50 protein-coding genes and 5 pseudogenes (1 of these 55 only partly in view) are annotated in these 56,622 nt (G+C 69.8%); 25 read left to right on the top strand and 30 right to left on the bottom strand.

From position 1 onward, the window contains the following. The 3 genes in view from ACIOMQ_RS38920 to ACIOMQ_RS38910 are tightly spaced (each overlapping or abutting the next) and all read right to left on the bottom strand, a layout consistent with a single transcriptional unit that may run on beyond the window. Positions 1–449, bottom strand: partial view of a methyltransferase domain-containing protein gene (locus tag ACIOMQ_RS38920; RefSeq protein WP_402192490.1) — the 5' portion only. Its footprint begins 424 nt before the window's first position; the window shows 449 of its 873 coding nt (coding positions 1–449); its start codon is at positions 447–449; its stop codon lies beyond the left edge, outside the window. After that, a complete protein-coding gene (locus ACIOMQ_RS38915; protein WP_362208852.1) occupies positions 446–1,102 on the bottom strand; it encodes a DUF2064 domain-containing protein in 657 nt (218 codons plus the stop codon). Before ACIOMQ_RS38915 ends, ACIOMQ_RS38920 begins: the two co-directional genes overlap by 4 nt. Then, positions 1,099–1,827 carry a glycosyltransferase family 2 protein gene (locus ACIOMQ_RS38910; RefSeq protein WP_402192487.1) on the bottom strand — a complete coding sequence of 243 codons (729 nt, stop codon included), beginning with the start codon at positions 1,825–1,827 and terminating at the stop codon, positions 1,099–1,101. Before ACIOMQ_RS38910 ends, ACIOMQ_RS38915 begins: the two co-directional genes overlap by 4 nt. A 112-nt stretch (positions 1,828–1,939) precedes the next feature. On the opposite strand from ACIOMQ_RS38910, the pseudogene ACIOMQ_RS38905 reads away from it, so the two are divergent. Further along, positions 1,940–2,638, top strand: a pseudogene (locus ACIOMQ_RS38905) (response regulator transcription factor); the annotation flags it as partial. Between the two features lie 738 nt (positions 2,639–3,376). Beyond that, positions 3,377–3,529, top strand: a pseudogene (locus tag ACIOMQ_RS38900) (ATP-binding protein); the annotation flags it as partial. Between the two features lie 255 nt (positions 3,530–3,784). Here ACIOMQ_RS38900 and ACIOMQ_RS38895 read toward each other — a convergent pair. The 6 genes from ACIOMQ_RS38895 to ACIOMQ_RS38870 all read right to left on the bottom strand — a co-directional run bounded on the left by ACIOMQ_RS38895 (position 3,785) and on the right by ACIOMQ_RS38870 (position 9,061). Further along, a complete protein-coding gene (locus ACIOMQ_RS38895) occupies positions 3,785–4,837 on the bottom strand; it encodes an NAD-dependent epimerase/dehydratase family protein (protein ID WP_401989166.1) in 1,053 nt (350 codons plus the stop codon). Between the two features lie 279 nt (positions 4,838–5,116). Beyond that, complete coding sequence (locus ACIOMQ_RS38890; protein WP_401944381.1) at positions 5,117–5,305, bottom strand: hypothetical protein; 189 nt, start codon at positions 5,303–5,305, stop codon at positions 5,117–5,119. Between the two features lie 119 nt (positions 5,306–5,424). Beyond that, complete coding sequence (locus tag ACIOMQ_RS38885) at positions 5,425–6,069, bottom strand: glutamate ligase domain-containing protein (RefSeq protein WP_402192485.1); 645 nt, start codon at positions 6,067–6,069, stop codon at positions 5,425–5,427. Positions 6,070–6,155: 86 nt separating this feature from the next. Beyond that, complete coding sequence (locus tag ACIOMQ_RS38880; protein ID WP_331754004.1) at positions 6,156–6,833, bottom strand: class I SAM-dependent methyltransferase; 678 nt, start codon at positions 6,831–6,833, stop codon at positions 6,156–6,158. Between the two features lie 9 nt (positions 6,834–6,842). Beyond that, positions 6,843–8,141: an IS110 family transposase gene (locus ACIOMQ_RS38875; RefSeq protein ID WP_401757966.1), complete on the bottom strand. Its 1,299-nt coding sequence runs from the start codon at positions 8,139–8,141 to the stop codon at positions 6,843–6,845. Positions 8,142–8,698: 557 nt separating this feature from the next. Then, positions 8,699–9,061 (bottom strand): DUF4440 domain-containing protein, encoded by a 363-nt coding sequence (locus ACIOMQ_RS38870; protein WP_401944377.1) that lies wholly within the window; start codon positions 9,059–9,061, stop codon positions 8,699–8,701. Between the two features lie 241 nt (positions 9,062–9,302). Here ACIOMQ_RS38870 and ACIOMQ_RS38865 point away from each other — a divergent pair, with 241 nt between their 5' ends. After that, positions 9,303–10,595, top strand: a complete 1,293-nt coding sequence (locus ACIOMQ_RS38865) for an IS256 family transposase (protein WP_402192482.1) — start codon at positions 9,303–9,305, stop codon at positions 10,593–10,595. An 81-nt stretch (positions 10,596–10,676) separates the two neighbouring features. Here ACIOMQ_RS38865 and ACIOMQ_RS38860 read toward each other — a convergent pair whose 3' ends face one another. Beyond that, on the bottom strand, positions 10,677–11,015 hold the full coding sequence (locus tag ACIOMQ_RS38860) for a hypothetical protein (RefSeq protein WP_401944375.1): 339 nt from the start codon (positions 11,013–11,015) through the stop codon (positions 10,677–10,679). Positions 11,016–11,157: 142 nt separating this feature from the next. Here ACIOMQ_RS38860 and ACIOMQ_RS38855 point away from each other — a divergent pair. Next, a protein-coding gene (locus ACIOMQ_RS38855) for an IS3 family transposase (protein WP_402192479.1) occupies positions 11,158–12,362 on the top strand; the annotation gives its coding sequence in 2 pieces (ribosomal slippage) (positions 11,158–11,398 and positions 11,398–12,362; 1,206 coding nt in all). Positions 12,363–12,389: 27 nt separating this feature from the next. Next, a pseudogene (locus ACIOMQ_RS38850) lies at positions 12,390–12,953 on the top strand (phospholipase domain-containing protein); the annotation flags it as partial. Between the two features lie 126 nt (positions 12,954–13,079). Here the strand turns inward: ACIOMQ_RS38850 and ACIOMQ_RS38845 are convergent. Next, a complete protein-coding gene (locus ACIOMQ_RS38845) occupies positions 13,080–14,414 on the bottom strand; it encodes a GH1 family beta-glucosidase (protein WP_401270791.1) in 1,335 nt (444 codons plus the stop codon). A 61-nt stretch (positions 14,415–14,475) separates the two neighbouring features. Between ACIOMQ_RS38845 and ACIOMQ_RS38840 the strand changes: the two genes are divergently transcribed. Beyond that, positions 14,476–15,099, top strand: a complete 624-nt coding sequence (locus ACIOMQ_RS38840; RefSeq protein WP_266751471.1) for a TetR/AcrR family transcriptional regulator — start codon at positions 14,476–14,478, stop codon at positions 15,097–15,099. 6 nt (positions 15,100–15,105) lie between these two features. On the opposite strand, the gene ACIOMQ_RS38835 is transcribed toward ACIOMQ_RS38840, so the two are convergent. From ACIOMQ_RS38835 to ACIOMQ_RS38820, 4 genes are all read right to left on the bottom strand, one after another. After that, positions 15,106–16,404, bottom strand: coding sequence for an MFS transporter (locus ACIOMQ_RS38835; protein WP_402192477.1), 1,299 nt, complete (start codon positions 16,402–16,404; stop codon positions 15,106–15,108). After that, positions 16,401–18,461, bottom strand: a complete 2,061-nt coding sequence (locus ACIOMQ_RS38830) for an alpha-galactosidase (protein ID WP_402192475.1) — start codon at positions 18,459–18,461, stop codon at positions 16,401–16,403. The genes ACIOMQ_RS38835 and ACIOMQ_RS38830 overlap by 4 nt, the downstream gene beginning before the upstream one ends. Positions 18,462–18,683: 222 nt before the next feature. Further along, positions 18,684–20,747: a discoidin domain-containing protein gene (locus ACIOMQ_RS38825; RefSeq protein ID WP_402192473.1), complete on the bottom strand. Its 2,064-nt coding sequence runs from the start codon at positions 20,745–20,747 to the stop codon at positions 18,684–18,686. A gap of 574 nt (positions 20,748–21,321) precedes the next feature. Then, the gene (locus ACIOMQ_RS38820) at positions 21,322–21,534 is read right to left on the bottom strand and encodes a hypothetical protein (RefSeq protein WP_402192499.1); all 213 of its coding nucleotides are present in this window, start codon (positions 21,532–21,534) and stop codon (positions 21,322–21,324) included. Between the two features lie 191 nt (positions 21,535–21,725). Between ACIOMQ_RS38820 and ACIOMQ_RS38815 the strand changes: the two genes are divergently transcribed. Further along, positions 21,726–21,986 carry a hypothetical protein gene (locus tag ACIOMQ_RS38815; protein ID WP_401944361.1) on the top strand — a complete coding sequence of 87 codons (261 nt, stop codon included), beginning with the start codon at positions 21,726–21,728 and terminating at the stop codon, positions 21,984–21,986. A 315-nt stretch (positions 21,987–22,301) separates the two neighbouring features. On the opposite strand, the gene ACIOMQ_RS38810 is transcribed toward ACIOMQ_RS38815, so the two are convergent. The 11 genes from ACIOMQ_RS38810 to ACIOMQ_RS38760 form a co-directional block, all read right to left on the bottom strand. Then, complete coding sequence (locus ACIOMQ_RS38810; protein ID WP_402192471.1) at positions 22,302–23,588, bottom strand: glucarate dehydratase family protein; 1,287 nt, start codon at positions 23,586–23,588, stop codon at positions 22,302–22,304. A 29-nt stretch (positions 23,589–23,617) separates the two neighbouring features. Beyond that, entirely contained in the window at positions 23,618–24,580 is a 963-nt protein-coding gene (locus ACIOMQ_RS38805) for a 5-dehydro-4-deoxyglucarate dehydratase (protein WP_402192469.1), read from the bottom strand. Between the two features lie 105 nt (positions 24,581–24,685). Continuing rightward, on the bottom strand, positions 24,686–25,531 hold the full coding sequence (locus tag ACIOMQ_RS38800) for an NAD(P)-dependent oxidoreductase (protein WP_362208812.1): 846 nt from the start codon (positions 25,529–25,531) through the stop codon (positions 24,686–24,688). Between the two features lie 287 nt (positions 25,532–25,818). Next, positions 25,819–26,499: a GntR family transcriptional regulator gene (locus tag ACIOMQ_RS38795; protein WP_241200358.1), complete on the bottom strand. Its 681-nt coding sequence runs from the start codon at positions 26,497–26,499 to the stop codon at positions 25,819–25,821. Then, a complete protein-coding gene (locus ACIOMQ_RS38790; RefSeq protein WP_402192467.1) occupies positions 26,499–27,380 on the bottom strand; it encodes an amidohydrolase family protein in 882 nt (293 codons plus the stop codon). The genes ACIOMQ_RS38795 and ACIOMQ_RS38790 overlap by 1 nt, the downstream gene beginning before the upstream one ends. Then, a complete protein-coding gene (locus ACIOMQ_RS38785) occupies positions 27,377–28,315 on the bottom strand; it encodes an aldo/keto reductase (protein ID WP_401989159.1) in 939 nt (312 codons plus the stop codon). The genes ACIOMQ_RS38790 and ACIOMQ_RS38785 overlap by 4 nt, the downstream gene beginning before the upstream one ends. Then, a complete protein-coding gene (locus tag ACIOMQ_RS38780; protein WP_362208804.1) occupies positions 28,312–29,100 on the bottom strand; it encodes a ribonuclease activity regulator RraA in 789 nt (262 codons plus the stop codon). The genes ACIOMQ_RS38785 and ACIOMQ_RS38780 overlap by 4 nt, the downstream gene beginning before the upstream one ends. 1 nt (position 29,101) lies before the next feature. After that, a complete protein-coding gene (locus ACIOMQ_RS38775) occupies positions 29,102–31,045 on the bottom strand; it encodes a hypothetical protein (RefSeq protein WP_402192464.1) in 1,944 nt (647 codons plus the stop codon). A gap of 2 nt (positions 31,046–31,047) precedes the next feature. Then, positions 31,048–31,884, bottom strand: coding sequence for a carbohydrate ABC transporter permease (locus ACIOMQ_RS38770; protein ID WP_402192462.1), 837 nt, complete (start codon positions 31,882–31,884; stop codon positions 31,048–31,050). Continuing rightward, the gene (locus ACIOMQ_RS38765; RefSeq protein WP_402192460.1) at positions 31,881–32,861 is read right to left on the bottom strand and encodes a carbohydrate ABC transporter permease; all 981 of its coding nucleotides are present in this window, start codon (positions 32,859–32,861) and stop codon (positions 31,881–31,883) included. Before ACIOMQ_RS38765 ends, ACIOMQ_RS38770 begins: the two co-directional genes overlap by 4 nt. After that, positions 32,848–34,107, bottom strand: a complete 1,260-nt coding sequence (locus ACIOMQ_RS38760) for an ABC transporter substrate-binding protein (protein ID WP_401270758.1) — start codon at positions 34,105–34,107, stop codon at positions 32,848–32,850. Before ACIOMQ_RS38760 ends, ACIOMQ_RS38765 begins: the two co-directional genes overlap by 14 nt. A gap of 305 nt (positions 34,108–34,412) precedes the next feature. Between ACIOMQ_RS38760 and ACIOMQ_RS38755 the strand changes: the two genes are divergently transcribed. The 8 genes from ACIOMQ_RS38755 (at position 34,413) to ACIOMQ_RS38720 (ending at position 42,960) form a co-directional block, all read left to right on the top strand. Beyond that, entirely contained in the window at positions 34,413–36,569 is a 2,157-nt protein-coding gene (locus ACIOMQ_RS38755; RefSeq protein WP_401758435.1) for a right-handed parallel beta-helix repeat-containing protein, read from the top strand. Positions 36,570–36,892: 323 nt separating this feature from the next. Further along, a complete protein-coding gene (locus ACIOMQ_RS38750; RefSeq protein WP_401758432.1) occupies positions 36,893–37,651 on the top strand; it encodes an SDR family NAD(P)-dependent oxidoreductase in 759 nt (252 codons plus the stop codon). Positions 37,652–37,691: 40 nt separating this feature from the next. Then, the gene (locus ACIOMQ_RS38745; protein ID WP_401270750.1) at positions 37,692–38,435 is read left to right on the top strand and encodes a FadR/GntR family transcriptional regulator; all 744 of its coding nucleotides are present in this window, start codon (positions 37,692–37,694) and stop codon (positions 38,433–38,435) included. After that, positions 38,432–39,577, top strand: a complete 1,146-nt coding sequence (gene dgoD, locus ACIOMQ_RS38740) for a galactonate dehydratase (RefSeq protein ID WP_402192457.1) — start codon at positions 38,432–38,434, stop codon at positions 39,575–39,577. The genes ACIOMQ_RS38745 and dgoD overlap by 4 nt, the downstream gene beginning before the upstream one ends. Before the next feature lie 5 nt (positions 39,578–39,582). After that, positions 39,583–40,461 (top strand): hypothetical protein, encoded by an 879-nt coding sequence (locus tag ACIOMQ_RS38735; protein ID WP_401758429.1) that lies wholly within the window; start codon positions 39,583–39,585, stop codon positions 40,459–40,461. Next, the gene (locus tag ACIOMQ_RS38730) at positions 40,449–41,096 is read left to right on the top strand and encodes a bifunctional 4-hydroxy-2-oxoglutarate aldolase/2-dehydro-3-deoxy-phosphogluconate aldolase (RefSeq protein WP_362208778.1); all 648 of its coding nucleotides are present in this window, start codon (positions 40,449–40,451) and stop codon (positions 41,094–41,096) included. Before ACIOMQ_RS38735 ends, ACIOMQ_RS38730 begins: the two co-directional genes overlap by 13 nt. Continuing rightward, positions 41,093–41,962, top strand: coding sequence for an SMP-30/gluconolactonase/LRE family protein (locus ACIOMQ_RS38725; protein WP_402192454.1), 870 nt, complete (start codon positions 41,093–41,095; stop codon positions 41,960–41,962). The genes ACIOMQ_RS38730 and ACIOMQ_RS38725 overlap by 4 nt, the downstream gene beginning before the upstream one ends. Further along, the gene (locus ACIOMQ_RS38720; protein ID WP_401758423.1) at positions 41,959–42,960 is read left to right on the top strand and encodes a sugar kinase; all 1,002 of its coding nucleotides are present in this window, start codon (positions 41,959–41,961) and stop codon (positions 42,958–42,960) included. Before ACIOMQ_RS38725 ends, ACIOMQ_RS38720 begins: the two co-directional genes overlap by 4 nt. Before the next feature lie 359 nt (positions 42,961–43,319). Here the strand turns inward: ACIOMQ_RS38720 and ACIOMQ_RS38715 are convergent, their stop codons facing one another. After that, positions 43,320–44,108 (bottom strand): hypothetical protein, encoded by a 789-nt coding sequence (locus tag ACIOMQ_RS38715; protein WP_401944338.1) that lies wholly within the window; start codon positions 44,106–44,108, stop codon positions 43,320–43,322. A gap of 1,100 nt (positions 44,109–45,208) precedes the next feature. Here ACIOMQ_RS38715 and ACIOMQ_RS38710 point away from each other — a divergent pair. The 5 genes from ACIOMQ_RS38710 (at position 45,209) to ACIOMQ_RS38690 (ending at position 49,737) form a co-directional block, all read left to right on the top strand. Continuing rightward, positions 45,209–46,993 carry an ATP-binding protein gene (locus tag ACIOMQ_RS38710; protein ID WP_362208766.1) on the top strand — a complete coding sequence of 595 codons (1,785 nt, stop codon included), beginning with the start codon at positions 45,209–45,211 and terminating at the stop codon, positions 46,991–46,993. Positions 46,994–47,113: 120 nt separating this feature from the next. Beyond that, positions 47,114–47,533, top strand: coding sequence for a roadblock/LC7 domain-containing protein (locus ACIOMQ_RS38705; protein WP_362208763.1), 420 nt, complete (start codon positions 47,114–47,116; stop codon positions 47,531–47,533). Continuing rightward, entirely contained in the window at positions 47,530–47,886 is a 357-nt protein-coding gene (locus tag ACIOMQ_RS38700) for a DUF742 domain-containing protein (protein ID WP_093895642.1), read from the top strand. The genes ACIOMQ_RS38705 and ACIOMQ_RS38700 overlap by 4 nt, the downstream gene beginning before the upstream one ends. Further along, on the top strand, positions 47,867–48,484 hold the full coding sequence (locus ACIOMQ_RS38695) for an ATP/GTP-binding protein (protein WP_362208760.1): 618 nt from the start codon (positions 47,867–47,869) through the stop codon (positions 48,482–48,484). Before ACIOMQ_RS38700 ends, ACIOMQ_RS38695 begins: the two co-directional genes overlap by 20 nt. Beyond that, on the top strand, positions 48,481–49,737 hold the full coding sequence (locus ACIOMQ_RS38690; RefSeq protein ID WP_401944335.1) for a cytochrome P450: 1,257 nt from the start codon (positions 48,481–48,483) through the stop codon (positions 49,735–49,737). The genes ACIOMQ_RS38695 and ACIOMQ_RS38690 overlap by 4 nt, the downstream gene beginning before the upstream one ends. A gap of 149 nt (positions 49,738–49,886) precedes the next feature. On the opposite strand, the gene ACIOMQ_RS38685 is transcribed toward ACIOMQ_RS38690, so the two are convergent. Together ACIOMQ_RS38685 and ACIOMQ_RS38680 are read right to left on the bottom strand one after the other, a co-directional pair. Next, positions 49,887–51,116 carry a cytochrome P450 gene (locus tag ACIOMQ_RS38685; RefSeq protein ID WP_401270735.1) on the bottom strand — a complete coding sequence of 410 codons (1,230 nt, stop codon included), beginning with the start codon at positions 51,114–51,116 and terminating at the stop codon, positions 49,887–49,889. A gap of 223 nt (positions 51,117–51,339) precedes the next feature. Further along, the gene (locus ACIOMQ_RS38680; protein WP_402192450.1) at positions 51,340–51,552 is read right to left on the bottom strand and encodes a hypothetical protein; all 213 of its coding nucleotides are present in this window, start codon (positions 51,550–51,552) and stop codon (positions 51,340–51,342) included. A gap of 795 nt (positions 51,553–52,347) precedes the next feature. Here ACIOMQ_RS38680 and ACIOMQ_RS38675 point away from each other — a divergent pair. Together ACIOMQ_RS38675 and ACIOMQ_RS38670 are read left to right on the top strand one after the other, a co-directional pair. Next, complete coding sequence (locus ACIOMQ_RS38675) at positions 52,348–54,060, top strand: hypothetical protein (protein WP_402192448.1); 1,713 nt, start codon at positions 52,348–52,350, stop codon at positions 54,058–54,060. Between the two features lie 145 nt (positions 54,061–54,205). Next, the gene (locus tag ACIOMQ_RS38670) at positions 54,206–54,583 is read left to right on the top strand and encodes a nuclear transport factor 2 family protein (RefSeq protein WP_024757633.1); all 378 of its coding nucleotides are present in this window, start codon (positions 54,206–54,208) and stop codon (positions 54,581–54,583) included. 153 nt (positions 54,584–54,736) lie between these two features. Here the strand turns inward: ACIOMQ_RS38670 and ACIOMQ_RS38665 are convergent. Further along, positions 54,737–55,180: pseudogene (locus ACIOMQ_RS38665) on the bottom strand (transposase); the annotation flags it as partial. Between the two features lie 507 nt (positions 55,181–55,687). Between ACIOMQ_RS38665 and ACIOMQ_RS38660 the strand changes: the two are divergent. The 3 genes and pseudogenes from ACIOMQ_RS38660 to ACIOMQ_RS38650 form a co-directional block, all read left to right on the top strand. Further along, on the top strand, positions 55,688–56,191 hold the full coding sequence (locus ACIOMQ_RS38660; protein WP_362208741.1) for an IS110 family transposase: 504 nt from the start codon (positions 55,688–55,690) through the stop codon (positions 56,189–56,191). Further along, complete coding sequence (locus ACIOMQ_RS38655; RefSeq protein ID WP_402192496.1) at positions 56,164–56,502, top strand: hypothetical protein; 339 nt, start codon at positions 56,164–56,166, stop codon at positions 56,500–56,502. The genes ACIOMQ_RS38660 and ACIOMQ_RS38655 overlap by 28 nt, the downstream gene beginning before the upstream one ends. A gap of 10 nt (positions 56,503–56,512) precedes the next feature. Beyond that, positions 56,513–56,622: pseudogene (locus ACIOMQ_RS38650) on the top strand (IS5/IS1182 family transposase); the annotation flags it as partial.

Below are 56,622 nucleotides of genomic sequence, written 5' to 3'. Positions count from 1 at the left end.
CGGGCCACCGCGGCCGGGCTGACGTCCACGCCGAGCGCCCGAAGGCCCCGGGCGGCCAGGGCCGCCACCAGACGGCCCGGTCCGCAGCCGACATCGAGAACGGGGCCAGTACAACGGTGCAAGACGCCGGTGTCGGCGGCGTCGGGGACAGCGCACCAGTGCTCGACGTCCAGTGGCAGCAGTTTCCCCTCCCTTCCGGCGCCGCCCGGATGGGCCGGTGGCGACAGGCGGCGCAAGAAGAGCGGGCCGCGACCGGTGCGCAGAGCGTGGGCGTAGGGGGTGTCGGTCCACGGCTCGCCCGGCTCCGCTGTACCAAGCCGATCGGCCGAAAGTGTCTGGGCGTTGAGCTGGGCAGGCCACACCACCAGGGTCTGCGGATGTCGTCGAGCCGCAGTCTGCGTCGTCCGCTCGGCGAGGGCAGGGTCCGTACCGCTTGCCGTGCCGCTCACCGCCCAGCCTCCGCGAGCGAGTTCATGGTGGCGGCGAAGCGCGAGCCGGGCGCGCAGCAGGCGGCGACCGCGGCGGCATCGGCGGCGGTGTCCACATCGCGCAGCACCGGCAGGTCGCTCACGCTCAGCCCCGCCTCGACGAGTCGGCACCGCTGGATCGCCCCGGTGCGGTCGGTGGACATCGGCACGCCCCGGGCGAGGGCCGCCGCGCGCGCCGGATCGGCGAAACCCAGCGCCCAGAATCCCCCGTCCGTGGCCGGCCCGAACCAGGCGTCGTGGTCGTCTCTGCCGACAGCCGCAAAGAGGTCCGCGGTCAGTTGGGGAGTATCCATGCCGACCAGGAGGGCCGGTCCGCGGTCGCAGTGGCCGAAGGCGGCCGCGATCCGCTCGTCCAGGCCGCCGGATCCCTGGGGCACGATGTCGATACCGGGCGGCAGCCAGGGACCGGGAGCACCGTCGAGAACGAGGACGCGGCGCCGGGCGGGAGCCTGGAGCACCGTGTGTAGCGTGTCGGCGAGGGCGGCCTCGGCAAGAGCGGCCGCTTCCTGGGGCGTGTAGGGCGGGGTGAGCCGGGTCTTGACCCGCCCCGGGGCGGGTTCCTTGGCGATGACCAGCAGGATGGCCGGCCCCGTGGCCGGGTGCCGGGCGTTCATCGTCCGCCTCCCCGGGTGGTTGCCGCCGACACCGGATCGCCGGCGGGCCGTTCCGCGAGAACTGCGCGCATGTCCCGTACCGCCTGCCAGGTGCCGCGCCATGTGCCGGTGACCTTCGAGCGGCCCGTGCGCGGGCGGTACGGCACATCCGTCTCCGCCACCCGCCAGCCTGCGTCGGCGGCGCGGACCAGCAACTGCAGCGGGTAGCCGGAGCGCCGGTCGGTCAGGTTCAGGGCGAGCAGGGACTCGCGGCGGGCGGCGCGCATGGGACCCAGGTCGTGCAGCCGCAGTCCGGTGCGCCGATGGATCAGACGGGCCAGCTCCAGGTTGGCCAGGCGGGCATGCAGTGGCCAGGCGCGGCGCGTGACGGGCCTGCGGCGGCCCAGTACGAGGTCGGCGGAGCCGTCGAGGACGGGCCCGGCGACAGAGGGCAGCAGCGTGGGGTCGAGGGAAGCATCGCAGTCGCAGAAACAGACGACCTCGGCCGTGGCAGCGGTCAGACCCGCGTGGCAGGCGGCGCCGAAGCCGCGCCGCGGCTCGTGGACCACATGCGCCCCGAGGACGCGGGCGATGTCCGCCGAGCTGTCGGTCGAGCCGTTGTCGACGACGATCGCGCGCCACCCCGAGGGGATGCGGTCCAGTACCCACGGCAGGGCCTCGGCCTCGTCGAGGCAGGGCAGCACCACGTCCACAGGGGCAGGCGAAGGGGGAGATGTCTCGATCACCCCACTCACCTTACGAGGACGAAGCAGGCAAAAGGGATTTGGTGATCTGTGGATCGCTGAAGTCCGCCGCCGCTCCCGCCAACGGCCGAACGCCGGCGCGAGACTCGGTGGCGTGAAACGCGAACTCGTCGCGGACGACGACCCCGCCATCTCCGAGGTCGTCGCCGGCTACCTGGACCGGGCGGGCTTCGCCGTCGACGCGGCCGGCGACGGTCCCGCCGCCGTGGTCCGGGCCGCCGCCCAGCCGCCCGACCTGGTGGTGCTGGGCCTGATGCTGCCCGGCATGGACGGGCCGGAAGTCTGCCGCCACATCCGCGAGAACGGCCCTCTCCCGGTGATCACGCCGACGGCGCGCGGCGACGAGGAGGACCGCATCCTCGGCCTGGAGGCCGGGACGGACGACTACGTCACCGAGTTCTTCAGTCCCCCGCGAACTCGCGCTCAGGGTGCAGTCGGTGCTGCGCCCTGCCGGAGCACCGGCCGCCGCCCAGACCGCACCGGCCGAGTCCCGGCTGCGCGCCGGATCCCTCGCCCTGGACCCCAACGCTCGCCGCCCCACCCGCCACGGCACCGAACTCGCCCTGCCCATCCGAGAGTTCGACCTGGCGGAGTACTTTTTACGCAACCCCGGGCAGGCGGCGAGCCGGGGGAAATGATGCGCCAGGTGTGGGGCTGGGAGTTCGGCGACCCGTCGACCGTCACCGTCCATGTACGACGCCTGCGCGAGAAGACCGCGGACGACCCGGCACGCCCCCGCCCGATCAACACTGTGAGGGGCGTGGGCTACCGCTTCGCCCGTCCCCTGGCGGACGACGGAGCCGATGATGCTGCGTGGCACCTTCCTCATCGCGGTCTACGCAGCCATCGGTGCGGCCGGCGCCGGACTGCTCGGCACGGACGTCCTGCGGCTCCTGTGCAAGCACCCGGTCGCGCTGTTCCTGGCCGTGGTCGCCGCCGTAACGGTCACAGCGATGCTCGCCGGAACCATGCTCGTGTCCTGGGCGATGCTCCTGTCCGACCACGACCTGTTGATCGGGACGATGGTCCGCTCCATCGCGGCGGTCGTCTCGCTCGCGGTGGCGCTCGCGCTCGGCCGCGACGTCGTCCGCGGCGGCCGAGCCCTGGCCGAGGCCACCCGCGCCCTCGGCGACGGCGGCAGTTTCACCCCGCCCGCCGCCGAACTCGCCGCCACCAGTGCGAAGCTCGCCGCATCCCGGGAGCGGGAGAGGGAGAAGGCCCTGGAGGACTCCCGCCGCGAACTGGTCGCCCGGATCTCCCATGACCGAGGCCCTGGAGTACGGCATGGTCGACGACCCGTACGTCTACCACGCCCGCATCCGCGCGGAGGCCGGGCGCATGAGCGGCATGGTCGGCGACCTCTTCGAACTCTCCCGCATCCAGGTCGGCGTGCTCGCCCTGAACACCCCCGGACATCGGTCGGCCTTGTCGCCGACGCGCTCGCGGGCGCCGACGCCCTGGCCAAGGAACGCGGCGTACGGATCACCGGCGACGTGGTCGAGCCCGTCCCGTCGAGGTCGACGGCGGCGAGATGTCCCGCGTCCTGGCCAACCTGCTCGTCAACGCGATCCACCGGACGCCGACCGACGGCACGGTCGCGGTCTCCGCACGCCGGGAGGCGAACAGCGTCGTCGTGTCGGTGACCGATGGTTACGGCGGCATTCCCCCGGGACCTGCCCCGCGTCTTCGACACCGGCTGGCGCGGCACCGACGCCCGTACCCCACCGGCCGGAGCAGGTCTGGGCCTGGCGATATGCGCGGGATCGTGGAGGCCGGCAAGGGTGCGCGGCATTGCGCAACGCCCCCGGCGACTGCCGCTTCGAGGTCCGCCTGCCCGCCGCCGGCTGAGGAGCTTGCCGACGAAGGACCGGCGCTGACGGCGAAGGCAGGGCCGGTCCTTCGCCCTCTTCAGGGCCGGCATCCGGCCGGGAGGGAGGGGTCAGCCGGCTCGCAGCGGGGACGTCGCGAACTCCGCCATTCCCTCCAAGAAGGCGACCTCCGGCTTCCAGCCCAGTTCGTCGCGCAACCTGCGCGACGAGGCGGTGATGTGGCGGACGTCGCCGAGCCGGTACTCCCCTGTGACTACCGGCGCCCGCCCGCCGTGCGCCTCGCCCAGTGCGCCGGCCATCTCCCCCACCGTGTGCGGCTCGCCGCTGCCGACGTTGTACGCCCGCGCGGCCCCCTCCGGCAGGCCGAACAGCCCGTCCAGTGCCGCGAGGTTGGCCCCGGTGACGTCCCGTACATGGATGAAGTCCCGTCGCTGGCCACCGTCCTCGAAAACGCGCGGTGCCTCACCGCGCTCCAGCGCAGACCGGAACAGCGAGGCGACGCCCGCATACGGGGTGTCACGCGGCATCCCGGGCCCGTACACGTTGTGATAGCGCAACGCGGCCACCCGCCCGCCCACGGCGCGCGCCCACACGGAGGCGAGGTGCTCCTGCGCGAGCTTGGTGGCGGCGTAGACGTTGCGCGGATCAAGCGGGGCGTCCTCGGCCACCAGGCCCGGGGAGAGCGGCTCGCCGCACCTGGGGCAGGGCGGTTCGAAGCGTCCCGCCTCCAGGTCGGCCACCCTGCGCAACCCCGGCTGTACGACACCATGCGACGGACACTCGTAGCGTCCCTCTCCGTAGACCACCATCGAACTCGCCAGCACCAGACGCCGCACCCCGGCCTCCGCCATGCCGGCCAGCAGCACCGCGGTGCCCAGGTCGTTGCAGCCCACATAAGCGGGGGCGTCGGCGAAGGCCTTGCCGAGTCCGACCATCGCCGCCTGGTGGCAGACGGCGTCCACACCCTGCAGGGCCTCGGCCACGGCCGACGCGTCGCGGACGTCCTCGTGCCTCCAGTCCACCCCGACGGGGATCTGCGGGGACGCGCGGTGCGCGGCGGGCAACAGCGCGTCAAGCACGCGCACCTCGTGGCCGGCGCCGGTGAGGGCGGTGACGACTTGCGAGCCGATGAAGCCCGCACCTCCGGTGACCAGGATCAACATGCCACCGACTGTATGGGCACAGGCCCGCCCGGCGACCGTACGACGCCGGAACGTCAGAAGTTCGCCAGGTACCGTACGGGACCGCCTGACAATTGTGTGCGTCCGGACTCCATGTTCCGGCAGATGGCAATTGCAGCTCGCCGGGTCCAACGACACCTGGCCGAGTCGTCAGCCGTCCGGGAGCAGTGCGCTGTAGAAGATGTGGACCTCAGCGAACGCTTTGCGGGTCTGTGGGATCCCTGGCGGCAAGTCATGCGCTGCTGGCGATACCCGTCGCACTCATCGTCGTGATCCCGGATCCTCGTCTTGGTGGGCTGGCCCAGGTGCTTGGCGCGCAGTTTCGGCGACCCGCAGGTCCCAGCCGGTGGCGACGCGGACCTGCTCGGCCGAAACGCCGGGGTGCACTGCGACCAACCGGAGCTCTTCGTCGATGCCGTCCCGCGCCGTGATCTCGAGCTCGGTGATCACCCGCGCACACCCTTGCCATGGGACTGCACGCCACCGTCGGGCTCACGGATCCGCCGCGGGCCCGGGGAGGTGCAGAATTCCAGGTCAGCGGGCGTGGCATGGCCATCTCTCCCACCGTCCTACGCCGGTACTTCGGCGTGCAGGATGTTGGCGAACTTTTCCAGGCCAACGGATTTGGATGCCTTTACCAGGACGACGTCGCCGCTGGTGAGCAGGCGGTTCAGGAGCGGCCGGAGAATGTCCGGGTCGTCGGCCGATTCGATACGCAGGGGCGAGGACGGGCGGGCGGATTCGGCGAGCGCGGTCATCTCGTCGCTGGTGCCCACGGTGACCAGGACATCGATGCCCAGATCGCCGACGAGTCGGCCGACCTCGGCGTGGGCCGCCTTGACGGTGTCGCCGAGTTCCTTCATCTCTCCCAGTATCGCGACAGTCCGCCGGTCCCCGGCAAGGGAGATGAGCGTTTCGAGGCCGGTGCGCATGGACTGGGAGTTGGCGTTGAACGCGTCGTTGATGATCGTCACGCCGTCTGTACGCTCCAGGACTTGGAGCCGTCCCGCCGACACCGGCTCGGCGGTGGACAGTGCTTCGGCGCGCGAGGACCACCAGCAGGCGCACCGCCCGCAGCAGCCCGGAGCGCACTGCGGCCGGGAGGCCGGCCACTGAGTGCACCCGATGCCGCGCACCCGATCCTGCAGTGCGCACCGACGATGCCCGGCATCCACTCCACCGGGCGGAGTCCACCGGCCGGGAGTGCGCGGCATCGCCGGGGATGGTGCCGCGCATCCACCCGATGCGCACCCGCCGCGTTTCCCCTTGACCTCGGCCTGTGTCAAGACATCTCAGGGGGCTAAGAAGTCAAGCTGGCCTCCTGGGAGGTCGGCTTGTGGGCAAGGAAGCTGGCGATCTTCCATGTCAGCTTTTCGTCGGGCTCCTGCACCAGCTGAGCGTCGATGGTGAACCCGGCCCGGTTCAGCAACTGCGCAAGCTGGCCTGGAGGCAGGCGATAGGACTCGAAGGACACGGGAAGGCCGCCGTAGGCCTGTGTAGGACGACGGTGCTCACCGGAACCGACGTGACCCACGAGGAGAAGATGTCCACCGGGTGTCAGGGTGCGGTGGAACTCGGCAAACACGAGCGGCAGCAGTTCGGGAGGCGTGTGATGGGTGGAGTAGAAGGCCAGGATGCCGCCGAGCGCGTCGTCTGCGAACTCCAGGGCGGTGATGGATCCCACCGAGAACGGCAGGTCCGGAAAGGCAGTGCGCGCCAGTTCGATCATCTTCGGGGACACGTCGATGCCGATCGGCGACACCCCGAGCCCGGCGAGGTGCGCCGTCACTTTGCCCGGGCCGCAGCCCAGGTCTGCGACCGGTCCGAGGCCAGATGCCTGCACGAGTTCGGCGAACGCGGTCAGCATCGAGCGTGACAACGGGTCCAGTTCTGATGGGGGCTTGACGAGGGCGGCGTAGGCGTTGGCCACGGTGTCGTATGACTCCCGGACCTCAGACAGGTAAGAAGGCTCAGTCACGCGGGGACTCTAGACGGATGCACTGACATCGCCGCTGCCCGGGCTTCTGGGTCCCGCAGGAGCTTGGAGGAGGGGTGCGAAGGCGTGTTGTTCATCGAAGTGCTGCTGGGTCTGGAGGCAGTGGTGGAGTTGACCGAGGAAGCGGTTCAGCAAGTGCCGTTGTGCGGCGGCGTGCCAGTCTCCGTGGTCGCGTCGGCGTCGGTAATGCGCGTTGGCTCCGGGTGAGGCGGTGAGGGCGGCGAAGGCCCAGAGGAAGCCGGCGTTGATGAGGCGGTTGTTCTTGACGAAGCGGCGGCCGACGAAGCGCTTTTTGCCGGAGGCGCGGGTGATGGGGGCGGATCCGGCGTACGACTTCAGCGCCCTGGCGTCGGCGAACCGTGCCCGGTCGTCACCCAGCTCGGCGAGTACGCGGGCGCCGAGCATGGGCCCCAGGCCGGGGAAGCTGAGCAGGATCTCGCTGTCGGCGTGCTGGTGAAAGGCGGCTGTGGCCGCCTCCGCGAGGTCGTCCGCGGCCTCGCAGGTGGCGTCCAGCTGCTTGAGCAGGGCCAGGAGCTGGTGGCCGAAGGCATCCTCGACGCCGGGGAGCTGGTGGGCGTACTCGGCGCGGAAGACGTCCCGCAGCCGCTCGGCTTCCGCGTCGCAGCCGCGGAGGCGCCCACTGCGTTTGAGGGCGGCCCGCAACTGGGCGAGGGTGAGCTTCGCGGCCTTGGTGGGGGTCGGGGCCAGAGTGAGGATCACTCTGGCATCGGCCCTGGTCAGGCCGCCTTGTTTGCCCTGGAAGGCCAGCAGAGCAGCGGGGTAGTACTCGCGTAGGTGCGAGCGGACCTGGTTGGCGACCTGCTGCCGGGTCCAGACCGCGTCCTGCTGTGCGCGGGCCAGGACCGTGATGGCCTGCGCGAGTTCGGAGTCGGCCGGCAGGGGCCGGTGGGCGTGCATGTCGGTGCGCAGAATGTTCGCAAGAACCAGGGCGTCGCCGGGGTCGGACTTCTTGCGGCTGACGCCGTGCCGGTCGCGGTAACGGGAGGCGGCCAGCGGGTTGATCGCGAAGACCCGGCGGCTGCCAGTGCGCAGGCTCGCGACCAGGAGGCCGTGGCTGGTCTCGATGGCCACCGGTATCGGATCGTCTGGGCTGTCGCCGTGCTCGGCCATGAGGTCCAGGAGCTTGTGGTAGCCGGCCGCGTCGTCGGTGATACGGGCTTTGGCGAGCAGAGTGCCGGTGTCGTCGACGAGGGCGACGTCGTGGTGGCGCTCTGCCCAGTCGATACCGCAGAACACGGTCAAGTTGTCCTCCCGGGTCCGTCCGTTTATGCAGGTCACGAGCACATGCGGGTCACGCGGCGCCCTAATCCAAGGACTCGTTGGTCCGCCATCTCAGTAGCCGTTCGCGACACCAGCGCACTCCAGGGACTCGATCTTTCTGCAGAGCTCGCGGGCTCGCGGTTGAACAAGAGGTTGACCCTGGAGCGGGCTCGCGCCGTGACGGTCAACGTCCGAGCAGCCCCCGGGAGTTTCGCGGTGACCACGGAGGCGCCGGGCTGCGCCGCTCTTGACAGAGGCCTCAAGGGCCCGGGGAAACGGAGGCATCAGCCCGGCGCCCGCGTCATCACCGCGAACCCCGCAGGGGACAGCAATGCCGCTCTTTGAGGAGGCCTTGACGGCCAGGGGGGGATCCAGGCATTCGCTGTCCAGTGCGAGCAGTCGTCCCGGGTCGTTGCATGGGCCCGGGCCGTCTGCTTACTCACTGGATTAGGGGAAACGGTTGTACCAGCCAGGGTGCCTATGACTCGTAGCGACGGGTCAGCTCCGCCAGCAGCGGACGCCAGTCCTGGGGCCGGCCGTGACGGTTCACCGCGGCCACCGACCGCTCAGCTCGTCAAAGTGCCCTGGTGGAAGTACATGCGCCAGCCCAGTTCCGTCAGACGCCACACGGAGCTCCGCCATGCTCGGCGCCTGCTGTGGTCAGCGAAGTACGTCAGATGAACGATGCCGGGAGCGAGTACGGCCCCCGACATATCGCTGACCTCGACCGGAGCTTCGGGGGCCACCGAACCGTCACTCGTCACCGAGAGAATTGACGTCGCGTCCCAGCGCCGCCCCGACGCTCCGATCTCGAGGAACTCCGGGTCCAGGAGCTCCAAGACCAGGGCCGGCGAAGCACGCACGTCAGGGTCTAGAAGCCGCATCTCCGCCTCAATGGCCGCTTGAACGGCCTCACTCTCGTCTGCCATGCGCGAACCCTACGGACGTTCCTCGCCATGTCACAGCGAATAGTTCACGCAACCCGAGCAGCGATACCGGCAACGGCATCGTTTCTCGTCAACGTTTGTGGCCGGGTTGATCACCAACTGCCTCCGGAACCCGTGCACAAGTGCTGTCGCTAGTGCTGTGACCGGCAACGTTCACCGGTTTGCCATGGATGAAGGGACTGTAAAACGTTCGGTGTAACTCCCGATCATGGAAGATGCATCGATGACCAGCAATAACGTGCCTGAGGTCGAGACTGTCGAGCCGTCTGAGGCGGTGCCGTCGAAATCTGTGGACGACCGGCTGATTGACGAGCTGGTGGGCCGGGCTCAGGCCGAGGGCTTGCAGCTGACCGGCGAGGGCGGGCTGCTTCAGCAGTTGACCAAGCGGCTTTTGGAATCGGCCCTCGAGGGCGAGATCACCGACCACCTCGGCTATGACAAGCACGATCCCGCCGGGAAGAACGGCGGCAACTCACGCAACGGCACCCGCGCCAAGACCGTACTGACCGATGTCGGCCCGGTGAAGATAGCCGTGCCCCGCGACCGCGGGGGTTCCTTCGAGCCGAGGATCGTCAAGAAGCGGCAGAAGCGTCTGTCCGGCGTGGACGAGATGGTGATCTCGCTTGCGGCGAAGGGCCTGACCACCGGCGAGGTCCAGGCCCACCTGGCCGAGGTCTACGGCGCCGACGTGTCCCGCCAGACGATCTCCACGATCACCGACAAGGTCCTTGAGGGCATGGCCGAATGGCAGAACCGGCCCCTCGATGCCGTCTACCCGGTGGTCTTCATTGACGCCATCCACGTGAAGGTCCGCGACGGGGCGGTCGCCAACCGGCCCATATATGTCGCCCTCGCGGTCACGACCGAGGGGCGGCGGGACATCCTCGGGCTGTGGGCCGGCGACGGCGGCGAGGGCGCCAAGCACTGGATGCATATCCTCACCGAGATCAAGAACCGCGGCGTGAACGACGTTCTCATGCTGGTCTGCGACGGGCTCAAGGGCCTGCCCGACGCGGTCGAGGCCGTCTGGCCCCGCACGACCGTCCAGACCTGCGTGGTCCACCTGCTGCGGAACTCCTTCCGCTATGCCGCCCGCCAGGACTGGGACAAGATCGCGAAGGTCCTCAAGCCCGTCTACACCGCGGCGACCGAGGAGGCCGCCCTCGAGCGGTTCGCCGAGTTCGCCGACACCTGGGGCAAGAAGTACCCGGCGATCGTCCGGCTCTGGGAGAACGCGTGGGAGGAGTTCACCCCGTTCCTCCGCTTCGACACCGAGATCCGCCGCATCGTCTGCACCACCAACGCGATCGAGTCCGTCAACGCCAGGATTCGCCGAGCGGTCAAGGCCCGCGGCCACTTCCCCAACGAGCAGGCCGCCCTGAAGTGCGTCTACATGGCGATCATGTCGCTCGACCCCACCGGCAAGGGCCAGGCCCGCTGGACCATGCGCTGGAAGACCGCCCTCAACGCCTTCGACATCACCTTCGACGGCAGGCTTTCCGCAGCCCGTCAGTAACTCCAACAACCTGAGTTACACCGCTCGTTTGACAGACCCTGGATGAACGGAAAGTTGGGCAGGGCGGAGCCGATGTCTGGGCTACTGCGCTGAGGGAGCGCGCTGTGCGGTGAGCACGGGCTGGTAGTACCCGCTGGAGGCCGGACTGTGCCAGGCGATTTTGGTGAAGCCGGCTTCAGTCACGAACTCTGTCAGCTGCGGCGGCGTCAGCGCCCAGTGGGTGGTCCGGCGGACTCGGACCTGCCAGGTGTTCTTTGCGGGGATGAGCTGGAAGTGCTCCAGGTCGTAGCGTTCGCCGTCTTCGTGCCAGTGCCACAGCTGGAAGGTGATCGCTTGGCCGTCGTGTGTTTGCGAGACCTGGGGAGGTGTCGACGTGGGTCTGGTCTGACGCGTCTCGGCATAGGCCCGGACAGTGATCATCTACAGTCCGTTGTCTCGGAGTACCCGTCTCATGCCGAGGAGTGCCGTCCGGAGATCTTGCCCGGAGAGTAGGTGAGGTGACCCCCGTGGTGTGGACACACCTGACAATGGATCTTGATGGTCCAGGAAGGTGTAGATCTACATGGCACGGCCTTCGAAGTGCAGTGCGGAGTTCCGGTCCGACGCGATCGCGTTGTGGCGGGCTTCGGCCGGCAGGTGGACGTTCAAGGACGTCGCAGCCGATCTGAACGTCAATCCCGAAACGCTCCGTACCTGGGTGCATGACGCCGACGACCGTCCGGCCTCTGCCGCCGCGTCGCAGGACATCGAGGCCGAGCTGGCCCGGCTGCGGGCGGAGAATGCCCGGCTGGCCAAGGCGGAGAAGGAATGGCAGCTGGAACGCGAAAGCCTGCGCCGGGCAGCGGCGTATTTCGCCCGGGAGATGAAGTGAAGACCGCCGCTTGGGACTTCATATCCGCCCACGCCGAGGGGTTCGGCATCAAGCGGATATGCCGGGTGCTGGAAGTCTCCCGCTCCGGCTGCTACCGGTGGATCGCAGGCGCCGGCACGCGGGCCGAGCGGCAGGCCGCGGAGGACACCCTGGTCGACGAGATCCGAGAGATCCACGCCGAACACCGCGGGCACTACGGCGCGTTGCGCATCCATGCCGAACCGCGCGGCTTCGGCCATACCGTCAACCGCAAGCGGGTCGCCCGGCTGATGCGCAAGCACCACATCGTCGGCCGCCACCTGCGCCGGAAGAAGCGCACCACGATCCCGGACCGCCTCGCGCCGCCAGTGGCGGACCCGGTCCAGCGGGATTTCACCGCCGGCGCCCTGGACGAGAAATGGTGCGGGGACATCACATATGTGCAGGTCGGACCAACGTGGCTCTACCTCGCCTGCGTCGTGGACATCCGATCCCGCCGGGTGCTCGGCTGGTCGATGGCCCCGCACATGCGCGCCGAACTCGTCATCGACGCGCTCCAGGCCGCGGTCGCGACCCGTGGCGGGGACGTCGCCGGGGTGATCTTCCACGCGGACCGCGGATCGCAGTACACCTCGGCCGCGTTCGTCCGAGTCTGCGACCGGTACGGCGTCCGCAGGAGCATGGGCAAGGTCGGCTCGAGCTATGACAACGCCCTGGCCGAGAGCCTGTGGCCGGGGCCGAAGAGGGAGACGATGCACAGGAAACTGTTCGCGACGATGCGTCAGGCGCGGCTGGAGATATTCGAGTGGCTCACCTACGACAACGCCCGACGTCGGCACAGCGCGCTGTCCTACCTCTCCCCGATGGAGTTCGAACAGCAGCACTGCAAGACAGCTAGGCTCTCACTCGCAGCATGAATCCCCGTGTCCACACTCCGGGGGGCACCTCACTCCTACGCTCCCTTCGTCGGCGGGGCCGCAGACCTCACGACCGGCAAGTACAAGCTGACGTTCAGCGCGGGGGACCAGGCGGGCGCCGCCGTCCAGGTGCGCTCCCAGAAGCGCACCGACGGCCCGTGGACATACACGGCGGCAGCCGGGAAGGGAAAGTCCGCTTCGGACAGCTGGAACTCGGGGTACTCCGGCGGCAGTTACGACCTCACGGCCCACGGCCCGAACGGCTTCCTGCGCACCTTCAAGGGCAACAACAAAGCCGCCGAGCCGGAGGTGACGGCACGCCACGACGCCGGCAACCTGAAGCTCACCCTGACCAACCCGTCGACCGCCGACGCGCACCTCACCGTGACCAACGCGTACGGCGGCGGGCGCCAAACCTAAACGGTCCGCGCCGGCGCCACCGTCGTGCAGAGCATCGACCTGCGCGCCACCAAGCGCTGGTACGACCTGACGGTCGTGGTCGAGGGCAACGCCGGATACCTGCGGCGCCTGGCCGGGCACGTCGAGAACGGTCAGGTCGGCGTGAGTGACCCGGGCATCGCAACTGTGTGAGACCCGTGCCCCTCCGCCCGGTGGACGGAGGGGCACACACCCGGAGCATGACGAGGCGTCAGTGTGACGTGCCGGAGCTCACCACCCCGCGAGTACGCAATCCGCGACGCGATCCCGGCGGGCGGCTCAACCGCGCTGAGCACGGATGAGGTCGCGGTACCACGCGAAGGACGCCTTCGGGGTGCGGACCTGGGTGTCGTGGTCGACGTGGACGAGACCGAAGCGCTGGTGGAAGCCCTCGGCCCATTCGAAGTTGTCCATCAGGGTCCAGGTGAAGTAGCCGCGCACGTCCACGCCCTGGGCCACGGCGGTGTCGACGGCCTGGAGGTGGGTGTCCAAGTAGTCGATGCGGTCGAGGTCGAGGACGGTGCCGTCCGCGTTGACGACGTCCTCGGTCGAGCAGCCGTTCTCCGTGATGTAGACCGGCGGGAGTGCCGGGTAGCGCTCCTTGAGGCCGACGAGCAGTTCCCGTAGGCCGTCGGGGACGACGGGCCAGTCGAAGGAGGTGCGGCGGTAGCCCTCGATGGGGGCCTCTTCGAACGGCAGTCCCTCGGACGCCGGCGCCTGGATCCGGGTCGGGTTGTAGTAGTTGATGCCGAGCGCGCTCAAGGGGGCCGAGATCAGTTCGAGATCGCCGTCCCGCACGGAGCCGCCGAGGGTCGTGTCCGCGCCGAAGTCCGACAGGTCCGGGTAGGTGCCCGTGAGGATCGGGTCGTTGAACAGGCGGTTGTGCAGGTTGTCATAGGCTCGCGCGGCGGCGTGGTCGGCGGGGGAGTCCGAAGCGGGCCAGACCGGGGTGCAGTTGTTGGCGATCATCACCTGGAGGCCGCGCGCCCGCAGCTCCCTCAGCGCCAGGCCGTGGCCGAGCAGTTGATGGTGGGCGGCCGGCAGGCAGTCCAGGAACAGGGTGCGGCCCGGTGCGTGAGTGCCGAGACCGTAGCCCCAGACCATGTGGATGAACGGCTCGTTGAGTGTGATCCACTTCTGGACGCGGTCGCCCAGCCTGTCGGCCATGATGGCGGCGTACTCGGCGAAGCGGTGCGCGGTGTCGCGGTTCAGCCAGCCGCCGCTGTCCTCCAGGCCCTGCGGGAGGTCCCAGTGGAACAGGGTCGGGACAGGTTCGATGCCGCGTGCGAGCAGGCCGTCGACCAGCCGGTCATAGAAGTCCAGACCCCGGGGATTGACCTCGCCTGTGCCGGTCGGCTGGATCCGGGGCCAGGCGATGGAGAAGCGGTAGCCGGTGAGGCCCGCCTCGGCCATCAGCGCGATGTCCTCCTCGTACCGGTGGTAGTGGTCGCAGGCCACGTCACCGGTGTGCCCGTCGCGGATTGTGCCTGGCCGCGCGGTGAAGGTGTCCCATACCGAGGGTCCGCGGCCGTCCTCCTTGGTGGCGCCCTCGATCTGATACGACGCCGTCGAGGCGCCCCAGATGAAGTCCGCGGGGAGATGGTCCAGTGTCACGTCTAACCTCCTGAAACATGAGCAGGGCTCACGTTAACCCGCTCGATGGGATGATGGAAGCGTGAATCAAGATCGCACCGCAGGGACGCTGCGCCGGCTGCCGGTCCAGAAGCGCAGCGCCGAACGCTTCGAACGGCTGCTGGACGCTTGCGCCGAACTCCTGGACGAGGTCGGCTATGCAGGGCTGACCACCAAGGAGGTGGCCCGCAGGGCCGAGGTGCCCATCGGCACCCTTTACCAGTTCTTCTCCGACAGGGAGGGGCTGATCGGTGCGCTCGCCGCCCGCAATCTGGAGTCCTTCCTGGGGCGGGTCGCGGACCGGCTGGAGCAAGAGGAGCCCGAGGGCATCTCGGGCATCGTGGATGTGACCGTCGACGAGTTCGTCACCATGCGCCGGACGATCACCGGTTTCGGCGTGGTCGACTTCGGCGCGGTGGGACAGGACCACATCCTGGAGCCGACCCTGGACAACAACACCGCGGTCGCCGGAAGGCTGCGCTCACTGACCGCCTCCCTGATAGGGGTCCAGGACGACGCCGAATTCGAGATCGCGGTGCGGGTGGCCCTGGAGTGCGCCGACAGCGTGCTGCAACTCGCCTTCCGTATCGATCCGCTGGGCGACGCCCAGCTGATCGCTGAGTGCAAACGAGTCCTCAACAGCTATCTGAACGATCGACGCCGGTGACCGGCCCTAGCGGACGGCCTTGACCTTCCAGACCAATACCGCGCCCAGCGCGGACATGGCCGCAGAGCAGAGGAACAGCGAGCTGTAGCCTCCCGGACCGCCGAGCACGACCGAGGCGATCGGGGGGACGAGGACGTAGGGCAGGGAGGTCATCAGGTTGGCCAGGGCCATGTCTTTGCCGCGGTCCGCCGAGGCGGGGAGCACCTCGGTGACCAGGGCGGTGTCGACGGCCAGATACACGCCGTAGCCCAGGCCCAGGATGACGGCCGCGACCAGCGTCATGGTCCACGTGGGCGACAGCGCGAGCGGGACTGCGGCGACGGCCATCGTGACGCCGCCGAGGAAGACCAGCATGCGCCGCTTGCCCAGCTTGTCGGAGAGCCAGCCGCTGAGGACGACCGTAGAGATCGTGGCCAGGCAATTGATGCCGATCACGATGAGCAGACCGTCCTCGGTGGACTGGCCGGGGAACAACTTCTCGTAGTGCAGTACGTCGTCCAGGAAGTACGGCAGGTAGAGCGTGCCCATGCCGTAGCCGAGACCCATGATGAAGCGGGAGCTCATCGCCCAGACGAAGTCGGGGTGCGCGCGCGGGCTGATCCGGTAGCCGTCCAGGAAGGTACGCAGCGAGAACGGCTCGCGGTGTCGGCGGGGCAGCGGCGGATCCTTCATGGTGGTCGCGAACAGCAGGATCAGGAGCGGCAGTGCGGCCATCAGCAGGTACTGCGAGGCGAAGCCCGTGACCAGACCGATCAGTAGCCCGCCCGCGATCAGGGCGCCCGCCTGCGGGACCATGGCCCAGCCCAGCACGGCGCCGCGCTGGGCGACCGGGACCTGGTCGGGCACCACCGGGGAGAGTCCGGCGCCGATGATCATGAACGAGGCGGACAGCACGAGGGAGCCGAGCGCGACCCCGACGACCGTCGTCTGGAGGCCGGTGAAGACCAGCGTCGCCATGCAGACGAGCGAGCCCACGAGCAGCCACGGCCGGCGGCGGCCGAACCGGCTGGTGGTGCGGTCGCTGAGCGCGCCGGCCAGCGGTGCGATGACGATGCCCGAGATCGCGCCCATCATGCTGACCCAGGCGTAGCTGCCGACCTTCCCCGCCGGGTCGATCTGGGCGATCTGCTCGGGCATCAGGAACGTGGTGGGCACCTGCATCGGGATGAACACCCCGACGTTGGCCAGGACGTACAGGGCGACCCAGCCGGGGCCGACCCGGCGGACGGGCTCGGCGAGGGCCTCGGGGCGCTCGGACAGCCGGCTGCGCTCGGGGTGATCGGGCAGCTCGGGGGCAAGGCTCATCGGGACACTCTCTTGAGGTGGACGAGCTCGCTCGTCCAGTCGAAGGACAGCAGCGGCGGGAGGCCGTGGCTGAGCAGGACGGCGCCCTCGTGGACGGTGCCGGTGGTCTCGTCCCGGTAGCGGGCGTCGGGGTCGAGGCCCTTCAGCCGGGTGCGGGCGACCGAGCGGGTCAGCGCGGACGGCTGGAACTGGAAGACGACGACCTCGTTCTCGGTGAGGTACTGCACGGCGTCGTGCTCCAGGCGGTACTGGACGCCGCCGTGCACCACGGGCCGGATCCGCTTGTACTGCTCGACCAGCATGCGGGCCCAGGCCAGATCCTCCTCGCTCCAGTTCCGCAGGTTGCCGCCGATGCCCAGCGCCCCGGCCATCGAGACATGGAAGCGGTACCGGATCGAGGTCGGGCGGGCGCTGAAGCTGTGCGGGCTGTCGGTGACCCAGGCGCCCATGGTCCGGGCGGGCAGCAGCTGGCCGTGGCCGTGCTGGATCGCGACCCGGTCGGCGGCGTCGGTGTTGTCCGACGTCCAGACCTGGTCGGCGCGGGCCAGCACGCCCAGGTCGGCCCGGCCGCCGCCGCCCGCGCACGATTCCAGGTACAGGCCGGGACGGGCGGCGCGCAGCCGGTCCATCACCTCGTAGACGCCGCGCGTGTGCTCGATCCAGACCCGGTCGGGGTCGGCGGCACCAGGCTGCCCTGCCTCGCTGAAGGGCCGGTTCATGTCCCATTTGAGGAAGACCACGTCCAGCTCGGTGACGGTCCTTACCAGCCAGTCGACCGCCCATTCCCGGACGTCGCGGCGGGCGAAGTTCAGCACGTGCTGGTGGCGGCGCCGGGTGCGGGTACGGCCGTCCTGGCAGAGGATCCAGTCGGGGTGCGCACGGTAGAGGTCGCTGTCGGGGTTGACCGCCTCGGGCTCGACCCACAGGCCGAAGCCCATGCCCAGCGTGCGGACGTGGTCGGCGAGCGGGCCCAGGCCGTTCGGGAAGCGGTCGGGGTTGGGCCACCAGTCGCCGAGCCCGGCCATGTCGCTGGTGCGGGCGCCGAACCAGGCGTCGTCCACGACGAAGACCTCGACGCCGAGACCCGCGGCCAGGCCGGCCAGGTCGGTCTGCTGCTGCTCGCTGATGTCGAACTCGGTCGCCTCCCACGAGTTGAAGATCAAAGGGCGTTCGGCGGGACGGGCGGGCAGCACCTCGCGTTCGATGTAGGCGTGCCAGCGGCGGCTGGTGCCGCCGAAGCCGTCGGGGGCATACAGCCCGGTGAAGACGGGGGTCTCCAGACGCTCGCCGGCGGTCAGCTTCCAGACCAGGCCCTCGTGGCCGAACCCGCCCGTCCAGGAGGCGCGGCCGTAGGTGTCGCGGCGCAGGGTGATCCGGCGGCTGCCGCTCCAGGCCAGGGCCGCGCTCCAGACCTCGCCGTGCTCCTCGGCGGCGTCCTGCGCGTCGAGCATCAGCCACGGCCCGGCGTGCTGTCCCGTGATGCCGAGGCGGCTGGTGAACACGGTCTCCCCGACGGGCACCCGGTCGCGCCGGAGTTGGAACTCCCGGCCCCATTCCCCCACCACATGACTGACCCGGTAGTCGTCGCGGGCGGGCAGCGTCCAGGCGGCGGAGTCGAACCGCAGGACGTCAACCGGCTCGTCAGCGGTGAGGACGGCCCAGCGCTCGATCTGGTCATGGCCGTCCCGGAGCCGGTAGTGCAGGTCGAGACCGAGGGAGCGGACACGGTCGGTGAAGGAGAGCGTGAGCAGGTCGTCCTCGACCGTGTGCGAGAGGAACCGCCACTCGAAGCCACGGACACCGTCGTCGAACCGGACGGTCAGCGACGGCGCCCCGAACCGCAGGCCGCCCTCGACCACGTACTCCTCACCCCCAGGGTCGTCGCCGCCGGGGTCCTCGCCGGGCAGGTCGGCCGCGATCACGACGGCCTGCTCCGGGGTCAGCGGTCGGCCCCAGTGCACGTGCCGGGGGACGTCGTCGGCGTCCAGCCGGAAGGCGTACGAGGTGCCAGGGGTGCTCAGGAGCCAGAGGCGGGCTTCGGAGTGGTGAGTGATCACGAAAATCCTCAAACGTGAGTAGGGCTCATGTTCTGCTCATACGTTAGGCATGCGAGCCCGCAACGCCAAGCCCCTGACGGGGGCTATCGAATTTCGCGGCGTGTGGTTCCCTGCGCTCTGCGCGGCTCGGTCGGCGAACGCGCCGGAAAGTCAGCCGGGGCCGGCCGGATCAGGAGAGCTGATTCGGCCGGCCCCGGCTCTGGACACCGCCTCACGGGTGCGTCAGTTGGCGTAGACGCCGACCTCGCGAAGTGAGTAGCCCCACTGGGTGCCGCGCTCCAGCCCCTTGATCCGTATGTAGCGCGCCGGAGTTCCGGCGAAACGCGCCGTGTCCAGGCCACCGTCACCGGCGGTCGTGGACCAGACCGTCTTCCAGGCCGTGCCGTCACCCGACAGCTCGACGCGGTACGACTTCGCGTACGCCGCCTCCCAGTCGAGGGTGACACGCTCGACCGGCTTCGAGGATCCGAGGTCGATCCGCAGCCACTGGTCGTTGTTCCACTCGCTGGCCCAGCGGGTGCCGTTGTCGCCGTCCACGGCCTTGCCGGGCGCGAAGCTGACGAACGGGTTCCACCATTCCGACGAGGACGCCGAGGCGGTGGCGCCCGAGGCCAGGTTCGCCCCGGACGTGTGCTGCTCGGTGTTGCCCCAGGTGCGGAGGTAGGACTCGGCGCCCGAGAAGAGGTCGTCCACGACCCCCTGGCCGCCGTCGATCCGGATGTCCTCGATCCAGTCCGGGACCATGCCGTAGTGCGCGGCGCCATCGGTGTTGAAGTCCCATGTGCGTTCGCCGGCGGTCTGCTTGTCGATCACCGAGCCGCCGTCCGTGCTGCGGAAGGGGTACTTGACCGGGTTCGGGGTGTCCCCGCCCCGCGGGGCGGGCCAGCCGCCGACACCGTTCATGTCGGTGCCGTAGCCGTAGCCGACCTTGTACTTCTCGCGCAGCGCGTCCGTGCGCTCGGCCTCCGCGCTGAACGCCTCGGAGCCGCTCATGTACTGGGCGGCGAACCCGCCGAGCTTGTAGAGCCGCTCGGTCCAGCCCAGGTCCATCCAGCTGTGCGAGGAGATGGCGCCCGGGTACGACTCGGACTCCAGGATGTCGAAGGCCTGATCCGCGGCCTTGACACTCATGTGGTCGAGCTCCAGCATCATGTGACGTTCCATCATGCCGCGCACCGCGTACGCACCCAGGCCGGTCAGCCCGCGGGTGTTGCACTGCGCGTCCGAGGCGTACGAGGGGACGGCCACCCCCGCCGGCAGCTGCTTCTCCGCCCCGGGTGCCTTCACGTTGCCGATGGGATTGTCGTGCTGCGGGCCGCGGCAGGTCTCCGTCTTCCAGAAGGTGCCGGTCGACAGGAACTGGCCCACGTTGATGGCCGTACCGAGGGCGCCGGAGTCGTAGCGCACCCCGCACAGGGCGTTGTCGAACTTGTGACACAGGAACATGCTGCGCACTCCCAGTTTGTACAGCTCGTCGAGGCCGCGGTCGATGTCCTCCTTGCTGCACTGCGCGACGTCCAGGATCTGCTTGCAGCCGAACGGCTCGGAGGTCTCGACCCCCAGGACGACGGCCAGCTTGCCCTGCTTGATGACCTCGCGGGCCTGCGCACTGTCGGTGACGATCCGGAACCAGCCCTTGCCCGGGCCGCCGTACATCTTGTCGATGAAGGCCTGCATGTCGTACGACTTCTGCGCCTCAAGACGGATGGCGGTCATCTCGTCGCAGCTGCGGTCCTTGAAGAAGTAGACCGAGCAGATCACGCCGTTGGTGACCAGGTCGTTGACCAGCACCCGCTGGCCGCCGCGCCAGGCCCGCTCGATCCAGGCGTAGTAGTTCTGCTGGTGGGTCAGCGAGTCGTGGGCGGGCCAGTCCTTGAACGTGGGCCACCCGTTGGGGTCGTGCTTCCCGTCGCCCTTGGTGATGAAGTCGAAGACGGCGCCCGTGCCGTCTGGGTAGTGTTCGGGGCAGTCCTTGAGCGCGTCGGCGACGCCCTGCTCCGAGAACGGCTTGCCGCAGATCAGCCGGCCGCCGAAGCCCTCGTTGGACATGATGTGGTCGTGGGCGTCGACGAAGCCCCTTACACGCCCCTGGGCGTCGGTGCCCTTGAAGGGCTCGCCCGCGACGCCGATCTGCGCGTCGGGTGCGGGCCGGGCGGTCGGATCCCACCAGTTGGGCTCCGCCGCGGAGCTGGGCATCGGGCCGAGTGCCAGGGTCATCACGGCGAGGAGCAGTGACACCACCGTGAGGGATCTGAGTCTGCGGTACGGAGGTTGAACCATGGTCATCGCATAGATCCTTAAATGTGAGCGGGACTCATGTTCTGCTCATAACTTAGGGATACGAGCCCGCAACGCCAAGCCCCTGACGGGGCCATCGTCGGGAAACGAGGAAGAGCACCCCACCGGAAACGGGGTGCTCGCACGCCTGCTGTCGAGATCACGGAGCGCACGGGTGCCTCGGACATGACGGGCGCGTACGCAGGCACCTGCGGGGACGGGCGTGACTGCGGCGCGGGCAGCCGCTGCGCCGTGACCCATCGTCCGAGGTCTTCGCCCTACACGAGCCGGGTGTAGTGCAGCCTGTGCTCTTGACCTGCGGCATCACGGCGCGGGACGGCCGGTGTACGACTACGCGCAACCGGCTCGCTCGGGAGCGATCACGGCGTTTCATTTCTTCTGCGCGCGACATGCTCACCGTGTCGCACACGACGATTGCGCCGGAGGCATACGGCCATCAGTTGATCGGCGGAGCAGTGCCGTCAACCCATGGCTTTGACGGCACGGACGACGCGGGCAGGGCGAGTACGCGCGCGAGCGCGGCGGTGACGGGGGTGAAGTGGTCCGGCAGGTACTGCGACACTCAGTCAGCGGCTATTGAAAGGAAGTTGGTCAGGTCATGCTCGGCACCGTCGAGCAGTCGGCGGAACTCCGGGATGGAGAGCTCGATCACCGGGCTGTCGTCCTGCTCGGCGTCGACGGTCAATCGGACGGTGTCGGCGAGGCGCTCGGCGAACGGGTCGGGGTCGTGGCCGAAGGAGGCGTGGCCGCTGCCGCGCTGGCTCTCGCCCGGCAAGAGACGTGGGCGGCGGCCCACAGCCAGTTCGCTGCGCAGCCCACCCCCGACCGCTCGGACGCGGCGATCATCACGACCACGGCGCCGAAGCGGTGGGAGGGCGAGCCGGTTCGGACCCTGGATCTCAACGTACGCGGCCTCGACGAGTTAACAGCCGCACGGGCACAAATGTGGGAATCTCGCACCAGTGCGTGACCAAGCCTGACACCCTGTCCGGGCCAGCCTGTGAAGGCTGGCCCGGCTTCTATGTTCATCCATCATCACCAGAGGGGCCGCACAAGAGCGTCAGCAAGACCAGCGCGATTCCCATATTCGGCAAGAACGACTGCGGAGGCGTTGCGTGGCCCTATGGGGTCGCAGCCCACGACACCCGGCCGCCCGAATGGACAGCGGAGCAGTACGAAGCGCACCTCAAGGACCGTGGGCAGGCTCAGCAACTGGCATTCGAGTAGCCCCAGAAGTACGGGCTGAAGAAGGGCAAGCACCGCTGCTGCCCGAAGTGACGCGAACGCCATGGCCGCCATGTGGCGCGTCATGCACGAGACCGCCGGCACCGACATCGCGTGGACGCGCCACCTGCCGACCCCGCTCGCGGGCCACCACCTCACCGACGTCGGAACCCGGGGCAGCACCTCCCCTACGGACGACAACCTTGAGCAGCCGGGCGAGCGGTTCGGCCAACCCGGAGGCGAGAGTGGCGGAGGACAGGCGGGGCCCGGCCCTGGTCGGGCGGCGGCGGGAGACGGAGCTGCTGACCGGATCCTCGGTCACCACCGCGGCTTCGTCGGGTTGAAGTCCGGGTGGAACCGGCGCATGTAACCCGTGTCGTCGCGTCCGGTGATGCCCTGCCGAAGGTAGTTCTCATGCAGCCGGGCAAGCGCGTCCCGGTCCAGCCGCACGCCGAGCCCCGGCGACATCGGCACGGGTACGGCGCCGTCGACGAAGGTCAGCGGGTCCTCCACCACGTCGAAACCCAGCTGCCACGGCGTGTGGGTGTCGGCGGCGTAGGACAGCTGCGGCAGCGCCGCGCCGAGATGGGTCATCGCGGCAAGGCTGATGCCGAGATGGCTGTTGGAGTGCATCGACAGGCCAAGGCCCCAGGTCTCGCAGATGCCCGCCAGGCGCACGGACTGCCGCAGTCCGCCCCAGTAGTGGTGATCGGACAGGATGACCTGAACGGAGCCGCGTTCGACGGCCTCGGGGATGTAGTCGAAGGAGACCACGCACATGTTGGTGGCCAGCGGCATTTCTGCGGTCTCGGCGACGGCGGCCATGCCGGCCAGGCCCTCGGTCGGATCTTCGAGATACTCCAGCAGGCCCTGGGTCTCGGCGGCGACCCGGCGGGACGTCTCGACGCTCCACGCGGCGTTGGGATCGATGCGCAGCGGCAGCGTGGGGAACTCCTCGCGCAGCGCGCGAATGGCGTCGAGTTCCACGTCGGGAGGGAAGACACCGCCCTTCAACTTGATCGACTGGAAGCCGTACTTCTGCACCATCGTCCGGGCCTGGGCCACGATCCCGGCAGGGTCGAGCGCGGCGCCGAAGAGGTCCGGGGCATCGCCGGGATGCTGCGCCCACTTGTAGAACAGGTACGCCGAGAAGGGCACGGCGTCGCGTACCCGGCCGCCGAGGAGATCGTGGACCGGACGGCCGATCGCCTGGCCCTGTACGTCGAGGCAGGCGACCTCGAATGCGGAGAAGACCCGCAGCGACACCTTCTCCGGGCCCATGCCGCCGGACGGACCGAGTTTCTCCGACGGCGCGTCAACGGTGCCGAGCAGCCCGTCCACCACGGACTTGATGTATTCGGTCCGGAACGGGTTAAGCCCGATCAGCAGCGGTGCCACCGTACGCAGCACCGCCAGGTGCGAGGCGTCGCCGTACGTCTCGCCGAGCCCGATGAGCCCGTCCCCGCAGTCGACTTCGATGATCGCGCGCAGGGCCCACGGCTCGTGACAGCCCACGGCGTTGAGCAACGGCGGATCAGGGAACGCGATGGGCGTGATGCGGATGTCGACGATCGTGGGGTGCCCTGACGGGCTCTGTGGCTCCATGGGGCCCTTCCTCGTACGAGAACCAGTTGTCATGCGCGGGACTCCTCCAGTCGACGGAGCGCCGTGCGTCCGCGGTCCACGATGGACGCGAGTTGCGCGACGTGCTCCGGTGCGGCCTCCACCAGCGGCGGGCGGACGGGGCCGACGGCCAGACCGGCCAGCTGCGCACCGGCCTTGACCAGCGAAACGGCGTAGCCGGGCACGCGGTCGCGCAGCGCGGCGAACGGCAGGTAGAACTCCGTCAGCAGTGTTCGCTGCGCCTCCTCGTCGTCGTCGCGCACAGCCCGGTGGAACGCGGTGGCGATGTCGGGGGCAAAGCAGTGCACCGCCGAGGAGTAGCTCTCCACGCCGATCGCCGCGTAAGCCCGTGCGCCGAGCTCCGCAGTCGGCAGGCCGTTGAGGAATCCGAACTCGGCGGCGCGGGGGTGTCCGCTGGTACGTACGGCGGTGACCAGGCGCAGCATCGCGTCGACGTCGCCGCGGCCGTCCTTGATGCCCACTACGTTCGGGATGTCGAGCAGCTCCACCGCGGCTGCCGGATCGAGGACCGCGTTGGCCCGCTGGTAGACGGTGATCGGCAGCGGTGTGGCCGCGGCAACGTAGCGAATGTGGTGCACCAGCCCCTGCGGGGTGGACGTCAGCAGATAGGGGGGCAGCAACAGCAGTCCGTCGACGCCGCATTCCTGCGCGGCCAGCGCGAACTTCCGCGCGACCCGCGGGCCTCCACCCGCCCCGGCGAACACCGGTATGCGTCCGGCGGCCTGCTTCACCGCGGTGGCCACGACCTGCCGGTACTCGTCGAGCCCGAGCGCGGGGAACTCGCCGGTGCCGCACGCCACGAACAGCCCGCCGGGTCCGGCAGCGATCTGTGCCTCGACGTGGGAGGCGAAGACGTCCAGGTCGACCTCGTCGGCGTCGTCGAAGGGAGTCAGAGGAAAGGAGAGCAGTCCCGAGAGCCGCGTTGTTCGTTCATCGCATTTCACGGTATTCATGGATGAATCTCCACTTCAAGGGTTACCTCGGCCGAGGCGGTACCCGGCCGACGGTTACGAGCAGTTGGCTGTTATGAACGGACGGCTGTTACGAACGGATGGCTGTCACAAGGTCTGCCCCAGCGGGATGGCGCACCAGTCGCCCCCTAGCCGGGGTGTGATCGGGTCGGCAGGGTCCGGCAGGCCGCACTCGCCGATCACCTCGGGTGCGAACTGCTCGGCGTCGTCGAGCGGGTGGTAGCCGATCGCCTCACCTTCGGCCAGGCTCACCCAGCCCCGGGTGTTGCGGCTGACTCCCCAGACGATCCGGTAGCCGGGTTCGCGGCAGCTCAGGCAGGCTTCGACGAGGCGGTGCCCGTCGGCCGGTGACAGCCAGGTGGACAGCCCGCGCATCCCGTTCGGCATCGGGAACCAGCTTCCGATGCGCAGACAGATGATGTCCATGCCGAAGCGGTCGTGGTACAGCCGTCCGGCGGACTCGATCGCGGCCTTGCTCCAGCCGTAGAGGGTGTCCGGGCGGGCCGGTGCGTCCGCGGCGACCGGAGTGCCGTCGTACTGGTGGAAGCCGACGGCATGTGTCGAGGAGGCCAGGACGACCCGGGGCACACCGGCCAGCCGGGCCGCTTCCAGGAGGTTCAGTGTGCCGCGCACGTTGCGGTCCAGTACGTCGTCCAGGGTGGACTCGACGCTCTGGCCGCCGAGATGGACGATCGCGCTGACGCCCCGGCACGCCTCCAACAGGGCCTCGGTGTCGGTGAGGGAGGCGATCACGGTCTCCTCCGCTCCGCTCCCTTCGACGGCGGGCGGCGTGGTGATGTCGAGAAGCCGCAGCGTGCGGCCCTCCCGTGCCGCCGACGGCCGCAGTTGCGTGCCGATCCTGCCCGCGGCGCCCGTGAGCAGAATCCGCGTGGTATCGGTGGAGCCGGTGGCGTGCGCGCCTTGCCGGGGCATGCGGAACCTCCCATGTCGTTCGATGCGTGACTCAGCGGCGTCCTCGGCCGGCAGTGGCCCGATCTCCCGGTCACACCCCGGTGCCGCGGCGGCGATCAGGTGGCCGAGCCGAAGCCGGGCCACCCAAGTAGGCGCCGGGAGAGGGCGGTACAGGTGGCCGTCGGCGAACGCGTCGCCCGCGCCCACCGGTTCGCCGTACGCCGGCACCCGTACCGTTCCCCGCGGACATGGGTGAACACGGTCGCGGTACGGATCGCGCCCGCCTACCGTGTTGCAGCCGGATGGTTCTATTCGTCGCGCTGCGACGGCTTGGCCGCGCCGGTCGCGTGGCGACGGAAGGCCTCTGCGGCGTCGTCCTCCCGGCCGTTGACGAGTATGTCGAGCAGGCGCGCGTGTTCGTCGACCAGCTTGTCGCGGCTGCCGGTGTAGAACGGGTTGGAGACCACGCGCAGCGTCCAGAGACTGGGCTCCATCACCTCCCACAACCGCGGCAGCAGGTGGTTGCCGCTGGCCTGGCAGACGAGGCGGTGGAAAGCCATGTCGCTGTCGCGGAAGCTGCTCGGGTCGTCGTGCAGGGCCGCCCGTCGCATGTCGTCGATCACCGAGTTCAGCTGGTCGACGTAGCCCTCGGCGCGGCGCTGGGCGGCGGCTCGGGCGGCGAACTCCTCCAGCAGACCGCGTAGTTCCCGTGCCTGCTCAGCCTGCTCGATCGAGATGCTGGCGACCCGGCTGCCCAGCCGCGGCACGTGAGTGACCAGGCTCTCGTGCACCAGCCGTTTGACGGCCTCGCGCACCGGGGCCTGACTGATGCCCAGGCGTTTGGCGATGTCGGATTCGACGATCCGCTGATCCGGTGCCATCTCGCCGCTCAGGATGGCCGAGCGCAGCAGCCGGTAGACGCGGTCGGACAGCAGCCCGCCCGACGTCATGCCCCTGTTCTGTTCGAGCAGATCGTTCAGACCAGTCATCAGTGCTCCCTCTGCCGGATCATTGTCATCCTGTCTTCGGCGGACGGGTCCGCCAGATCAAGTCGGTATGCCCCGATGGCCGTTCCACCCCGGACCAGGGCGGACTCGTCAGCGGTCAGCCCGTCCAGCACCCGGGCCGTGGCCCCGGCCACGTCCTCGTACGGCGACCACTGTGTGCTGACCGGCCAATCGGACCCGAACATCAGCCGACGAGGCCCGAACACGTCGAGCAGCACCCGCGCCACGGCGTCCAGGCGCACTCCGCCCGGTTCGGCGGTGGCCTTGCCGAGTCCGGACAACTTGCACACCACGTTGGGCAGTCGGCCCAGTGGCGTCAGTTGCGCGGCCCATGCGCCGAGGCCCTCGCGCCGCACGTCGACGGCCGAGATGGCTGCGTGGTCGACGACGAACCGCACCTGCGGCAGGTCCCTGGCCGCTGCGTATGCCGCGCGCAGAGTCCCGTGCCCCAGCAGCAGGTCCATGGCCAGGCCCCGCTCGCCGAGAGCCGCGAGTGAGCGCCGCACCTGAGGCAGCCCGAGGCGGGCGCCCTCGCCTGCCCCGACCGGGTCACGGACCCCGACCAGCGCCGAACCCCCGTCCTCCGCGCGGAGTGCGTCGATCGTGTCCACCGCGGCCGGGCCGGCGAGATCCGCGTGGACGACGACGCCGGCGATCCGTGGGGACCGCGCGGCCAGGCCCAGCAGCCAACGGGCCTCGTCCACGGTCCGCCCGGCCTGCACGACAACAGCCGTCACCGACCTGGAGGCCGCGGTGAGGTCGTCGAGAAGGAAGGGGCGATCCAGTTCGCCTGCGGACCGCAGCCACGCATGGTCGTGCAGGCCGGGGTCCCACAGGTGGACGTGTGCGTCGATGACGGTCACGGCGTCGGTACCTCCTGCGGGACCAGTCCCGCTGCGCGCAGCTCCGCCCACAGGTCGGCGGGGACGGTGGTCTGCGCCATGGCGAGGTTCTCCCGCACTTCATCGGCCGTTCTGGCTCCGACGACCAGAGCGGACACGGCAGGATGCCCCCACGCGAACCGCAGGGCCGCCGCCTTCATCGGCACCCCGTGGCGGGCACAGATCTCCGCGATGGCCAGTGCGGCGGCAACCTGGTGCGGCTCGGCTGTCCGGTAGTCGTACCTCGCGCCGGGTCGGGGATCGGCCAGCAGGCCGGAGTTGTACACCCCGCCCAGGATGACCCCGACACCGCGGGCCTCGCATTCAGGCAGCAGGCCCGTCAGAGCTTCCTGATCGAGGAGAGTGTACCGGCCGGCCAGCAGCACGCAGTCCACGTCGACTTGCGCGACGATCCGCTCCAGCATGCCGCTCTGGTTCATGCCCGCGCCCACCGCCGACACCACGCCCTGCTCCCGCAGGTCGACCAGGGCGCGGAAGGCCCCCGCGAGAGCCTCCTGCTCATGGTGGTCGGGGTCGTGCACGTGCGCGATGTCCACCCGGTCCAGGCCGAGCCGGGTCAGGCTCTGCTCCAGGCACCGCATGGTGCCGTCATAGGAGAAGTCCGGCTCGGCCCCGTCGTCGGTGAGGAGGTATCCGACCTTGGTCGCGACGACGACCTCGGACCTGGGTACCCCGGCCAGCACCTGGCCGAGGCGCTGTTCGGACACGCCGTTGCCGTACCGGGGGGCGGTGTCGAACAGGCGCGTCCCGCCCGCCAGCGCGGCACGCACCGTGCCGGTGGCGTCCTGCTCCGGAACCGGCTCGTACAGGTTGCCCAGGGGCGCGCAGCCCAGGCCGAGCCTGCCGACCGTGAGACCGGTGTGGCCCAGCACACCCGGGCCCGAGACATGGTTCATCGCTGGGACGACCGCTGCTGGTCGCGCCACTGCTCGTACTCCGCGCGCGACTCCGACGTCAGCGGGTAGTAGTTGCCGAGCCGGGCGCCCTGGTCGAGACGCATCCGGCTGAACACCTCCCACTCCTGGTGGTCCTGAGCCGTGGCGACCACCTCCGGCGCGGTCGCCTGGGGGACGACGACGGCGCCGTCGTCGTCGGCGACCACGATGTCGCCGGGCAGGCACAGCACTCCTCCGGCGGCAACCGGCACGTCGTACGCCCAGGGGAACAGCTCCGACTGGGAGGCGTAGTGCGGGGTGGTACCGGTGCACCAGATCGGCACGCCGAGCTCGCGGACCCGCGGAGCGTCCCGGATCCGGCCGTCGACGACGATCCCGGCGCCGCCCTTGCGCTTGAAGTAGCGGACGAGCATGTCGCCGACGCAGCCGCTGAACGCCGACCCGTACGCCTGGATGACGAGGACGTCGCCGGGCTGTACCGCCTCCAGGACCGCCCACAGGGCGGTTTGGCGTTCGACGGCCTCCTGGGCCAGGCCGCTGGCTATGTCCTCGCGCTGCGGCATGAACTGGAGCGTCAACGCCGACCCGGCGATCTTCTGCCCGGTTGTGAGGGGCTGCGGCCCTTCCATCCACGTGCGCCTGATGCCCAGGCCATGAAGCTTCGCGCACGCGGTGGCGCTGCTCACCTGGCCCATCTGATCCACCAGCTCCGCATCGGCGCGCCGATATGTGTCGCCGCGCACCGGAAGGGGAAACACCGGCTGGGCATGCTCGTCGTTCGTCATTCTACTTCTCCTGGTATCGGTCGAACGTGGGGTGGCTCGGGGTGAACTGACGGCGCCGCACCTGCAGGGTCAGATCGAGCCGGGTCCCGGGCGGCAGGATCACCAGCAGGTGGTTGTCGTGCACGTCGATGCGCCGGGTACTGGTCGTGAGCTCGTCGGCCCGGTAGGCGCGGTTCGGGCCGGGGTAGCCGCTGTCGAGCTGATCCACCACGACATGGTCGATGCCGTCCTCGGCGAACGCGCCGGCCTGCACGGCCACACGCCGCTCACGCGTATTGCTCAGGTTGACCAACTGGACGCCGACCCGGGCCTCGTCGAGGCCCTCGACGAGGGCGGCGACGTCGGCCGGCAGGCCGGGACGGCCGCGGTCGGCGTCCCAGTAGCGCACCCGTGCCTGCTGGAGCCCCCCGTTGTAGGGGGTGGCGGGAGCGCCGGTGGTCAGCTGCACCAGAATCTCTGTCACCACGGGATTGAGCCGCTGCCACCAGTGGATGTCATCGGTGCGGGTGGTCGTCGCATCCTCGCGGACGAGTGCCATCCTGCGGGCGACCTGCCCCAGCGCCATGCCGAGGGCTCGGGCCGGGTAGTCGGGGTTGCGACCGTCGAGGTAGGCGAGCCACGGCGCCTCGTGTCCGGCCTCCTCCTTGTCGCGGAAGGCGTGCACGGTCGTCCAGTCGTAGCCGCATTCGCGCTCCACGCGGTCCAGTCGCTGCCGGTCCTGCGGGTCGCCGGAGCACCACCAGATCCAGGCCGGGAAGGCGATCTGCAGCGGCTGGTGGTCGAACCAGCCGTGCAGGCCGTACCGGTAGGGCACCAGTTGCAGGTTGCTGTCGGCATCAGGCCCGAGACGCTGGAGCCAGGTCGTGGCCATGCTGGAGTCACCGTCACGAACCGGCCCGCGCGTCGCCTCTTCCAGCACCCGGTCCAGTGGGGCGCGGGCCAGGTCGAACCACGCGTTGTCGCCGGTGACCAGGGCGGCGTTCATGGCAGCGACGACCGCGACCGCGCCGACGCTGTGCAGACCGTGCGGCCAGGTCCAGCCGTACGGGCCGCCGTACCAGCGGCCGTCGTGCAGCTCGCCGACCTCCCCGGAGGGTCCCACGTTGTCGGGGATGACACCGCCTGCGGCGGTGGCCCGGTCCCGCCAGGCCTGCACGTAGTCGACGAGCCAGTCGCGGTACCGGTCCTCGCCCGTGTACAGCCACGCGTTGGCGATCAGCGAGGTGGAAGCGAGGTTCACCGCGACGTCGCCGTCGCCGAGCCGCCGGTTCATCGCCTCGCCCATACGCCGCGCGTTGACGGGGTCGGCCAGGTCGTCCCAGGTGTCGATGCCGGGCAGATCCTCCAGGGGCAGGCCGTACGGTTTCATGTTGGCCAGTTCCGCGCCGAACCCCTGCGCCCATGCGTCATCCACCCCCCGGCGCGGCCCGCCGGCCCCGGTGTGCGGAGCCCGGATGATCCGCTGCGAGCCGTCGACGTTGCCGACGGGCGAGGTGGGCAGGTAGAGGTCGGCGAAGCGCAGCGCCCGCCGGCGGAACGCCTCGTCGGACGGGTCGGCCGCGCAGATCCCGTAGAACATCAGCAGCGACTCGCCCTGGTGGAACCAGTCGTACCCGCGCTCGTACTCGTCGACCAGGAACCCGGCGTCGGAAAGCTGCCGGGTGATCCCGTTCCAGTGCTTCTTGCTGGCGTCGAGCAGGTCGTCCGCCCCGCCGAGCATGTACAGCATCGGCCAGTTGAAGAACGGTTCGTAGAAGTCGTCCGCCCCGTCACGGCCTTTCAGTTCCCCGTCGAAGCGCAGCCCACCGCCGGGGTGGCAGTACCGGTCCTCGAAGACCCGCCATGCCTCGTCCAGCACCGAGAACAGCTGTCGTTGCAGTACGGCCCAGGCCGGCGGTTCGCAGGCCGGCACGGACGCCGTCACGCTCACCATGTGCTTGCCCACGGTCACCCCTTCGTCGCGCCGGCGGTGAGGCCACCGACGATCTTGCGTTGCATGATCACGAAGAAGACCAGCACCGGTGCGATCGCCAGGAGCAGCGTCGGATAGACCACGGACAGGTCGGTGGTGTGCAGACCGATCGCGGAGTACACGCCGGTCATCACGGTATACAGGCCCGATGTCGGGCCCAGCACGATCTGCGGGTTCACGAAGTCCGTCCAGACTCCGATGGTGTGCAGGACGACCGCGGTGACCACGACCGGCTGCATCAGCGGGAAGATCACTTGCCAGAAGGTGCGCAGTCGGCCCGCGCCGTCGATCTGCGCCGCCTCGTCGAGCTCGCGGGGGATGGACTTGATGTAGCCCACGAACAGGAACATCGACAGGGGCAGGGTCAGCGTCGCCTCGTACAGGACGAAGCCGGGGATCGTGCCCATCAGACCCGTGAAGCGCAGCACGTAGATCACCGGGATGACCAGGACCTGTCCGGGGATGAACAGCCCGGCCAGGAACACCAGCAGCATCCCCTTGTGCCACGGGCGGGTACCCCGGGCGATGACGTAGGCGGCCGGACCGGCCAGCGCCAGGGACAGCGCGTTGACCAGGACCACGAACATCACCGTCACACCGAACGCCTTGATGATGTTGTAGTCCGGTGACGATAGTGCCGATCGGAGATAGTCCGTGGACAGCACGCCCGGGTCGGCGGAGAACGGCCGTTGACGGATCGCCGACTCCGGTTTGAACGCGTTGACGATCACGAGGTACAGCGGCGCCAGCATGACCAGTGCGAAGAGGCCGAGAATGACCGAGCCGACGCGGCTGCCTGCATTGCGGTTCACAGTTCCACCGCCTTCTCGCTGCGTTGGCGCAGCGAGACGATCACGACGGCGAGCACCGCGATGACGATCATGAGGACGATGCTCTGGGCCGAGGCGTAGCCGATCTTCCCGTTCAGGAACGACTCCGACAGGACCAGGTACGCGTACGTCTGCGTGTGGCCGGCCGGACCACCGTCGGTCATCGCCAGTACCAGGTCGTAGACCCGCAGCAGTTGGACGAGTACGAGGACCACGTTGATCGTCACCGTGGGTGCCAGCATCGGCAGCACGACCTGGCGGAACGTCTGCCAGCGTGAGGCGCCGTCGATGCGCGCCGCCTCCAGGAGCGACTCGGGGATCGTCTGCAGCCCGGCGAGGTAGAGGACCACGTTCACCCCGAACGTCGACCAGATCACCACGAAGACGACCGCTGCGAGCGCCCACTGCGGATCGGACAGGAACGGGATCTTCGAGCGGTGCGCCGCGGTCAGGAGGGTGTTGACCGCTCCCTCGCTGCTCAGTATGGCCGACCACAGGAAACCGATGATGACCGCGCCGAGCACGTGCGGGTAGAAGAACAGGCCCCGCAGCATCGCTTTGACGCGCCCCTGGCCGTTGAGCATGACCGCGAGGCCCAGGCCCAGGACGTTGCAGGCCACGGTGCCGACCACCGCGATCACGAGCGTGACGTATGCCGCGCTCGCCACGTCCGGGTCGTGGAACAGCTGAACATAGTTGTCCAGGCCGACGAATTTGGAGTTGTCGGAGAAACCGTCCCAGTCGGTGAGGCTGAGCCGTCCGGCGACCACGACGGGGATGAGGATGAAGGCCACGATCGCCGCCAGTGCGGGGCCGACCATGAAGATGCTGGGCAGGCTGCGGGCGGCGCGTGCGCGCAGCGGGCGCGGGGAAGTGTGGTGAGTGTGACGGGGGTACTCGGGGACCGGCGGGTTGTCCGACGGTCCAGGAGCGGTAAGCGTCTTGTTACTTGGGCGCATTCGCGGCCCACCACTTGTCCATGGCACCCGCCACCTGATCGGCTGTCGTCCCGAGATACATGCTCTGGACCTGGGTGTTGAACTCCGCGGGGAAGCCCGCCGGGGAAGAGTTGTCGCCCAGTCCGGGGCCGATCGCCACGGTCTTGCCGCCGGCCTTGTCGAGGAGCTTCGCGATGTCCTTGGTCAGCGGGGAGGCTTCGTAGCTGTATCCGGTACGGAAGTTGCCCTCCGCGCTCAGCGCCTTCGTGATCGCCTTCTTGTCGCTGACCAGGTACTTCACCAGGTCCATTGCCGCGTCCGCGTGCCTGGAGCTCTTGAGCACCGAGTACGGCATGGCCGGGTTGGCCGCCTGCGGCGGCGTGGAGCCGTCGAACGTGGGGACAGGGAACACGCCCGCGTCGATGCCCGGCTTCGCTTCGGCGAGCGAGGCCGCCAGCCAGTTGCCCATCACCATCGTCGCCGACTTGCCGGCTGTGAAGTTGTTGATCATGTCCTGGTACTTGATGCCGTTGGCGTCCTTGGGAACCAGGCCGTCCTTGATCCAGGACTGGTAGACGCCCAGGTACTTGGCGTAGTTGCTGCCGGCGAAGGTCACGGAGCCCTTGTTCCGCTTCGCGTACCACTGCGGCTCGGTGTTCATCACGTTCGGGTTGGCCATCATCAGGGCCTGCGCGCCGGTGGTCCACTCACCACCGGTCTGCAGCGGCGTGTAACCGGCGCCCTTCAGCTTGCGCAGCGCGGCGGTGAACTCGTCGACCGTCTTGGGCGTCCCGGTGACACCGGCCTTGGCGAAGGCAGCCTTGTTGTAGAACACCAGCGACTGGAGCTGGACGCCGGTGCCGGCCATCCACACCTTGCCGTCCAGCTTGGACGCCTCCGCGAACGGTGCGTCCTTCACCCACTGCTCGTCGGGCAGCGGCTCCATCTGTCCGGCGAGAGCCGTGTTCTGCCCGCCGGCGAGGATGTCGGGCGGGCTGCCCGCGGCCAGTTGCTGCTTCAGCGTGTCCTCGATGCCCCTGCCGGTGGGCGCCTCGATCGTGACCTTCACTCCGGGGTGACTGGCGACGTACCCCGCCACCAGGTCCTTGTAGAACTGCTTGGTCAGCACCGGAGTGATGTTGACCAGCATGCGGATGTTCTTGTCGCCGCCTGCTGAGTCCGAGCCGGTCGAGCAGCCCGTGAGCAGTGCGGCGGATATGGCGATGGCACCCAGCTTGACCAGGTGCCGGCGAGAACCCGAAACCATCGAACCCTCCATCGATCGCTTATCGCTTATCGCTTATCGATAGCGAGCTCACCATCGAGGACCTGCCAGGCGACGGTCAAGGCCTGTCAACGAAGGCGTTACCCGTTCGCAACCTGCGGTGCGTGCGAACTGTGCTTCATCCAGCGGGTTTTGAAAGATCCCTTGACACTCGCCACTACCGACCCACTACTTGTCGCTCAGCGATTATCGATTAGTCGGAGCGTCGTGCAACGAAGGCTCGGCCGGAGGCGCTGTGCGCCCGGACCGAGGGCCCGGTTCCCATAGGCGCCTACGAAAGGCACAACATGTCCAGATTCTCTCGACGTGATCTCCTCAGGGCCGCCGGGGCCGTCGGCGCCGGCGCGTCGGCGGCCCTCATCGCCGGGCCGGCCTACGCCGGTACCGGTGACCGGCGAGACCGGGCCGAGGACCAGAAGTCCTTCTTCGTGGCAACGGACGGGAAGGACTCGAACCGGGGCACGCAGGCCGCGCCATTCGCGACGCTGGAGAAGGCGCGCGACGTGATCCGGACCTGGCGGCAGGGGGCGCCGGGCCGTGCCACGGAACCGGTGACCGTCTTCCTCCGGGGCGGTACGTACCGGCGGACGCGAAGCTTCACCCTCGAAGCGCAGGACTCCGGTGCACCGGGCCGGCCGGTCACCTACGCCGCCTACGAGGGCGAACAGGTCCGGCTCGTCGGCGGCGTGGACCTGCCCGCCACCGGTTTCGAGGCGGTCGGCGACCAGGCGATCCGCGACCGTCTCCCGGCCGGGTCACGCGACATCGTCCGCGAGTTCGACCTGAAGGCGCTCGGGATCACCGACTACGGCCGGATCGTCCAGACCGGATACGGCCTGCCGCGCGCGGTCACCCCGCCCGAACTGTTCTTCAACAGCGAGGCGATGACCCTTGCCCGTTACCCGAACACCGAGTTCCTCGCCGTCGGTCAGGTCATCGACCCGGGCGGGAACCCCCGCAGCGTCCTCGGCGACCCCGACAAGATGGCCGCCGAATTCGCCAAGGGGGCCACGTTCAAGTACACCGACCCCCGGCCGTCGACCTGGACCGACACCAGTGACGTGTGGATGCAGGGCTACTGGTTCTACGAGTGGGCCGACGGCAACCTTCAGATCAAGGCGATCGACCCGGCGGCGCAGACGGTCTCCACCAAGACCGCCAGCATGTACAGCGTCAAGGCAGGCCAGCGCTACTACTACTACAACGTGCTTGAGGAACTCGACTCGCCGGGTGAGTGGTACCTCGACCGGGCCACCGGGAAGCTGTACCTGTACCCGCCGGGTGACCTGCCCGGCGCGTCGGTGCAACTGTCGCTGCTCGCCGACCCGATGGCCGTCCTCAACGGCTGCTCGAACGTCACGTTCTCGAACCTCATGTTCGAGGGGTCGCGCGGCGACGGCATCGTCATCACCGACGGCACGTCCAACACGGTCGCGGACTGCACCCTGCGGCTCCTGGGCGGTCGCGCGGTCACGATCGGCGACTCAAGTGTCTCGGCCGGCCCGCACGGCGGATCGGGGAACGAGGTCCGCGGCTGCCACATCCAGGCCACCGGCCAGGGGGGCATCGCCCTCGCCGGCGGTGACCGGGCCACCCTCACCCCGGCGCACAACCGGGCGGTCGGCAACGAGATCCACGACTACAGCCGCCTTCAGTTGACGTACAGCCCTGCGGTCGAACTCGCCGGTGTCGGAAACCACGTCGCCAACAACCACATCTACGATGCGCCGCACGTCGCCATCCTCTTCCGCGGCAACGATCACGTGATCGAGTACAACGAGATCAACGATGTGGTGAAGGAGACCAACGACGCCGGTGCCATCTACGCGGGACGGGAGTGGACCGGACGCGGCACGGTCATCCGCTACAACTTCCTGCACGACATCGTCGGCAGCGGCGGATCCCACTTCGCCTCGGGCGTCTACCTCGACGACTGCTTCTGCGGAACGACGGCGTTCGGCAACATCTTCTACAAGGTCGACACCGCCTTCCAGATCGGCGGCGGCCGGGACAACGTCATCAGCAACAACATCATGCTGTCGTCGGGCCGTTCGGTGACGCTCGACGAACGAGGTCTCAACTGGGCGGCGGAGGCCGTGGCACCCGGCGGCGCGTGGGGGATGTACGACCTGCTGGCCGCCGTTCCCTACCAGAAGGAGCCGTGGCGGTCGCGCTATCCGAACCTCGTGAACATGGCCGACGATCAGCCGGCGTACCCGAAGTACAACGTCGTCGAGTACAACGCGCTCCGCACCGTCGCCGCGCTGGACATCGCCCCGTCCGCGCGCACGTACGGAACGGTCGACCGCAATCTGACACTCACTGCCGACCCCGGCGTCGTGACAGTCGTGGACGGGAGGCCGACCCTGGGCAACGACGACCTGATCGCCGCTCAACTCCCCGGCTACCAGCGGATACCCATGAACCGGATCGGACTCTCGTGACCCGCACGGCCGAGAGCCGCGGGGCAGGGGATCGGCCCGGTCAAAGCCAGTAGATAAATTAGTAATTAATCTTGACGGTGGCCCGGTTGCTCCGTCAGTCTGTATCAGCCGAACGAGGCCCGGCCGCCTGGGTCAGGAGGCCGGGCCTCGTTCCGCGGGGGCACATGCGGAGTCGCAGGCACACCTCAGCACAGCACGGAGCCGCACCTCTCTGGTCACCCCGCGGTCCAACCCGTCGTCCGCGTCAGGCAGTAGCCAACCGTCCGAACGGCGCCACCGGCAGAATCGCCGACAGCTTCACCACCCGAGGAGCCGACAGCCCCATGAACGGAAACACCCGCTTCGCCGACAAGGTGGCAGTGGTCACCGGAGCCGCGTCGGGCATCGGCGCGGCCACCGCCGAACGGCTCGCCGCCGAAGGCGCCGCGTTGATCCTCGCCGATATCACCGAGGACGCGGGCGAACGTGTCGCCGCGGGCATCCGAGCAGCGGGCGGCCGAGCCCTCTTCGTCCGCACGGACGTCGCGGACGAGGGCGACTGGGGGCGGATCGTCTCCGCGGCGCACACCTTCGGCCCCGTCGACGTCCTGGTGAGCAACGCCTTCACGGTCGACGTCACCCCCGCGCACGAGATGACCGTCACCTCGTGGGAGCGCCAGCTCGCAGTGAACCTCACCGGAGCGTTCCTCGGCTTCCGTGCGGTCCTGCCCGACCTGCGCGAACGCCGCGGCGCCGTGGTGCTCACCTCCTCGGTCCACGCCCACAAGGGCATCCCCGGACATCCCGCGTACGCGGCGTCCAAGGGCGCGCTGCTCTCTCTGTGCGGACAACTGGCGGTGGAGTACGGACCCGAGGTGCGGGTCAATGCCGTCCTGCCCGGCCCCATCCTCACCGGGGCATGGGACCGGGTCTCGGAGGAGGACCGGAGGCAGAGCGTCACCGAGACTGCCGCCAAGCGTTTCGGCACCCCCCAGGAGGCCGCGGCGGCGATTGCGTTTCTCGCCGCCGACGAGGCGTCCTACATCACGGGATCGAGCCTGCTGGTGGACGGCGGCTGGTCCGTCCTCAAGGCCTCGGCCTGACCGTCTCCGTACCCATCGCACACCAGAAAGGCACACAGACATGACGCCATACGCGCGCCGCGGAGTGCACGGCCAGACCGTGGAGACTCTCGCGCGCCGGGTGCTGAGCGGCGAGATCCCCGAAGGAGCGACACTCGATCTCGTGGCGCTGCAGGACGAGTTGGACGTCAGCCTGACCGCCTTGCGGGAATCCCTGAAGGTCCTCGCCGCCAAGGGGATGGTCGACGCGCGCCAGAAGCGCGGCACCTTCGTCAGAGCCCGCGCCGACTGGAACCTCCTCGACGCGGACGTGCTGCGCTGGCAGTTCGCGGGTGGCACCGGCTCCGGCACCGATCCGGCACTGCTGCACAACCTCGGTGAGGTGCGCGGCATCATCGAGCCGGCTGCTGTCCGGCTGGCCGCCGCCCGCCGCACCGATTCCGACCTGGACGCACTCGAAGCGGCCCTCGCCGCGATGGGGGAGCAGGAGGGCGGCGCGGCCCACGCGGTCGAGGCGGACCTCGCCTTCCACCGCGCGCTCCTCGCTGCCACCCACAACGAATTGCTCGAACGCCTGGAGATGGTCATCGAGTCGGGCCTCGCGCACCGCGACGAGATCGTGCACAGTTCGCCGCACGGCGAGGACCCCGTACCCAGTCACCGGGCTGTGCTGGACGCCGTACGCGACCAGGACCAGGCTGCCGCCGAACGCGCCATGCGGGACCTGCTAGACCAGGCCGTACGCGACCTCGACCGGGCCCACGGCACCCGGCCGGCCACCGACGAGGGGACCGCGAACCGGTGAAGATCACTCGCATCGAGACCTTCCTCGTACCGCCACGCTGGCTGTTCTGCCGGATCGAGACCGACGAGGGCGTCGTCGGCTGGGGGGAACCCGTCGTCGAGGGCCGGGCCGAGGTCGTCCGCGCCGCCGTCGATGTCCTCGCCGAATACCTGATCGGCCAGGACCCGCTGCGCATCCAGGACCACTGGCAGGTGCTCAGCAAGGGCGGCTTCTACCGGGGCGGGCCGATACTCTCCAGCGCCGTCGCCGGAATCGACCAGGCCTTGTGGGACATTGCCGGCAAGGTCTACGGCGCCCCCGTCTACGCGTTGCTCGGCGGGCCGGTCCGCGACGAGGTGCGGGTCTACGCCTGGGTCGGCGGCGACGAACCCGCCCAGCTCACCGAGGAGATCACCGCCCAGGTCGAGGCCGGCTTCACCGCCGTCAAGATGAACGCGGCGGGTCGCACCACACCCCTCCCCACCCCAGCCGAGACCGCCGCCGTCGTCGATCGGGTGACCGCCGCCCGTGCGGTCCTCGGCCCCGGCCGCGATGTGGCCATCGACATGCACGGCAGATTCGGACCGGCCGGCGCACGCCGGGTCCTGCACGCCATCGAGCCGCTGCACCCGCTGTTCGTGGAGGAACCGCTCCTTCCCGAACAGGGGCACCTGCTGCCCGCCCTCGTCGGCGCCACCTCCGTCCCCATCGCCACCGGCGAACGGCTGTACGGGCGGGCCGATTTCCTGCCCGCCCTCACGGCCGGCATCGCGGTCGCCCAGCCGGACCTCTCGCACGCCGGAGGAATCTCCGAGGTCCACCGCATCGCCTCGCTCGCCGAGACCTACGGTGCACAACTCGCCCCGCACTGCCCCCTCGGCCCGATCGCACTCGCCGCCAGTCTCCAGATCGCCTTCGCCACCCCGAACTTCCTCATCCAGGAGCAGAGCCGGAGCATCCACTACAACAAGGACGCCGACCTGCTCTCGTACGTCGTGGACACCGAACCGTTCCGCTTCGTCGGCGGACGGGCGCGGCGCACGGGACAGCCGGGGCTCGGCATCACCGTCGACGAGAAAGCCGTACGCGCGGCCGACCGGACCGGACACGCCTGGCGCAACCCGGTGTGGCGGCACGACGACGGCGCCTTCGCCGAGTGGTGAGCACGGTGACCCCCATCGGCATCGAGACCGACCCGTCCCACGGCGGACGGTGGACGTCGCTGCGGGCGGCCGGCCGCGAATGGCTCTGGCATCGCGACGAGCCACGCCGCCCCGGCGCCATTCCGGGCGACGCCTTCGCCGATGCCGGTGGACTGGAGGAATGCGTACCGACCGTACGCGGCACACCCGACCACGGCGACGTCTGGGCCCGGCCCTGGCAGTGGGTCGATGGCACCGAGTCCGTCGACTGCCCGGACTTCCGGCTCAGCCGCCGGATTCGCAGCGACGGGGGCCGCGCAGTGGCCGACTACCGGCTCACGGCCGAACCCGGCTACCGCTTCCTGTGGGCCGCGCACGCGCTGTTCGATCTCTCGGAGGAGGCCCATATCGGGATCAGGTACGGCACGCCGACCCGCTTCTATCCCGACAGCGGCGCCCGGTGGACCCCCTGCGCCTGGCCGTCGCAGCCCGGGCGGACGGAAGGGCTCGACCGTCTCGGGCCGGATGACGGGACGGCCGTCGGCGCCATCGTCGACACCCCGCAGGTGTACGTCCGCGACGGCGCGGCCACGTTGCGCATGGCCGTCGAGGCCGAAAGCCAGCCGGTGTCCGTGGCGCTGTGGCGCAACCTCGGCGGCTTCCCCGAGCAGGAGCCGTACCGGTCCGTAGGGGTCGAGCCCATGCTCGGCCGGGTCTTCGACCTGGCGGCCGCGCGGGACGGGGACGCCGCGTGCGTTCCGCGCAGCGGCGAGGTCCGCTGGCGTCTCACCCTGGCTGCGCAGGCACCGGAGCCGTGGACACAACCAGCGCCACAGACGGAGCCGGAATCCGACACGGCACCAGAAGACACAGACAGGAAGGGAACTCACACGTGGATCTGCTGACCGCGCTGCGCACCCACCGGATCGTCGCCATCGTGCGCGGCGACGACGCGGACGCCGCGCTCAGAACCGTACTGACCCTGGCGGAGGAGGACCTCCCGCTCATCGAGGTCTCTCTCAGCGGAAAGGACGCACTCGACGTCATCCGCCGGGCCCGCGCCGCGCTGGGCCCCGGTGCACCGCTCGGTGCGGGCACCGTCCTCACCGCCGAGGACGCACACGCGGTGCGGGACGCGGGAGCCGACTTCGTCGTCACTCCTGCCGTCTGCGAGGCCGTCACGGAGGCCGAGCGCCTGGGGCTGCCCGTCCTCGCGGGGGTGATGACCCCCACCGACATCGTCGCCGCACAGCGGCTCGGTGCGGACGCGTTCAAGATCTTTCCCGCGGCGCAGGCCGGCGGCCCCGGATATCTGAGGGCACTGCAGGGCCCGTTCCCGGACGCGCCGTTCGTGCCGGTCGGGGGGGTGGACGCCGAAGCGGCCGGGATCTATCTCGCGCACGGGGCTACCGCGGTGGGTGTCGGCTCGCCGCTGATCGGCGACGCGGCCGACGGCGGCAGCCTCGAAGCACTCCGCGAGCGGGCGCGCGCCTTCCGCGACGCCGTACGCGCCGCCGCCCCCGCGGACGCCGGCCGATGACCGCCGGCACACCGGCCGTCTGCTGGCAGGACCGGCTCGGGCTCGGTGAAGGAATACGCGCGGTCGACGACGGCATCGTCCTCGTCGACATCCTCACCGGGCGGCTGCTGGCCGGACCCGCGGACCGCTCGGCTCCGCTGACGCAACTCGCCCGGCTGTCCGTGCCCCTGGGCGCGGTCTCCCCCGTCCACGCACGCCCCGGCACCTGGATCGCGGCCGCCGGCACCGGTGTCTGCCTGATCACCGGGAACGGGCGGATCGAGTGGCTCGCGCGCCCCGAGGACGGGGCCGCCACGGCCATGCGGATGAACGACGCGACCGCCGATCCGTACGGCAGGTTCTGGGCGGGCAGCATGGCCTACGACGCCGAGGACGGCGCGGGCTCCCTCTACCGTGTCGACCACGAGGGCACGGTGATCCGGGTGCTGGACGGCCTCACCGTTCCCAACGGCCCGGCATTCTGCGCGGACGGCACCGTGATGTACCTCGCCGACAGCGCCAAGGGCATCATCCGCCGGTACCCGGTCGACCCGGACACCGGGCTGCCGGGTACGCCGGACACTTTCGCCGTCTTCGACCGCGGGAGCCCCGACGGTATGACGGTGGACGCCGAGGGCGCCCTGTGGACTGCGGTCTGGGGCACCGGCACCGTCCACCGCTACCGCGCCGACGGCACCTTGGACCGGCAGATCCGAATTCCTGCGACGCAGCCCGCCGGGCTGTGCCTCGACGGGGACAACCTGTACGTCACCAGCGCGCGGCACGGTCTCGCTGCACCCGGACCGCTGGACGGTGCGGTCTTCACCACCCGGGTCGGCGTCCGGGGCCTGCCCACGTGTGCCTACCACCCCGGGAGAACCGAGTGACGGCGATTCACACGTCCCGCGAAACCGGCCGGCGGCCGGTGACGGGACCGGTGACCTGTATCGGTGAGACCATGGCCGCGCTGATCCCCGAACCCGCCGCCCCGCTGGACGGCGCCGGTCTGCTCGGGATCCGGATCGCGGGCGCCGAGTCCAACGTGGCGATGTACCTCGCCGACCACGGGGTGCCCGCCCGTTGGGTCTCCGCGCTCGGTGACGACCCGTTCGGACACCGGGTCCGCGCCGAGGTGGCCGCGTCCGGTGTCGATGTCAGCGGCGTACGCACCGACCCGCACCGCCCGACCGGACTCCTCGTCAAGGACCCCGGCACCGAGGGCACCCGGGTCCACTACTACCGCCGCGGCTCCGCCGCCTCGGCCCTGACCCCGGACCTTCTGGACGACGACGCCGTGCGCTCCGCAGGCCTCATCCACCTGAGCGGCATCACCCCGGCGCTCTCGGCAGGCTGCCGGGACCTGGTCACCGCGCTGCTCGAGCCCGACATCGCTGAACGCCCGTGCCCCGTGAGCTTCGACGTCAACCACCGGGCCGCTCTGTGGGCGGACGGTGCAGCGGCCACCTTGCTGCTCGGGCTCGCCCGACGGGCGGACATCACGTTCGTGGGCCTCGACGAGGCACAGGCTCTGTGGGGAGACGGACTGGCCGACGCCTTCGCCGTACGGGACCTGCTGCCACAACCGCCCGTCCTCGTCGTCAAGGACGGTGCACGGGCCGCCACCGCCTTCGACGGCCCCAGGGTCCACACCGTGCCCGCGCCCAGGGTCGAAGTCATCGAACCGGTGGGCGCCGGTGACGCGTTCGCGGCCGGGTTCCTCGCCGGGCTGTTGCGCGGCGAGGAACCCGTACGGGCGCTGCGGCTGGGGCATCTGACGGCGGGCGCCGCACTGCGGGTGACCGGCGACCACGGTCCGCTGCCGGACCGCGCCCGCCTCGCCGAGCTACTCGACGCGGCGCCCGAGGAGTGGGCAAAAGGTGGGTGACCCGGCGATCCGGCCACTGAGCTGAACCGCATTCCGTGCGGCCCTGATGCCAGGCCTGATCGCCTCGGCCGGTGGGAGAACACAGGTCCGATGCCTGCACCACGGAAGTACCCCGATGAACTGCGTGAGCGAGCGATCCGTGAGGTCCAGACCTCGGGGGCGTCCGGTCTCGCATGTGACCCGGGGCCTCGGGTATCGACACTGGGGCTTGAGTCAGGCCTGGAGCCCACGGGGGGAGGCGGTAGGCCCGGCAACCTGGCAGGCAAAGGAGAGAAAGGGTCTGATTCCCGTCAGACGCCGGGCGCCCGTGTCTCCTCCTCGCCCGTGTCCACCCGCGCGGACGGCGACGAAGCGGCGCGTCACGCACCGGCCGAACCGGCACAGTTTCCGGCCGGTGCAGGGCAGCTGAAGGAAAGGACCCGCTCGCACAGCCTGCCCGTGACGTGCGTGTCGGTCACCGCGACGTCTGTGAGCCACTCGGTGACCGTCAACTGCTCCGTCAGCTCGCCGAGCTGAGTGGCTTCAACGGCGCACAGCGCGGCCAGCGTCTCGATCTCCAGTCCCCGGCCGAAGGGTCCCAGCCGCCCATCGGCACTGGCGTGAGCGGCGCAGGCAAGAGCGAGCAACCGCGCGGCAGCGGGCAGCTTCTTCTTGCGCAGCTTGCGTTCGGCGACGACCTTCTGCGTCCAGCCGGACAGCTTGGGCCGCATGGACTTCCCGAAGCCGAACGGTCCACGGCCGTCACCGTGAGGGAGGAGGGAGGGCACGGTGATGTGAGTGGGATCCGCGGAGCCGGATGCCAGCAGCTCACCCACGGTGCCCGGAAGCCGCAGCCAGCCCGTGCCGACCAGTTCCTCCAGCACCTGTTCGGCATCGCCCAGCGGCCATGCGGCCAGGTCCTGGCCGGTGACGTTTCCGGTGCCGGTGCACGCGGTGCGCAGGGCAAGCAGCAGAACCAGCAGGCGGACCTCCGGTCCCGGCCGCGGCGAGTGATCGCGGGCGTAAGCGAGGACGGCACGCGCCTGCTCCCACTGGTTATGCCCGGTCAACAGGCGCGCGACGGCAGGCCCGCTCCCCTCGGCGCCTTCGCCGGTGCGCTGCTCGTGCTGAAGACGAGCGGCGGCCGTGGCCTGCTCGGCACGCCGCACAGTTGTCCATCGCCGGTCACGCCTGCCCAGGTGGTGAAGGCGAGGGCCTTGCGGTCGTGCAGGCTGGCGAGCAACGCCAGGTCGGGCTCGCTGCGCTGCTGATAGGCCCGGAACCCGTCGCCGAGTTCGATGAGTTCGTCGCGCAGGGCTACCGGCCGAAGGTCGTGCGGTACGAACTGCTGCGCGATCTTCCCGCGGTGCCTGGGAGTGCGCGGCCCCGGCGCGGTACGGCTCGACGGGCTTCTTCGGGGGCGGTGGCCTCCACGTCGGCTGTGGCGGCGAGGATGAGCCGCTGCGCGGCTGTGGCTTGGTCCTGGTGGCGGACACGATTGCCACTTCCCGGGCTGCCGCCGCGGTGGCGAGTGGTGACCCGGACAGCGACGCGTACGTCGTGGCACGGTCCGCTGTGATCCTCGCCCGGCCGTGCCGGGCGACGGCAGCGTGGACGAGGAGGTCGGTGCACCGCCGTGCCGGACGGCTGGGTTCTTTCCGGCGGGGGCGTCGCCGTCGTACCGGATCCCACCCGGCGAACCAATGCGGTCACGGCACCAGATGGATGGCCGTCGCCCCGTGCTCCGCGAGGAACCCGGGGAACAGACCCCGGCGTACAGCCCGACTCGTCTGCCGCTCACCTCGCCCAGGGCGTGCCGTCCTTCCGCTGACCGGGGTTCACTTCAGTCGCCGCCGCCCTCGCCGGGTGTCCCAACAGCCCTGGAAGTTGGGCGGGTTTGGCTTCGGCCCTGCGTGTGATTGGCTGGAAAGTGGTTGTTTGTGTTCGGAGTTGACGTGTAGACGGCGTTCACTTTTACAATTCTGACACTTCGTCAACGCATTTCAGTCCGCCTCTGTGTGTCAGCCGGGCTGAGGGGGTGTCATCGCCTATACCACGGACGGGCGTTTAGGTGGTTGGTTCACGACGAACTTGGGGTCACCGGCGGACTGTGCAGTTAGTCAGATTTTCTCGCGCGGCAGTGTGGCTAGCATGAGCGGGTACCCGGTCGGAAGATCGTCGTCCTCTTGGCGACCCCCTTTCCGACCTGCGGCTGCCGTGAGTTCGGCTGCCCCGTTTCTTCTGATCTCATGGACCGAGGGACCGCGGAATGTCAGTGCCTGCACCGCTCAGTCAGCACCGGCCGGCGAAGGCGCCGCGCACCTCGCCGACCACGCCCCTGGTCGTGCTGGTGGTGAGTGCCGCGGCCGGCGGCGTGGCCGTCGCCCTGGCGCCGTCCGGCGCCCGCACCTGGGCGCTGACCGTGGCGGCGGTCGCCTGGGTGTGCGTGGCCGCGGCCGTCCTCGTCAGCCACCGGCTCGTCCAGCGGGCCCGGCGCACGGCTGTCGCGCAGACCTCCGAGACCGGCCGTCTCAAGGCGCAGTCGGCGCAGCTGTCGGGGGAGACCGCGCACCTGGTCAACGTTACGCTGCCCGCCGTGGCCAAGCAGCTGCGGGAGGGCACGAGCGCGGCCGACGCGCTGGGCAGCGTGCCCCCGCCGTCCGACCCGCAGCTGGGCCGGATCGTGCACACCTTCGCCGCCGCCGTAGAGGAAGGCGTGCAGCGCGCGACCGCCCTGGACGGCGAGCGCCGGCAGGCCCAGTACGAGCTGAACGAGGAGGCCGCCGCGCTGGAGCGGCTGGCGCAGGAGACCCTGCCCGCCGCGGTCGCCCGGCTGCGCGAGGGCCAGTCCGCCGACACGGTGCTCGCCGAACTCGACCTGCCGCGGCTGCCCATGGTCCGCACCCCGACCGAGTCGTTCGTCCGCGAACTCGCCCACAGCGAGCGGCGTGCCGCCGCGGCACAGGCCGCCTCCGCCAGGGCGCTCAGCCGCGTCCAGGCCAAGTCCGTCAGCATGCTCGCCGACCTGCGGGACATGCAGGAACGATACGGCGAGGAGGTCTTCGGCGACCTGCTGAAGCTCGACCACAGCACCTCCCAGCTCGGCCTGATGACCGACCGGCTCGCGCTGCTCATGGGCGGCCGGTCCAGCCGCGCCTGGAACAAGCCGATCGTGATGGAGAGCATCCTGCGCGGCGCCGTCGGCCGAATTGCCGCCTACCAGCGGGTGCGCCTGCACTGCTCCACCACTGCCGCGATCTCCGGCTTCGCCGCCGAGGGCGTCATGCATCTGCTCGCCGAACTGATGGACAATGCCGCGAACTTCTCTCCGCCCATCGACGAGGTGCACGTCTACGTCGAGGACCACAGCGCCGGCATGGTCGTCACCATCGAGGACAGCGGCCTGAAGATGGCTGACGCGGCCATGCGCCACGCCGAGGAGGCGGTGTCCGGTCACATGACCGACCTCGCCTCGCTCCAGGGCACCCGGCTCGGCCTCGCCGTGGTCGGACGGCTCGCGGTGAAGTACGGCATCAGCGTCAACTACCGCCCCTCGTCGCGCGGCGGCACCGGCGTCGTCGTCCTGCTGCCCCAGCAACTGCTCGCTCAGCAGCGCGAGTCGGTGTCGCGCGGGGCGGCCGGCCGCCCCACCGCAGGGACCGCGCCCACGCCGGGCCCCGCCGCCTCGCCCGCCCCGGCCCCGGCGCCCGAGCCCACTTCGCGCCCCGGCGTTCCGGAGCGGCCCGCCGTCCGGCCGGAGCTGCCCGAACAGGGACAGCCCCGGCGCGCCACCGGCTCCACGCTGAACGGCCTGCCCGTCCGCGCACCCGGCCGCACCATGGCCGAGGCGGAGCGGGAGCGCGAGCAGCGCCGGTCGGCGTCCGAGGCGGCATCCGGGGCCGCGCCCGAGACGGCGGACGGAGACCGCCCGGAGCAGCGCCCGGCACGCGACGCGGGCACACGGTTCGGCGCCTTCCACCGCGGGCGCCGGGCCGCGGGCGGCACCGCAGGGCCGGATGCCCGGCCCGAGTCCGAGTCGCCGGCCACCCCGTAGCCGCCGACCCCTTTCCCGTACGGCGCCCGGGGCATCGGCGCCCACTTCCCGCTCGAGTTCCTGAGATTGGAGGAACGGGCCGGTGACCGGTCAACCGGCACCACCGTCCCATCACCCATCATGCAGACCACCGACAACAGCCTCACCTGGCTCCTCCAGAGCCTCCTGGAGCGCACCCCCGGCACCCGGCACGCTCTGGCCCTGTCCCGGGACGGCCTGAAGCTCTGCTGGACCGAACACCTGACGCTCGACCAGGGCGACCAGTTGGCGGCGATCTGCTCCGGCATCCAGGCCCTGGCCCAAGGCGCGTCCGTGGAGTTCGGCGACGGCACCGGCGGCGTCCGGCAGTCCATGACCGAGTTCCACGGCGGGCTGCTGTTCATCGTGGAGGCCGGCGAGGGAGCGCATCTGGCTGTCCTCGCCGAGGAGGACGCCGACCCGGGCGTGGTGGGCCATCAGATGACGGATCTGGTGGAGCAGATCGGCGAGCACCTGCGCGCCGAGCCCCGAGAGCCCGTTCCGGGGAGTGCCGCGTCGTGATGCGCAAGCCCGTGGACACCGGTGACCCCGACCGGCTCTACACGGTCACGGCCGGCCGGAGCCGCGCCGACGACTCCTTCGACCTGGTCACCCTGATCGTCAGTGAGTGCCGGCCCACGGCGGGAATGCAGTCGGAGCACGCCCGGATCCTGGAGCTGTGCCAGCACCCCACGGCTGTCGTCGAGATCGCCGCGGAGCTGAAACTGCCCATCACGGTGGTGCGGATCCTGCTCGGCGACCTGCTCGACATGGGCCGCATCACCGCCCGCCACCCGCGCGCGGCGCAGTCCGTCGCCTCGCTCCCCGATTCCGCCCTTCTCAAGGAGGTGCTCCATGGGCTCCGCAACCTCTGAGCTGCCCTCCCACCGCACGCCACTGGCCGACGCGGCGGAGACCGGCCTGAAGATCGTCATCGTGGGCGGTTTCGGTGTCGGCAAGACGACCCTGGTCCGCTCGGTGAGCGAGATCCGGCCGCTGAACACCGAGGAGGTGATGACGCAGGCCGGCGTCGGCGTCGACGAGACCAGTGCGGTCTCGACGAAGACGACCACGACGGTGGCGTTCGACTTCGGGCGGATCAGCCTCAACGAACGCATGGTGCTGTACCTGTTCGGCGCGCCGGGCCAGGAGCGCTTCTGGTTCCTGTGGGACAGGCTGTTCTCCGGAACGCTGGGTGCCGTGGTGCTCGTGGACACGCGCCGGATGAACGACTCCTGGTACGCGATAGACCGGCTGGAGCACCACAAGACGCCGTTCGTGGTGGCTGTCAATCGGTTCGACGACGACGCCCACCGGTACTCCCTGGAGGAGATCCGCCAGGCGCTCGCGCTGCCCGAGCATGTGCCGATGCTCGACTGCGACGCGCGGGTCCGCCAGTCCGGCAAGGACGTGCTGGTCTCCCTCGTGGACCACCTGTACGAACTGGCGATGGCCCAGGAGGCGACACCATGACCGACCCCTCTTCCGCGCAACCGGCTCCGCCGGGCTGCCCCGCCCACACCGACGCGGTGCGCCTGGCGGGGCTTGAGTACCAGCAGACGCCGTCGCAGCTGTACCGCGCGATGCGCCGCGAGCACGGCGCGGTCGCGCCGGTACTGCTCGACGGGGACATCCCGGCCTGGCTGGTGCTCAGCTATTCCGAGGTTACGTACGTGACCAGCCACGATGAGCTGTTCGCGCGGGACTCCCGGCGCTGGAACCAGTGGGAGAACATCCCGGCGGACTGGCCGCTGCTGCCGTACGTCGGCTACCAGCCGTCGGTGCTGTTCACCGAGGGCGACGAGCACCGGCGGCGGGCCGGAGTGATCACTCAGGCGCTGGAGGGCGTCGACCAGTTCGAGGTGGCGCGCAACTGCCAGCTGATCGCCGACCGGCTCATCGCCGACTTCGCGGGCAGCGGGCAGGCAGAGCTGATGACCGGATACGCGCACGCCCTGCCGATGCGGGCCGTGGTGCAGATGTGCGGGATGCCGACCTCGGGTGAGGACACCCAGCAGCTCGTCGAGGACCTGCGGATCTCGCTGGACGCGGCGGAGGGTGACGACCCGGTGGCGGCGTACGGGCGCGTGGGCGAGCGGCTGCGGCAGCTGGTGAAGGACAAGCGGGAAAGCCCAGGTCCGGACGTCACCTCGCGCATGCTGCTGGATCCGGCGGGACTGACGGACGAGGAGATCGTCCAGGACCTGATCTCGGTGATCGCCGCGGCGCAGCAGCCGACCGCGAACTGGATCTGCAACACGCTGCGGCTGCTGCTGACGGACGAGCGGTTCGCGGTGAACGTGTCGGGCGGCCGGCTCAGTGTGGGCGAGGCGCTCAACGAGGCGCTGTGGCTGGACACGCCGACGCAGAACTTCATCGGGCGCTGGGCCGTTCGGGACACCCAGCTGGGCGGGCGGCAGATCCGGGCGGGCGACTGCCTGGTGCTGGGGCTGGCCGCAGCCAACACCGATCCGCAGATCTGGCCGGGGGCGCACGTGGGCGCGGAGAACGCCGCGCACCTGTCGTTCGGCAACGGCGAGCACCGCTGCCCCTATCCGGCACCGCTGCTGGCGGACGTGATGGCGCGGACGGCGGTCGAGACGCTGCTGGAGCGGCTGCCCGACCTGGTGCTGTCGGTGGAGCCGGGGACGCTGACCTGGCGTCCGTCGATCTGGATGCGGGGGTTGACGGCGCTGCCGGTGCAGTTCACGCCAATGGTGCAGTAGGGCGGGCGCCCGATGCCCCGGTAGGGCGGGCGCCCGATCGCGCGGCAGCTCGGCCCACCCGGTGGTGCGGCAGCGCGGGCACATGGGCCCCTGGGCACATGGGCCCCTGGGCGGGGCCCATCACCTCGGCGGTGGTGCCGGTAAGGCGGTCAGGCGGCCGTTACGGGCGTGAACCGCACCGGCAGGCGCTGCGGTCCACGGGTGAAGACGCCTTCCTCGACCGGGTCGAAGCCGTTGGCGAGGCGTATGTCGGGCATGGCGTCCAGCAGCTGGCTGACGCCGATCTCGACCTCCGCCTTGGCGAGCAGCGCGCCGACGCAGAAGTGCCGGCCGAGCGCGAAGGCGAGGTGGTCGGCGGCGGCGGAGAAGGCGGTCGTGGTGGTCAGGTCGTCGCGGAAGATGTCGAAGCGGTCGGGGTCGCGGTAGCGGCTCTCGTCGCGGTTGGCGGCGCCTATCAGGCAGGTGACGGTGACGCCGGCGGGTATGGTGCCGCCGCTGAGCTTCATCTCGGTCGCGGACTGCCGCATGATCATGTGGACGGGCGGGGTGTATCGCAGGGTCTCGGCGAAGGCCCGCGGGATCAGGTCGCGGTCCGCGCGGACTGCGGCGAGCTGGTCGGGGTGGAGCAGCAGGTTCGCGAAGATGCTGGCGATCGCCTTGTCGGTGGTATCGCCGCCGGCGGCGAGCAGCAGGCTGCAGAACGCCTTGATGTCCTCGTCGCTCATCCGCACACCGTCGACCTCGGCTGCGCACAGTGTGGACAGCAGGTCGTCGCCCAGGTTCTCGCGGCGTTCCCGGATGATCGGCAGCATGTACTCGGCGAACTCGACACGGGTCCGCTCGCCCGCCGCGGCCACCTCGGGGTCACCCGAGAGGTTGCCGAGAAAGGCGATGACGGACGTGTACCAATGGTGGAAGCGCGCGTGGTCCGCCTTGTCGAGGCCCAGCATGTCGGCGATCACGTTGACGGGAAAGCGGGTGGCGTAGTCGTTGACCAGGTCGGCGGAGCCGGAGTTCCGGAAGGTGTCGATCAGTTCGCGCGAGTTGCGCTCGATGACGGGGAGGAACTTCTCCTGGAGGCCGGCGCCGCGGAAGGCGGGGGCGACGAGGGCGCGGCGCACGGCGTGCTCACGGCCACTGAGCTGGAGAATCGTCTTGCCGTGCACGGGCTCGATCTGCCAGTCGTAGTTGGCGGTGGTGAACTCGCCGTTCTTGTCCTTGAAGACGCGCTCGACGTCCTCGTAGCGCGAGATGATGTAACTCTGCGTGGCCTCGTGCCAGATGAGGGGCGCGGTGTCGCGCATCAGACGGTACGCCGGGTAGGGGGCCGCGGCGAACTCGGGCGAGAGGATGTCGGGCACCTGCTGCGCGGTGGACATGGGGCTCCCTCAAGGTCAGTGACTGGCTTACGGCACAAGGTAATTGATCAATAGTCAACCGAGACAGCCCCCACCGCCTCCCCGGCTGCCCCACTAGTATCCGTTGGCTGAAAACCGCCACTTGAACTTGGCCAAAGCGGCCATGCCGTCGTATCGGCCCATGCCTGCATGCCTGTTTGCCTGCACCTCGGGGGCTGCGGCGTCCGCCGTGGACAGCGGGGGCTCAATCGCCCGACGCCGCCCGGCTTTCGAGCATGTGCCTTTCGGTCGGTCCATGAAGCCCTGCTTGGTGCCCGGCTTGGTGCATGGCGCAGTCGCTCGGGAGGTCGGTCAGGACCTGGTCGAGGTGTCGGCGCAGGGTGAGGGCGTCGTCGGCCAGAGCGGTGAGCAGGGTGGCGGTGGGGGAGAGGTGCACGACGGCCGCGACGGTATGCATCAAGACCGGTGGAGAACGATCACTACCGGGTTCGTACCGCTGGAGGGGCGGCCACTGCTTTCCTCGAGGTTGGCGTGTTCGACGATGGTCAGCCACCCTGCGCGTTTGACCGATACCGCCGATCCACCATCACCATCATGGCCCTGAAGCCAGCTGGCGGGAAGATCCTGGACCCGCAGACCGCAGCAGCACGCCAGAAGCATGCCGCCCGGAGCGCGGGATGCAGATGTCCTTCGTGCCCGTACGACGGGAGGCGGTGCAAGCCTCTCCGCCGGGCCCCGTCGTCGCCTGCGAGGATGAGTCCGGGGCCATCCGACGGGGAAAGCGAGGAGAGCGTGGTGTCAGGAGAGCCAGGTGGCCGACTGCTCGTGGTCGACTTCGATTTCTTCTTCCGCAACCCCTGCGAGGGCGTCCCCGCCCCGCATCGCGGCGATGAGGAGCTCTACGACTGGGCCCACGCGGAGAACCTGCTGCGCGAGATCATCTGGCCGATCCGCGCGGAAGGGTTCCTGCGGGCCGGTATCGAACCGCCCCGCTGCGAGGGATACCAGGATTTCTGGAGACGGTTCACCTTCACCAGCCACAACCCGCCCCTGCTCTACGCAGACTCCAACCTCTACGCGGGCCGACTCACCCCCCTCCACTTCGCCCTGTTCGATCTGAAGACCAGACCGGCCCGCCCCGGAGACGGCCCGCTTTGTCGAAGCCCTCTGGGACGCCGCCGGGCCCGAGGAGACACAGGAGCTGGACCGGGCGGCCCGCACAGCTCTGGGCGCCGCGCCGACCGGCCAGTACGTGGACGAGGTGCTGCCCGCCTCCACTGGTGCGGTGGACGGCACCCGGGAACCGCTCACGTCCTGGCTCCGGGCGTGGGACTGGTCACCCGTGCTGCCGGCGTGCGTACTGGCCGGCTGGGAGCCGCTTCTCGCCGCAGTGCGCCGCCTCATACCCGCCGACCCGCCCGACCCCCGCACCGCCCCCGGCTTCGAGCCGGTAAGGACTGTCACGCCCCCGGAATGGGAGGACCTGGCCGCCGAGCGCTCCCCGTCCGAAGCCGCGACCGCCCTCACTGCCGCGTCCGGCACGCTGGCCGAGGCCGACGCGTACGCCGTGGTGCTGCACCGCATCGTCGACGCCGACCCGGCCCGATGGACGACCGATGTCCGCTCAGTCCTCGACGCGCTGAAACTGCCGGTCCTGCGCGCCGGCTACCTTGCCGCCGCCGCGGCGGCCGCAACCCGGCCTGGCGCGTTCCCCGACGACACCCTGACGCAGGCCTGCGCCGCCGCTCTCGCCCTGCGCCGCACCCTCGTCCCGGCGGCCGACGAACGCCCGTCGGCCGCCGACCGGGACCACACGACGGAACTCCTCGCAGACCAGGCGGTGTTCGATCTCCTCAGACTCGCCTGGCGCACCAGCGCCGATCTCGCCGACGTCCTGCCCGACGCCCTCGCGCACCTGCGCACCCTCGCCGTTGAGCTCACCCGTCCCGACGCCACGCCAGCAGCGGCCAGCACCGAGGAGGAAGAGGAGGGGGAGGAAGGGGCGTCCGCCGACATGGCACCACCCGGCCTCTTCGGCCCGGACTCCGCCGCACGCGCGCTGGGCTGCCTGCTGGAGTACGCCGCCCACCACGCCCGCACGAGCGGGGAGATGCCCCGCGACATCCTCGAACTCACCGCCGAAGCCGCAAACTCCTGCGAAGACCACAAGGCCGTCGCCCTCACCGTCGGCGTCCACCTGCCCAACCTGTACCGCCACGCCCCCGACTTCACAGTCGCCCACCGCGCCGGCCTGCTCGCCCTGCCCACGGACGGACGGCCGTCACCGGCCAGCGCCTGGCTGCAGTGGGGCCGCGCCGACCCGCACCTCCTCGCCGCCCTCGGCCGAACCGAGCTCCTGGCTGCTCTGCGAGCCCGCGTGCGCGGCGCGAGCGAACACCTGGCACACGCGCTCGCCACCAACCACGACTACCTCGGCGACCCGACCACTGCCTGGGCCTCCATCGCCGACGGCCCCGGCGGCGCGGCGGCGGCCTCCCGCCTCCTGGAAGACCTGGTCCTGCGCCGCCCGGCCACCGAGCCGCTGGGCACGGTCACCGGCGCGGCGGCCACGGGCGCGGCGGCCACCCTGTGGCGCGCCGCGCTCGCCGCGGACCTCCCGCCCGGAGCGCTGGCCGGAGCCGGCCTCTTCGCCCGCACAGACATCGCTGACGACGTGTGGCTGCCGTTGGCCCGCGCCAGCGCCGAGCACACACCCGCCCTCGTCGACGCCTCGGGCGTGGCCGAACGAGCCGCCGCGCACCCCGGCGCCCCGGACGCGCTGCACCTGGTCGCCCAGCTGGTCGGCCACCCCCAGCAACCGTGGCACGACGAGGGCGTACTCCATCACGCCCACGCCCTGCTGCGCACCGCCCAGCCGGGCATCGCGGGCGAACACCGCGACGCCGTCGAGGAGCTGCGCCGGGCGCTCGTCGAAGCTGGCGAGGTCGACGCCGCCCGCACCTGAACCCCAGACCAGTAGAGAAACCCCGTCGAACAGGGTGTCGCGTGTGGCGGCGTGAGCCTAGCGCTGTGACCGGGATGGTTCACCGTGGTCGGGAGACGGCTCACGGGACGAGCGCGGTCCGCGAGGCAACTGGTATTACTGGTGCATGCAAGAAGAGACCGCGCGATCCGCGATCGACACGTTCATCTCCGCGTTCAACGCCTCGGACGACAGCTATGTGACTGCGCTGCTCTCCCAGGCCCTAACCTCGGACGTGGTCTTCTGGGGACCGTTGGGCCGCAGTGAGGGGATCGAGGCGGTCGAGCGGTTCGTGCTGGACATCCGGCGCCACCCCGCGGGGACCGGCACGATGGTGCGCTGTTCGGCGGTGGACATGCCGGACGAGTGGGCCCGGTACCAGTGGGTCTTCACGACGCCGGATGGAGGCCCCCGCCTGGCGGGAACGGACGTCGTCCATCTGCGGCGGAGCCTCATCGACCAGGTCATCGTCTTCGCGGGGGAGATCGAGCCGTCCGCCTCCTGAGTCATTCTCCTCTGGCGCCGTCCTTCTCCTGAACCGGCCCCGTTCGGGGCTCCGGGTCTGCCCGGCCGAGATCATCCTCACAACGCTTCGGTCGTCCGCGCTTGGCCACGAGCGGACCGATGATGCGCTGTGGCTGTGTAAGTTCGCGGTTGGTCAGGCTGCGGTGTTGAGGGGGCGTCCGCCCCAACGGATGCCCTTCTCGCTTCGGATGCGGGCGCGTTCCTTGCGTTCGGCGGCCAGGACGTCGCGGTGGCGGGCGTTGGCGTTGCGCCAGCGTAGATAGGCGTGCAGGGCTCGTGTCTGCACGGTGTGGTTGGAGTTGGCGATGGTGAACTGCCTCAGCGGTCCGAAGTGGGCCTCGATGGGGTTGGCCCAAGAGGCGTAGGTCGGGGTGAAGCACAGCTCGACCTTGTGCTTTGTAGCCCAGCGGCGGATATTGGTGCCTTTGTGGGCGGACAGGTTGTCCAGGATCACGTAGATGGGGGCGCCGTCGGGCCGGGCGGCGCGGATCGACTTGAGCGCGGCCAGCGTGTTCGCGGCACCTTTCTTGCGGCGGTTGACGCCCCACAACATGTCGTCGCCGACCGAGTAGCAGCCCGTACCCTTCAATCAGGCTCGATTGGGCATGAGCGGCAGCCCCGGGACACCGGTGCCGCTGCTCGCCCTCGCTGCTAATTAAGAGCTGCGATCAGGATCGTTACAGTACGGGCGTGCAGGTGGGCACCCGGTCGGGCGGTAAACTCCGCGTCCGGCCAGGAAGGCCGGATGCGACTCGTAGCAGCCTGCCCATCAAAGGGCTCTTCACGACTCCGTCGGCCGGCCTTCCGGGACGCCCCGTAACTGCTGATTAAGAGTGGCGACTCGATCGCTCGTACGGACTTGCCTGCGGGTGTCCCGACTGTCTGATGATCGTTGCATCTATAGCCAGGAAGGCTGGATGCGACTTTCGTACTCCTGCCCGTCATGGGGCTCATGTCGACTCCGTCGGCCAGTCTTCTGGTCACCCGCCATAACTGATTAAGAGCTGCGACCTCGATTGCTCGTACGGACTTGCTTCAGGGGTGGCCTGGCACTTCCTGTTCGTGTTCGATCTGGAGAGACGAGATGACGCAACGGCCGCCACAGGTATGGGCCGGGATCGACGTGGGGAAAGGACACCACTGGATTTCCGTGGTCGATGCCGATGGCGACCCACTGTGGAACCGTAAGGTGATCAACTCCGAGCCCGACATCCTCACCGTATTCGGTGAGGTTATGGATACAGCGGACCACGTGACGTGGGCACTTGACCTCGTTGACGGGCCAGCAGCGTTACTGCTGGGGATCCTGGCCAACCACGGTCAGAGTCCCCGGTACGTCACAGGCTCAAAGTTCGCAGCGTTCAAGAAGAGCTTCAGCGGCCAGGGCAAGTCCGACTTGAAGGACTCCTACGTCGTCGCCGAGTTCGCCCGCTGTCTCCGGCGGCAGACAGTCCCTGTGCCAGCTCCTCCGAGGATCACCAAGGAGCTCACCCTGATCCTCTCCCATCGCAAATGGCCTCTCAGTCGAACGCACCAGAACCATCAACCGCATGAGAGCCATTGGGCAATCTCGCCCAGAGCCTGGTAACGGCCGGCGCGGGGGACGGTCAGGCCCCGGACTGGACGGTGACGCGCATCGAGCCAGGCACGCAGACCGCCCTGCCGCCGGGTGACTACGCCCACTTCAAGGCCGAGCCGAGAACGCCCAACTCTCCCGTCGACGTCTCCGGCATCGTCATCACCCTCAAGAACCTGAAGATCAGCCCCCTTCCTGGCACGGCCCGCATCGAGATCCGCGAGTTCGCCACCAACACGGGCCAGTGGCCCCACAGCCCCGCCTTCACCAGGCTGGCGCTCACGAAGTTCCCGGCACCTAAGAGGTGGTCTCATTTGGTTTGATCGGTAGTCTGTGGTCGTGACGATTGTGGAGCGTCTGGTCCCGGACCGGTTGTGGGAACTGTTCGAGCGAGTGGTGCCGTCGGCTCCGGTACGACCTCAGGGTGGTGGCCGACGGCGTTA

It is taken from the genome of Streptomyces sp. NPDC087845 (assembly GCF_044742755.1).
In the GTDB taxonomy this organism is placed as follows: Bacteria; Actinomycetota; Actinomycetes; order Streptomycetales; family Streptomycetaceae; genus Streptomyces.
The sequence above is the reverse complement of the archived record's forward strand: the minus strand, read 5'-3'. Positions and strand labels throughout refer to the sequence as shown.

What these genes read in the sequence shown, in the direction of transcription:
- ACIOMQ_RS38915 (WP_362208852.1), bottom strand. Translation starts at nt 1,102, where the DNA reads ATGAACGCCCGGCACCCGGCCACGGGGCCGGCCATCCTGCTGGTCATC.
- ACIOMQ_RS38895 (WP_401989166.1), bottom strand. Translation starts at nt 4,837, where the DNA reads ATGTTGATCCTGGTCACCGGAGGTGCGGGCTTCATCGGCTCGCAAGTC.
- ACIOMQ_RS38885 (WP_402192485.1), bottom strand. Translation starts at nt 6,069, where the DNA reads ATGCCGCGCACTCCCGGCCGGTGGACTCCGCCCGGTGGAGTGGATGCC.
- ACIOMQ_RS38870 (WP_401944377.1), bottom strand. Translation starts at nt 9,061, where the DNA reads ATGGCAGACGAGAGTGAGGCCGTTCAAGCGGCCATTGAGGCGGAGATG.
- ACIOMQ_RS38865 (WP_402192482.1), top strand. Translation starts at nt 9,303, where the DNA reads ATGACCAGCAATAACGTGCCTGAGGTCGAGACTGTCGAGCCGTCTGAG.
- ACIOMQ_RS38860 (WP_401944375.1), bottom strand. Translation starts at nt 11,015, where the DNA reads ATGATCACTGTCCGGGCCTATGCCGAGACGCGTCAGACCAGACCCACG.
- ACIOMQ_RS38835 (WP_402192477.1), bottom strand. Translation starts at nt 16,404, where the DNA reads ATGAGCCTTGCCCCCGAGCTGCCCGATCACCCCGAGCGCAGCCGGCTG.
- ACIOMQ_RS38825 (WP_402192473.1), bottom strand. Translation starts at nt 20,747, where the DNA reads ATGACCATGGTTCAACCTCCGTACCGCAGACTCAGATCCCTCACGGTG.
- ACIOMQ_RS38810 (WP_402192471.1), bottom strand. Translation starts at nt 23,588, where the DNA reads ATGGAGCCACAGAGCCCGTCAGGGCACCCCACGATCGTCGACATCCGC.
- ACIOMQ_RS38805 (WP_402192469.1), bottom strand. Translation starts at nt 24,580, where the DNA reads ATGAATACCGTGAAATGCGATGAACGAACAACGCGGCTCTCGGGACTG.
- ACIOMQ_RS38800 (WP_362208812.1), bottom strand. Translation starts at nt 25,531, where the DNA reads ATGCCCCGGCAAGGCGCGCACGCCACCGGCTCCACCGATACCACGCGG.
- ACIOMQ_RS38795 (WP_241200358.1), bottom strand. Translation starts at nt 26,499, where the DNA reads ATGACTGGTCTGAACGATCTGCTCGAACAGAACAGGGGCATGACGTCG.
- ACIOMQ_RS38785 (WP_401989159.1), bottom strand. Translation starts at nt 28,315, where the DNA reads ATGAACCATGTCTCGGGCCCGGGTGTGCTGGGCCACACCGGTCTCACG.
- ACIOMQ_RS38780 (WP_362208804.1), bottom strand. Translation starts at nt 29,100, where the DNA reads ATGACGAACGACGAGCATGCCCAGCCGGTGTTTCCCCTTCCGGTGCGC.
- ACIOMQ_RS38765 (WP_402192460.1), bottom strand. Translation starts at nt 32,861, where the DNA reads ATGCGCCCAAGTAACAAGACGCTTACCGCTCCTGGACCGTCGGACAAC.
- ACIOMQ_RS38760 (WP_401270758.1), bottom strand. Translation starts at nt 34,107, where the DNA reads ATGGTTTCGGGTTCTCGCCGGCACCTGGTCAAGCTGGGTGCCATCGCC.
- ACIOMQ_RS38755 (WP_401758435.1), top strand. Translation starts at nt 34,413, where the DNA reads ATGTCCAGATTCTCTCGACGTGATCTCCTCAGGGCCGCCGGGGCCGTC.
- ACIOMQ_RS38750 (WP_401758432.1), top strand. Translation starts at nt 36,893, where the DNA reads ATGAACGGAAACACCCGCTTCGCCGACAAGGTGGCAGTGGTCACCGGA.
- ACIOMQ_RS38745 (WP_401270750.1), top strand. Translation starts at nt 37,692, where the DNA reads ATGACGCCATACGCGCGCCGCGGAGTGCACGGCCAGACCGTGGAGACT.
- ACIOMQ_RS38725 (WP_402192454.1), top strand. Translation starts at nt 41,093, where the DNA reads ATGACCGCCGGCACACCGGCCGTCTGCTGGCAGGACCGGCTCGGGCTC.
- ACIOMQ_RS38710 (WP_362208766.1), top strand. Translation starts at nt 45,209, where the DNA reads ATGTCAGTGCCTGCACCGCTCAGTCAGCACCGGCCGGCGAAGGCGCCG.
- ACIOMQ_RS38705 (WP_362208763.1), top strand. Translation starts at nt 47,114, where the DNA reads ATGCAGACCACCGACAACAGCCTCACCTGGCTCCTCCAGAGCCTCCTG.
- ACIOMQ_RS38695 (WP_362208760.1), top strand. Translation starts at nt 47,867, where the DNA reads ATGGGCTCCGCAACCTCTGAGCTGCCCTCCCACCGCACGCCACTGGCC.
- ACIOMQ_RS38690 (WP_401944335.1), top strand. Translation starts at nt 48,481, where the DNA reads ATGACCGACCCCTCTTCCGCGCAACCGGCTCCGCCGGGCTGCCCCGCC.
- ACIOMQ_RS38685 (WP_401270735.1), bottom strand. Translation starts at nt 51,116, where the DNA reads ATGTCCACCGCGCAGCAGGTGCCCGACATCCTCTCGCCCGAGTTCGCC.
- ACIOMQ_RS38680 (WP_402192450.1), bottom strand. Translation starts at nt 51,552, where the DNA reads ATGCATACCGTCGCGGCCGTCGTGCACCTCTCCCCCACCGCCACCCTG.
- ACIOMQ_RS38670 (WP_024757633.1), top strand. Translation starts at nt 54,206, where the DNA reads ATGCAAGAAGAGACCGCGCGATCCGCGATCGACACGTTCATCTCCGCG.
- ACIOMQ_RS38660 (WP_362208741.1), top strand. Translation starts at nt 55,688, where the DNA reads ATGACGCAACGGCCGCCACAGGTATGGGCCGGGATCGACGTGGGGAAA.